Origin of the sequence: Streptomyces geranii (assembly GCF_002954775.1) — a bacterium.
In the GTDB taxonomy this organism is placed as follows: Bacteria; Actinomycetota; Actinomycetes; order Streptomycetales; family Streptomycetaceae; genus Streptomyces; species Streptomyces geranii.
Map to the genome: position 1 here is coordinate 229342 of NZ_KZ672952.1, position 57671 is coordinate 287012.

The 57671-nt window shown below is 67.7% G+C and carries 46 protein-coding genes and 1 pseudogene (2 of these 47 only partly in view); 17 read left to right on the plus strand and 30 right to left on the minus strand.

The annotated features are described in order from the left end of the window. The 3 genes and pseudogenes from CW359_RS00900 to CW359_RS00910 form a co-directional block, all read left to right on the plus strand. Positions 1–605 carry the 3' portion of an LLM class F420-dependent oxidoreductase gene (locus tag CW359_RS00900; protein WP_105967724.1) on the plus strand. 226 nt of this gene lie to the left of the window's left edge, so 605 of the gene's 831 nt are visible here — the last part of the coding sequence; the start codon falls outside the window, past its left edge; its stop codon occupies positions 603–605. 51 nt (positions 606–656) lie between these two features. Then, a complete protein-coding gene (locus CW359_RS00905) occupies positions 657–1889 on the plus strand; it encodes a cytochrome P450 family protein (protein ID WP_105967725.1) in 1233 nt (410 codons plus the stop codon). 385 nt (positions 1890–2274) lie between these two features. Beyond that, positions 2275–3095: pseudogene (locus CW359_RS00910) on the plus strand (IS5 family transposase). A 172-nt stretch (positions 3096–3267) separates the two neighbouring features. Here CW359_RS00910 and CW359_RS00915 read toward each other — a convergent pair. Further along, on the minus strand, positions 3268–4236 hold the full coding sequence (locus CW359_RS00915) for a glycoside hydrolase family 113 (protein WP_105967726.1): 969 nt from the start codon (positions 4234–4236) through the stop codon (positions 3268–3270). Beyond that, positions 4230–5246 (minus strand): hypothetical protein, encoded by a 1017-nt coding sequence (locus tag CW359_RS00920; protein ID WP_157968449.1) that lies wholly within the window; start codon positions 5244–5246, stop codon positions 4230–4232. Before CW359_RS00920 ends, CW359_RS00915 begins: the two co-directional genes overlap by 7 nt. Before the next feature lie 681 nt (positions 5247–5927). On the opposite strand from CW359_RS00920, the gene CW359_RS00925 reads away from it, so the two are divergent. After that, complete coding sequence (locus CW359_RS00925) at positions 5928–6389, plus strand: hypothetical protein (protein ID WP_105967728.1); 462 nt, start codon at positions 5928–5930, stop codon at positions 6387–6389. Positions 6390–7461: 1072 nt separating this feature from the next. Here CW359_RS00925 and CW359_RS00930 read toward each other — a convergent pair. Both CW359_RS00930 and CW359_RS00935 read right to left on the minus strand, forming a co-directional pair. Continuing rightward, on the minus strand, positions 7462–8634 hold the full coding sequence (locus tag CW359_RS00930) for a DUF3500 domain-containing protein (RefSeq protein WP_232838146.1): 1173 nt from the start codon (positions 8632–8634) through the stop codon (positions 7462–7464). Then, on the minus strand, positions 8631–9728 hold the full coding sequence (locus tag CW359_RS00935) for a zinc-dependent alcohol dehydrogenase (RefSeq protein ID WP_198655025.1): 1098 nt from the start codon (positions 9726–9728) through the stop codon (positions 8631–8633). The genes CW359_RS00930 and CW359_RS00935 overlap by 4 nt, the downstream gene beginning before the upstream one ends. 242 nt (positions 9729–9970) lie before the next feature. Here CW359_RS00935 and CW359_RS00940 point away from each other — a divergent pair, with 242 nt between their 5' ends. The 4 genes from CW359_RS00940 to CW359_RS00955 all read left to right on the plus strand — a co-directional run bounded on the left by CW359_RS00940 (position 9971) and on the right by CW359_RS00955 (position 14212). After that, entirely contained in the window at positions 9971–10756 is a 786-nt protein-coding gene (locus tag CW359_RS00940) for an SDR family oxidoreductase (protein ID WP_105967730.1), read from the plus strand. Positions 10757–10787: 31 nt separating this feature from the next. After that, the gene (locus CW359_RS00945; RefSeq protein ID WP_105967731.1) at positions 10788–11723 is read left to right on the plus strand and encodes a dihydrodipicolinate synthase family protein; all 936 of its coding nucleotides are present in this window, start codon (positions 10788–10790) and stop codon (positions 11721–11723) included. Between the two features lie 78 nt (positions 11724–11801). Then, positions 11802–12707: a LysR family transcriptional regulator gene (locus CW359_RS00950; RefSeq protein WP_105967732.1), complete on the plus strand. Its 906-nt coding sequence runs from the start codon at positions 11802–11804 to the stop codon at positions 12705–12707. An 848-nt stretch (positions 12708–13555) separates the two neighbouring features. Next, positions 13556–14212 (plus strand): TetR/AcrR family transcriptional regulator, encoded by a 657-nt coding sequence (locus tag CW359_RS00955; RefSeq protein WP_105967733.1) that lies wholly within the window; start codon positions 13556–13558, stop codon positions 14210–14212. A 107-nt stretch (positions 14213–14319) separates the two neighbouring features. Here CW359_RS00955 and CW359_RS00960 read toward each other — a convergent pair whose 3' ends face one another. Further along, positions 14320–14979, minus strand: coding sequence for a TetR/AcrR family transcriptional regulator (locus CW359_RS00960; protein WP_105967734.1), 660 nt, complete (start codon positions 14977–14979; stop codon positions 14320–14322). Positions 14980–15473: 494 nt separating this feature from the next. Continuing rightward, a complete protein-coding gene (locus CW359_RS00965) occupies positions 15474–16115 on the minus strand; it encodes a TetR/AcrR family transcriptional regulator (RefSeq protein WP_105967735.1) in 642 nt (213 codons plus the stop codon). A 137-nt stretch (positions 16116–16252) separates the two neighbouring features. On the opposite strand from CW359_RS00965, the gene CW359_RS00970 reads away from it, so the two are divergent. From CW359_RS00970 to CW359_RS00985, 4 genes are read left to right on the plus strand one after another with little or no spacing between them, the layout of a single operon-like run. Further along, positions 16253–17398 (plus strand): VOC family protein, encoded by a 1146-nt coding sequence (locus tag CW359_RS00970; RefSeq protein WP_105967736.1) that lies wholly within the window; start codon positions 16253–16255, stop codon positions 17396–17398. Next, complete coding sequence (locus CW359_RS00975; RefSeq protein ID WP_105967737.1) at positions 17395–18333, plus strand: fumarylacetoacetate hydrolase family protein; 939 nt, start codon at positions 17395–17397, stop codon at positions 18331–18333. Before CW359_RS00970 ends, CW359_RS00975 begins: the two co-directional genes overlap by 4 nt. Further along, a complete protein-coding gene (gene mhpA, locus CW359_RS00980; RefSeq protein ID WP_105967738.1) occupies positions 18330–19913 on the plus strand; it encodes a bifunctional 3-(3-hydroxy-phenyl)propionate/3-hydroxycinnamic acid hydroxylase MhpA in 1584 nt (527 codons plus the stop codon). Before CW359_RS00975 ends, mhpA begins: the two co-directional genes overlap by 4 nt. 13 nt (positions 19914–19926) lie before the next feature. Beyond that, a complete protein-coding gene (locus CW359_RS00985) occupies positions 19927–21942 on the plus strand; it encodes an acetoacetate--CoA ligase (protein WP_105967739.1) in 2016 nt (671 codons plus the stop codon). A 259-nt stretch (positions 21943–22201) separates the two neighbouring features. On the opposite strand, the gene CW359_RS00990 is transcribed toward CW359_RS00985, so the two are convergent. The 8 genes from CW359_RS00990 to CW359_RS45085 all read right to left on the minus strand — a co-directional run bounded on the left by CW359_RS00990 (position 22202) and on the right by CW359_RS45085 (position 32139). After that, complete coding sequence (locus CW359_RS00990) at positions 22202–22747, minus strand: TetR/AcrR family transcriptional regulator C-terminal domain-containing protein (RefSeq protein ID WP_105967740.1); 546 nt, start codon at positions 22745–22747, stop codon at positions 22202–22204. Between the two features lie 201 nt (positions 22748–22948). Next, entirely contained in the window at positions 22949–23962 is a 1014-nt protein-coding gene (locus CW359_RS00995; RefSeq protein ID WP_105967741.1) for an aldo/keto reductase, read from the minus strand. Between the two features lie 179 nt (positions 23963–24141). Then, positions 24142–24921: an SDR family NAD(P)-dependent oxidoreductase gene (locus CW359_RS01000; RefSeq protein WP_157968450.1), complete on the minus strand. Its 780-nt coding sequence runs from the start codon at positions 24919–24921 to the stop codon at positions 24142–24144. A gap of 63 nt (positions 24922–24984) precedes the next feature. After that, positions 24985–25752, minus strand: coding sequence for an SDR family NAD(P)-dependent oxidoreductase (locus CW359_RS01005; protein WP_105967743.1), 768 nt, complete (start codon positions 25750–25752; stop codon positions 24985–24987). A 52-nt stretch (positions 25753–25804) separates the two neighbouring features. After that, positions 25805–27568 carry a family 43 glycosylhydrolase gene (locus CW359_RS01010; RefSeq protein WP_105967744.1) on the minus strand — a complete coding sequence of 588 codons (1764 nt, stop codon included), beginning with the start codon at positions 27566–27568 and terminating at the stop codon, positions 25805–25807. 137 nt (positions 27569–27705) lie between these two features. Next, positions 27706–29985 (minus strand): beta-glucosidase, encoded by a 2280-nt coding sequence (locus CW359_RS01015; protein WP_232838147.1) that lies wholly within the window; start codon positions 29983–29985, stop codon positions 27706–27708. 174 nt (positions 29986–30159) lie between these two features. Beyond that, positions 30160–31632 carry an MFS transporter gene (locus CW359_RS01020; protein ID WP_105967746.1) on the minus strand — a complete coding sequence of 491 codons (1473 nt, stop codon included), beginning with the start codon at positions 31630–31632 and terminating at the stop codon, positions 30160–30162. Between the two features lie 357 nt (positions 31633–31989). Further along, on the minus strand, positions 31990–32139 hold the full coding sequence (locus tag CW359_RS45085; RefSeq protein WP_157968451.1) for a hypothetical protein: 150 nt from the start codon (positions 32137–32139) through the stop codon (positions 31990–31992). 374 nt (positions 32140–32513) lie between these two features. Here CW359_RS45085 and CW359_RS01030 point away from each other — a divergent pair, with 374 nt between their 5' ends. Beyond that, complete coding sequence (locus tag CW359_RS01030) at positions 32514–33470, plus strand: LacI family DNA-binding transcriptional regulator (protein WP_105967748.1); 957 nt, start codon at positions 32514–32516, stop codon at positions 33468–33470. A gap of 330 nt (positions 33471–33800) precedes the next feature. Here the strand turns inward: CW359_RS01030 and CW359_RS01035 are convergent, their stop codons facing one another. Together CW359_RS01035 and CW359_RS01040 are read right to left on the minus strand one after the other, a co-directional pair. Then, positions 33801–35003, minus strand: coding sequence for a glycoside hydrolase family 1 protein (locus tag CW359_RS01035; protein WP_105968184.1), 1203 nt, complete (start codon positions 35001–35003; stop codon positions 33801–33803). 145 nt (positions 35004–35148) lie between these two features. Continuing rightward, positions 35149–37623, minus strand: a complete 2475-nt coding sequence (locus CW359_RS01040; protein WP_105967749.1) for a glycoside hydrolase family 2 TIM barrel-domain containing protein — start codon at positions 37621–37623, stop codon at positions 35149–35151. Positions 37624–38632: 1009 nt separating this feature from the next. Between CW359_RS01040 and CW359_RS01045 the strand changes: the two genes are divergently transcribed. The 3 genes from CW359_RS01045 to CW359_RS01055 all read left to right on the plus strand — a co-directional run bounded on the left by CW359_RS01045 (position 38633) and on the right by CW359_RS01055 (position 42062). Beyond that, positions 38633–39316 (plus strand): TMEM175 family protein, encoded by a 684-nt coding sequence (locus CW359_RS01045; protein WP_105967750.1) that lies wholly within the window; start codon positions 38633–38635, stop codon positions 39314–39316. Between the two features lie 746 nt (positions 39317–40062). Beyond that, positions 40063–41238: an alpha/beta hydrolase gene (locus CW359_RS01050; RefSeq protein ID WP_157968452.1), complete on the plus strand. Its 1176-nt coding sequence runs from the start codon at positions 40063–40065 to the stop codon at positions 41236–41238. Between the two features lie 17 nt (positions 41239–41255). Further along, a complete protein-coding gene (locus CW359_RS01055; RefSeq protein WP_105967752.1) occupies positions 41256–42062 on the plus strand; it encodes an amidohydrolase family protein in 807 nt (268 codons plus the stop codon). Between the two features lie 321 nt (positions 42063–42383). Here the strand turns inward: CW359_RS01055 and CW359_RS01060 are convergent, their stop codons facing one another. Next, positions 42384–43196, minus strand: coding sequence for a TetR/AcrR family transcriptional regulator (locus CW359_RS01060; RefSeq protein ID WP_332874957.1), 813 nt, complete (start codon positions 43194–43196; stop codon positions 42384–42386). Between the two features lie 355 nt (positions 43197–43551). Next, the gene (locus tag CW359_RS01065) at positions 43552–44499 is read right to left on the minus strand and encodes a zinc-binding dehydrogenase (protein ID WP_105967754.1); all 948 of its coding nucleotides are present in this window, start codon (positions 44497–44499) and stop codon (positions 43552–43554) included. A gap of 240 nt (positions 44500–44739) precedes the next feature. Between CW359_RS01065 and CW359_RS45090 the strand changes: the two genes are divergently transcribed. Further along, complete coding sequence (locus CW359_RS45090; RefSeq protein WP_157968453.1) at positions 44740–44898, plus strand: hypothetical protein; 159 nt, start codon at positions 44740–44742, stop codon at positions 44896–44898. Between the two features lie 198 nt (positions 44899–45096). On the opposite strand, the gene CW359_RS46200 is transcribed toward CW359_RS45090, so the two are convergent. The 12 genes from CW359_RS46200 to CW359_RS01120 form a co-directional block, all read right to left on the minus strand. After that, positions 45097–46788, minus strand: a complete 1692-nt coding sequence (locus CW359_RS46200; RefSeq protein WP_232838149.1) for a LamG domain-containing protein — start codon at positions 46786–46788, stop codon at positions 45097–45099. A 221-nt stretch (positions 46789–47009) separates the two neighbouring features. Beyond that, on the minus strand, positions 47010–48032 hold the full coding sequence (locus CW359_RS01075; protein ID WP_105967756.1) for a ribosome-inactivating family protein: 1023 nt from the start codon (positions 48030–48032) through the stop codon (positions 47010–47012). Positions 48033–49355: 1323 nt separating this feature from the next. Beyond that, positions 49356–49856: an ATP-binding protein gene (locus CW359_RS01080; protein WP_105967757.1), complete on the minus strand. Its 501-nt coding sequence runs from the start codon at positions 49854–49856 to the stop codon at positions 49356–49358. A gap of 250 nt (positions 49857–50106) precedes the next feature. Then, positions 50107–52458 carry an ATP-binding protein gene (locus tag CW359_RS01085; protein WP_105967758.1) on the minus strand — a complete coding sequence of 784 codons (2352 nt, stop codon included), beginning with the start codon at positions 52456–52458 and terminating at the stop codon, positions 50107–50109. Between the two features lie 3 nt (positions 52459–52461). Further along, positions 52462–52716 (minus strand): hypothetical protein, encoded by a 255-nt coding sequence (locus tag CW359_RS45705; RefSeq protein WP_198655027.1) that lies wholly within the window; start codon positions 52714–52716, stop codon positions 52462–52464. Continuing rightward, on the minus strand, positions 52713–52928 hold the full coding sequence (locus CW359_RS45710) for a hypothetical protein (protein WP_198655028.1): 216 nt from the start codon (positions 52926–52928) through the stop codon (positions 52713–52715). Before CW359_RS45710 ends, CW359_RS45705 begins: the two co-directional genes overlap by 4 nt. Before the next feature lie 57 nt (positions 52929–52985). After that, the gene (locus CW359_RS01095) at positions 52986–54152 is read right to left on the minus strand and encodes an alpha-hydroxy-acid oxidizing protein (RefSeq protein ID WP_105967759.1); all 1167 of its coding nucleotides are present in this window, start codon (positions 54150–54152) and stop codon (positions 52986–52988) included. 125 nt (positions 54153–54277) lie between these two features. Then, on the minus strand, positions 54278–55294 hold the full coding sequence (locus CW359_RS01100) for an alpha/beta hydrolase (protein ID WP_105967760.1): 1017 nt from the start codon (positions 55292–55294) through the stop codon (positions 54278–54280). Positions 55295–55332: 38 nt separating this feature from the next. Next, the gene (locus tag CW359_RS01105; protein ID WP_105967761.1) at positions 55333–55686 is read right to left on the minus strand and encodes a DoxX family protein; all 354 of its coding nucleotides are present in this window, start codon (positions 55684–55686) and stop codon (positions 55333–55335) included. 55 nt (positions 55687–55741) lie between these two features. Next, the gene (locus CW359_RS01110; protein ID WP_105967762.1) at positions 55742–56593 is read right to left on the minus strand and encodes a fumarylacetoacetate hydrolase family protein; all 852 of its coding nucleotides are present in this window, start codon (positions 56591–56593) and stop codon (positions 55742–55744) included. Between the two features lie 61 nt (positions 56594–56654). Further along, entirely contained in the window at positions 56655–57341 is a 687-nt protein-coding gene (locus CW359_RS01115) for a VOC family protein (RefSeq protein WP_105967763.1), read from the minus strand. Between the two features lie 19 nt (positions 57342–57360). Beyond that, positions 57361–57671, minus strand: partial view of an alpha/beta hydrolase gene (locus CW359_RS01120; RefSeq protein ID WP_157968454.1) — the end only. 532 nt of this gene lie beyond the right edge of the window; 311 of the gene's 843 nt are visible here — the last part of the coding sequence; its start codon lies off the right edge, out of view — the gene reads right to left on this strand; the stop codon is at positions 57361–57363.

Consider the following 57671-nt stretch of genomic DNA (forward strand, 5'->3'; position numbering starts at 1 on the left):
TGCAGATCGGCACCGCGATCCTGCTGGTCCCGGAGCGCGACCCGATCGTCACCGCCAAGGCGGTCGCGTCGGTGGACGTGCTCTCCGGCGGCCGGATGAACTTCGGGGTGGGGTCCGGCTGGATCAAGCAGGAGTTGCGCAACCACGGCACGAACCCCGACGACCGCTGGCAGGTCATGCGCGAGCGCGTCGAGGCCATGCGGGAGATCTGGACCCACGACATCGCCTCCTACCACGGCGAGTTCGTCGACTTCGCCGACATCACGTCCTGGCCCAAGCCCGTCCGGGCACCCCACCCGCCGGTCCTCGTCGGCGGCAACGGCCCCGGCGTCACCGAGCGCGTCCTCGCGTACGGCGACGAGTGGATCCCCATGGCCCGGACCGGAGTCCTCGACCAGATCGCCGAGTTCAAGAAGACCGCCCGTAAGCCCGGGAGCGACGAGCCGCTGCCCGTCACCCTCTTCGGCGGGGAACTCCGCGATGTCGACGCCTACGAGGCGGTGGGCGTCGACCGTGTCCTGATCTGGGTACGGCCCCTCGACACCGCCCGGATGACGAGAACCGTCGACCGGATCGCGCTCCGCCTCGGCGACCGCCTCCACTGACCCGACCCCTCCCCCAGGAACCACAACCGTCCAGTGAAAGGCGGTCAGCCCATGTCCTCCCCGACGACCGAACCCGTGGTGCTCGGTGCCGACTTCGTCCGTGATCCCCACTCCGTCTACGACCGGCTCCGCGCGGAGGGCGCCGTCCACCGGGCCATCATGCCCACCGGTCTGAAGGTCTGGCTGATCACCTCCTACGAGGAGGGCCGGGCCCTGCTCGCCGACCCGCGCCTGTCCAAGAACATGGCCGACGCCGGGCACCTCTTCACGCTCCACCAGACCGACATGAGTCGGCAGCGCGACTACTCCCACTCCATCCAGCAGTCCATGATCAACATGGATCCGCCGGACCACACCCGGCTGCGCGGCCTCGTCGGCAAGGCGTTCACCATGCGCCAGGTGAACCGGCTGCGCCCCCGGATCGAGGAGATCGCCGACGAACTGCTCGACTCGCTGGCCGGGCGCACCGAGTTCGACATCGTCGACGACTACGCGGCGCCGCTGGTCAGCACGGTCATCTCCGAACTGCTCGGAGTCCCGGAAGGCGATCGGGCCGAGTTCCGCACCACCTCCGAGATCCTGACCTCCGACGCCGACCGGGACGAGGTGAACAAGGCGTCGAACGCGCTGCTGACCCTGGTGAGCGCGATCGTCGAGGCCAAGCGCGCCGAGCCCGACGACAGGCTCCTCAGTTCGCTGATCCTCGCGGCCGACGGCGAGGACCGGCTCACGCACGAGGAGGTCGTCTCCCTCGCCGTCGTGCTGTTCGTCGGCGGCTTCGACACCACCGTCAACCTCATCGGCAACGGCACACTCGCCCTCCTGCGAAATCCGGACCAGCTCGCCGCACTGCGCGCCGACCCTTCGCTGCTGCCGGGCGCCGTAGAGGAGTTCCTGCGCTTCGACGGCTCCGCCAACATCAGTCACTTCCGGCGCACCACCGCCGCGGTCCCGGTCGGCGACACGACCATTCCGGCCGACGAGTTCGTCTTCGTCGGGCTCCTGGCGGCCAACCGGGACGCGGCCCGCTACCCCGACCCGGACGCACTCGACGTCACCCGCTCCGCGACGGGCCATCTCGCGTTCGGCCATGGCATCCACCACTGTGTGGGCGCTCCGCTAGCCAGGGCCGAGAGCGAGATCGCCTTCGGACGGCTCCTCAATCGGTTCCCCGTGCTGAACCTGGCGATCGACCCGGAAAAGCTGACCCAGCGGCCCAGCATGCTCCATCGTGGGGTGCGTTCCCTACCTGTGCGTACGGATGGGGTCGAGGAGAGCGGTTGACCGCCACTCCGCCGGTCCGTGGGACCAACCGGAATCGCTCTCCGGTGTCCGTGCCTGAGGTACGGCCGAGCTGGGCGACGAGGTACAAAGCAGCAACAGGGTTTGGTCCTGTCCGTTGTCCGCGGCCGACGCTTGTGAGTCCTACAGGAGAGGGGCGTCCCAGACCCCTTCGATGTGGGGTCTGTGGGAAATCAAATCGCCGCAGGTCAGGGCGATGCGACCCGAAGGCTTCCGAACGAGTCGGGCACCATTTCCGAACGTCTCGCCAGGCTTGCGTTGCGCAGGTCAGGCGGGGTGCTCTCCAGGCTTGTCCATGCACTTCACCCAGCCTGCATTAAGAGGATGTCTCACGTGGTGCATAGGCTGTGCGGCATCGTGAACGGTTGTGGCTGCTGATCTGTCGCAGCGGCTGGTTCCTGACGAACTCTGGGAGCTGGTCGCCCCGTTGCTGCCGTCGTTCGCTGCTCGTCCGCAGGGTAGCGGGACCGCTCCGTGTGACGAGCGGGCTGTGTTCACTGCCGTGGTGTACGTGCTGACCAGCGGTTGTGCCTGGCGGCATCTGCCGCCGACGTTCGGCACGTCTCCTGCGACGGCGCATCGCCGGTTCACGGTGTGGACCGAGGCGGGCTTGTGGCGCCGGCTGCACCGCACGGTCCTCGATGAACTTGGGGCGAGGGGCGAGGTCGACTGGACCTCGGCGATCATCGACGCAGCGTCCGTCCGTGCAAAAAAAGGGGGGATCACTGACCGGGCCGAACCCGGTCGATCGCAGCAAGAAGGGCAGCAAACTGCATGTCCTGTCCGACGCTCAGGGCATCCCTCTGGCCGTCGCGGTATCGGGGGGCGAACCTGCACGACAGCCAGGCATTCAAGCCGCTGATCCTCGCGATACCGGACATCCGCTCCCGACGTGGACCGCGCCGACGGCGACCGGTCAAGATCCGGGCCGACAAGGCGTACTTTTCCGCCGACCACCTGGCCTGGCTCCGCGGCCGCAGCCTGATCCCGCGGATCGCGCGTCCGGGAATCGAGTCCGGCGAGCGGCTCGGCCGCCACCGCTGGAAGATCGAGCGGTCGATCGCCTGGCTGTTCGGCTATCGCCGGCTCACCGTCCGATACGAACGCAAGGGCAGTCACTTCCTCGCTTTCCTCGGCCTCGCCGCCGCCTTGACCTGCTACAAGAAGCTGGCAAAACTCAACACGTGAGACATCCTCTTAGCGATCACAGGGCCCGAAAATATCGATGAGAAGGAGCAACGCTGGTGCTCCAGATGCCCTGAAGGTTGGTCGTGGATCCGCATCGCTGGTTTGAGGTGCGGTGTTTGCGTGGCTCATTCGGGGGTTCGGTGTTGGATGCCTGGCCGCTCCGCTCACTCGGTCATTCCTCCATGGCTGTGTCGCCGTAGCGCCGCGCGACCTCGTGGAACGCTTTCTTGGGTCTGAACGCACCGTCGCCGGTCACCGCCACGACCCCGAAGCCGGCCTTGTCGATGTCGAGACGAGGATCGTCGTGACACGGGAAGTCGGGCATGGCGAAGGTGAACACGAAGCAGCCGTGCACGCCCTCCGCGTCGTACTGGTCGATGAGTTCACCGAGGTAGCGGGCCTGGACGGACTCGTCGCGGGGGTGGTCACCGCGGATGCGCGGGGGTACGGCGAACCAGTTGACGATCCAGAAGGAACCGGCGCCCCGCTGGTCGGCTCCGGTGAAGGCACCGCACCCGAACTCGGTGATGACGACGGGCTTGTCGTGGTCGCGAACCAGGGCACGCAGGCGGTCTGCGTAGGTGGTGTGGTTGCGGCCGGAACGGTAGAAGCTGACGCCGACCAGGTCGAACAGCGACCAGTCGACGTGTTCCCACCCGGCCGCGGAGTAGGTGACCGGCCCGCCGAAGCGGCGCCGCGCGGTGGTCACGGCGGTGGTGAGCAGCCGGTGGAGCCGACGGTCGATCCTGCGCCGCAGCAGGCGATGGAAGCGCACGATGAGCTTCAGGCGCAGGAACGAGCGAGGTCCGGGGACAATGCCGGGCACGGTGTGGGAGAACTCGCTGCCGACCAGGAGCGTCACTCGGTCCGGGTGTTCCCGGCGGAGTTCTTCGGCCGCCTCGGCGACGGCGTCCAGGTGCTCCAGCAGCTTCGGCTGAGGCAGCTCGGGAACGTGGGGCCGGATGTAGACGCCGAGACCGGTCTCGAGGGCGGTGCGGGCGGCATCGATCAACCGCTTCCCGTCCCCGATGAGCATCACCGTGGTGCAGTGCAGATCCCGGGAGATGACCTCCAGGTCCCGCCGCACGTCATCGGTGCTCGCCTCGCCGACCAGGTATGAGATGCCGCGGACGGTCAGCATGCGCTCGGCTCCTGTCGACGCAGTCGGTGGGCGGCCATGAGGAGAAGGGCGGCGACGCCACCGAGCATTGCGGCGTTCACCGCGTACTTCATCGTGTCCTCCACGTTGCCGCCGAGCGGTTCGACCAGGAAGGACAGCGCGGCGCGGACGACGAGGGCGCTGCCCGCGGCGGCCAGTACGTGCCGGCGGCCCCAGCCCCGGCGGCGCGACCAGCGCAGCAGCAGCCAGCCGAGTACGACCATGGCGACCACGTTCACCGTCACCCCCACCCAGGTCGCCGGCAGCAGCTGACTGGCGCACCATGCGACCCCTGTGACACCGCCGACCAGCCACCACGACGGCGTCTTCGCAGACGACTGGATCCTCGCAGGCCGGACGGTGAACGCGGCGGCGATCAGGGCAATGGCGACCACTGCGGCGCCGATCAGGTGCGCCGGGCCGGCGGTGGAGTCCGCTGCCGTGTCGTTGTAGATCAGCGCGGCGCTCAGCGCCCACAGCGCCACCATGACGCCGACGCCGACCCGGCCCAGCCACCGCCGGTCAGCGATGCGCGGGGCACAGGATTCGACCACCGCGATCGGAGCGGCGAAGCTCCAGATCACATGCCCCCCGACATAGTTCAGCAAGCTCGCCGCATCGACCCCCAGGCCCGGGATGAGGGTGACCAGCGCCTGGGTCGCCCAGTCGGGGTCATCGGGGTTGATCTCGTGGTGGAACAGGGTCTGGTCGATCAAGCCGGCCTGGATCACCCCGAAGGCCGCGCTCAGCAGCAGGATCGTCGGCCAGCCGCGACCGGTGCGCCGAGTGATCTCGCGGATGAGCACCGCGACGGTTCCGTAGAGCGGCGCGAGGACGAGCAGACCCGCCAGCAGCTCCAGCGGCCGGTTCGTGCTGTCGCTGTAGCCGATGAGGTACTCCGCGCTGACCGGGGACAGCATCAGCAGGCCGGCCACGGCCGCCCAGCGGTGCCGAGACCGCGGTAGTGCGGCGGGAGCGGATATTACGGGCATGAGGATCCTTTGGGGGCCGGGCCGTCATCGGTGCGGTCGACGCTAGAGAGACCGTCGGCGGTCGGGCATCCGTCTTCCGTCCAGGAGTGCACGACTTCCGTCTAGAAGTGCTTGGCCCTCCGTCCATGCGCGGCCTGACGTCGGTTCATGCCTGACCATTTCGATCTCACGCGGGCGCGGGCACCTGCCTCGCGGCGTGTTCGAAGGGCGTGACGAGTTCATCTGCCCCACCACGTAAGACACGGTCTAAGCCATCTCTCGGCGCCCTGAAACTTCCCGGCGTCAGCCTCCTGACCACCTACGCGACAGCCCCAATCTGCTGCAGAGATAGCAATCTGGGAAGCTGCCCGGACATGCCCGCACATCACCCTCGCACGGAGGTGCTGCTCGAGCTGGGCGTCACACCTGCACGCTCCCGCCGGGCCGCGAGAACCGGCTCACCAGCTGCAGAGCCAAAAATCGCCGACGCGCGAGCCTCAATCGCATCTTCAGCGCTTTCGCGACCCATGACACATGCCACAGGTGGCAGGAGCAGTCAGGAATCACCGCCATTCAGGCAGCTCGATGAGGCAGGGCGGACCGTGTCCCTCAGCACGCGTCCGACACGACCTGAACAGGAAATTCTCCCATGGGGCGGCCCTCGAATTGCTACTTGAGTAGCGAGATGGGCAGCCTTGCAGCATGGCAACCTCCTCAGTCGTGCGGCCGGCCGCCGACCGCCGGGTCCTCCTGCTCCTCCTGGACGACCAGCACCGCCTGATGCTGTGCGACGGTTACTGCGGCGGCTGGACGGTTCCGCAAGTGCTACTCACGGCCGAAACCGAATTCCAGGACGGGGCAACCCGGTATCTCGCCGAACGGTTTCACGTCGAGAACCCTCACTTCGGAACCGTCTACGGCGTTCACGAAACAGACGAGCCCCACTGCCGGGAACACGACCACCGGATCATTTCTCACGTTTTCATCGTGCGGATCAGTCCAGACGAGTCGAATTGCTTTCAGCTGATCTCTCCGTCACACACCCGGCGGGGAATCGGTGAGCTCAAATACCGCCACCAGGAGATCTCTCCGGAGGGCGCGACCCTGCTTTTTTACAGCTACCTGGAGGGCTGGCTTCCCAACGGTCCCATCTCGCTCTACTGACCTGGAGATCTCATGCCCTTGTACGCCATTTAAATCATCCTGACGCGGACAGTAAGCGGAGTCGAGTTGAAAACTGCACGACGGGTCAGCGGTATGTCGATGGCGCCGTCGGAAAACGGTAAGAGCATCGCCGTTCTCCTATCGGCACAGGACGAGGAGGGCGCCATCAAAAAAGATGTGGCGGCGGCTCGAAGACTCTCTACCCCTCGACGTCCTGTGCACTCTCTTTCCGGGGCCGGACGGAATGCTGCGGATGAGCATCCCCTTCGCTCCTGGGGTCAAGAAGAGAATCCGCGCATGAGCCAGGGCAGCAGGGAAGAGTACGGAGGATTTTCTGAGCCGGTCGGTAAGAGAGGCTTTGGCTCGCGATCGGTCGACGGAGGGGGCAAGTCAGGAATGTGTCCTGAACTTCCTGCTCCATAAATGCGCGTGGGTTGATTCATCACTGGGCATCACGGACAGGCTTGCAGTGTCGAGGCTTACTCTGCCGCTGGAGAACCTCGTGCGAAGGATCTCCACTTCCGGAACCCGTGTCACTTTCACCGAGGAGACCGGCCCGATCGCGTCACTGATCAGTGAGCGGGAACTGACGGAACTTGAGAACAAGCTGGCTGACGAACAGCATCACGGAGATGACTAGCGCCGTGGAACGGTCTGATCCCCGGGCTCTGATGTCGAGGACCTGCGGCGGCTCTGACCCGACCCGTTCACCGCGGTACAGGATGGTGAGCCGGGATGCTTTGGACGCTCGAAAATACCGTCCGGTGCGTCTCGCTGTGAGGCCAACCGATCGCGACCTCAGTTGTGGATGCCGGTCTCGGAATCCTCATCACCGTCCGGCCCCCAGGCGGCCGGCCGGGGTAGGCGCTTCGCGTCGGCATCCGCATGTCGGCACACTGCTGCGGCGCGGCACTGTCGGCGAGGCGACGTACGTAGCGGCTGTGCGACCGGGCCGGCAGAGTCCCGCACGCCGGACGGCCGTCCGGGCTCGCCGGCCACCGACTCACCGCTTCCTCGTCCGCGAGTTCACCCGAGAGTGCCTCAAGTTAGAGTCCACACACGAAGTTCGCGTTCAGTGCGCGGTGGCTGCTCGGTGTTCGGCCAGGACGTCCAGACCGAAGTCCGATGTCGGGTCGCGCCACACCGAGTGCGCGTGGTTGGCGTGCCGCTGGGTGTTGTCGTACTCGATCAGGACGGTGGGGCCCTGCAGCCGGTAGTAGTGCGGCTCACCGGCCGCCAGGCTGCCCGCCCAGCCGAAGTGGACTTCGTCGAGGGCGTCTTCGGCGGCGAAGCGGGTCTCGTGGGCCGTGGCAAGTGCTTCCGGAGCCCGGCCGGTGTACAGGGCGAGCAGGCGACGTATCCCGGCACGCTGTTCTTCGTCCAGGTCGCGTGCGCTGATACCCCGGGGAGGAACGGTGATCGCCAGACGCGCGTGGTCGTCCTCGGTGTAGCCGCTGCCTTCTTCGGACCGGCGGTCGATGTCGTCGATGAGCCGGGTCAGTGCCGGATCTGCGAACCGGCCCCGCCACAGGTCCTGCATGTGCATCATCGTGTCACCGTCGCGGACCCGTGGACGGTTGCCGGAAACGATGTCGGAGACCGCCGCGGGGTGCAGCAGAGCCTGCCGGAACTGCTGGTTGCTCAGCCCCCGTGCCACCTGCCGCGCGTGGTCCTCGGCCCCGCCCAATGGGGACAGGGATCCGCCCAGCAACGCGGTCCTCGCGGGGTCCGCTCCGATGAAGCACGGTGTCGTCGAGACGAGCCGGTTCTCCACGACCAGGTTGTTCAGGGAGATGTGGTGGCCTCCGAATCTCCAGGCCCACACCGGATCGCCGGGCCGGCCGAAGACCCTCAACCAGTACAGGCCGGGATCGCGTCCGCGCTCCCTGCCCCAGCCGGTCCGCCACCCTTCCACCTGGTCCAGGACGTTCTCCAGACCCATCACCGTGGCCACCGTGGCGAAACCGGCCTCGGACAGCCCGGTCGCCACCAGCCGCATGGCCAGACCCTGTTGGTGTGCACTCTGGTCCCGGACGGCCAGCCCGCCGTGATTCGTGGGGGTGTAGAACCATCGCAGCCTCTCGTCCTCGGCACGGGGCACGAGTGGTGAGTCGTATAGGGCGAAGCGCTTCTGGTCCTGGCTGAGGGCGCCCAGCCAGGTGGTGGCCGCGGCGGCCATGACCGCCGCCGCGCGTTCGGGTGCCGAATCGCCCGGCACCGGCCCGTCGCCGAAATCGACCGTCATGGGTTGCTCTTCACGTCCTCGGACACGTCCAGCATGACCTTGACGGCGTTGCCCCGGCGTTCGGCATACGTGTCGAACGCTTCGGCGACGTCCCGTAGAGGGAAGTGGTGCGTGACCAGTTCCGCGGTACGCAGACGTCCTCGGGCCGCGAGGGATACGGCGCGGGCCATGGAACCGGTGCCCTCGCCGCGGACCGTCTCGATCGAGATGCCGTTCATCACGGCGTGGTTGAGGTCGGCCCGCACCGGTTCCTCGAAGAACCCGACGAGTACGACCTTCCCGGAGCGCTTGGCCATACGGAGGGCGTCGTCCACGGCCCTGGGCGCCCCCGAACATTCCAGGACGATGTCGGCACCCGTACCGCGCGTCGCCTCGCGGACCGCGGTCACGGCGTCTCCCTTCCGGGAGTTGAGCACCACGTCGGCGCCGAACGACTTGCCGATCTCGAGTCGGGCGTCACGCGTGCCGATCAGAGCCACCGTCCGGGCGCCGAGCTCGACCGCCACCTGAGTGGCCAGGAGGCCGATCGGCCCTGGGCCGATCACGGCGACGGTGGCACCGACCAGCAGGGAGCCGAGAACGTCGAAGGCGTGCATGACCGTGCCCAGGGTGGTCAGGACGACCGCGGTGTCGAAATCCACCGAGTCCGGCAGGCGGTGGAGAGTGGAGACGTGGTTGAGGGCGTACTCGGCGAACCCCCCGTTCACTGTCATTCCCTGCACCCGGTGGCCCTTGTGCCGCTGACCGTAGTTCAGACAGTCGGTGTACGCCCCGGCCAGACAGTTGGCGCAGCGCATGCAGCCTCGGTGTGCCTCGGTCACGACCCGATCGCCGACGCGGAACTCGTCGACAGTGCTTCCGACGGCGGCGACGACTCCGGCGTACTCGTGGCCCGGGGTGAACGTGTCGACCGCGGGCCCGCCGTGCGGGAAGAAGTGTCGGCTGCGGATCTTCAGGTCCGTGCCGCACAAGGAGGCTCTGCGGACATGGACCAGGACGTCTTCGGGTCCCACATGAGGGACGGGCCGTGTCGTCGTCCTGACGATGCCCGGCTCACCCAGCACTGCCGCCTGCATGGTTTCCGGCAAGGACATATCGGGTCTCCAGTTTCGCGCTTCGGCGGCACGGGCCAATCCCGATTCTCGGGAGGCCCGTACCTCGGATCCATCTTTGCCGCACTCGGGCCGCCTTTCATACCGCTGCCACATAGGGGCTGCCTATAGGACATGAGGGGAAAACCTATTGGTGTCGGCTTCGGCGTGTGTGCCAAGGTCGTCAAGAAATCATGTTGCGACATGGGGCCCGCAAATCTGGGTACCCACCGAGGAGCGGAACCATGGACCTAGGAATTTCTGGCCGTACCGCGCTCGTGCTGGGTGGTGGCGGAGGTATCGGTGGCGCAATCGGGCAGGTGCTCGCAGAAGAGGGCGCCGGAGTCGCCTTCGCCGATATTGACGGGCAAGCGGCACGCCGAAGTGCGGAGGCAGTGGAGAGCGCGGGCGGCAAGGCGGTAGGGATTCAGTGGGACCTCGGAGATCTCGGCGCTGTCGATGCGAATGTCAGGCTCGTCGAGGACTCGCTCGGTCCGGTCGACATCCTCGTCAACAACACCGGGGGCCCTCCGCCTTCGGCCGTATTGGGTCTGGACCATGAGATCTGGTCGAAGCATTTCCAGTCGATGGTGTTGTCGGTGATAGCGATCACCGACAGAGTGGTCCCGCTCATGAAGAATCGAGGCTGGGGCCGGGTCATTACCAGTACCAGTTCGGGAGTCATTTCCCCCATCCCCAATCTGGGGCTCTCAAACACTCTTCGTGCCGGTCTCCTGGGCTGGTCCAAAACGCTGGCACGGGAAGTCGCCGCTGACGGGATAACCTGCAACGTCGTCCTTCCGGGCAGAATAGGAACTGAGCGAATCAGGTTTCTGGACCGGGCAAAGGCAGAGCGGGAGGGAAAGAGCGTCGAGCAGACCACCGCGGAAAGCATCGCGTCGATCCCCGTGCGCCGCTACGGCGAACCGCACGAATACGCGTCCGTGGTCGCCTTCCTGGCGAGCGTGCAGGCCGCATACGTGACCGGCTCTGTCGTTCGTGTCGACGGCGGCCTCATCACCAGTATCTGAACCGAAGAGCCGACATGAAAAGGGTGGCCTCATGACGCTGCTGACTCGCACGACCCAGGGCGTCTTTGCTATCGCCCCGACACCGTTCGACAACGAAGGTGGCATTGACTTCGCCTCGCTGGGCAGGCTGACCGACTTCTACGCATCGGTCGGCGTCACCGGTCTGACACTGCTCGGCCAGATGGGCGAAGCGCCCAAGCTGTCCCACGACGAGAGCGTGCGCGTTGTCAGGCACGTACTGAAACGGACCGATCTGCCGATCGTCGTAGGTGTGTCGGCACCCGGCTACGCCGCCATGCGGGCACTGTCCACGGAGGTCATGTCGGCCGGCGCCGCCGGCGTCATGATCGCCCCGCCCCACACGCTGCGGACCGATGACCGGATCACGGCCTACTACGAGGGAGCGGCCGAGGCCATCGGTGCGGACGTGCCCTTCGTGATCCAGGACTACCCGCTCTCGTTCTCCGTGGAGATGTCACCCGCGGTCATCGCCCGGATCGCAAGCGCTCTGCCCGGATGCGTGATGCTGAAGCACGAGGACTGGCCGGGCTTGGAGAAGATCAGCAGCCTTCGGCAGCTGGAGGCGGACGCCACCATGCCGCGCCTGTCGATCCTGTGCGGAAACGGTGGCCTGTTCCTCGACTTCGAGACCGAGCGGGGAGCGGACGGAGCCATGACGGGATACTGCGTGCCCGAACTTCTGGTCGACGTCGTCCGCCACACCTCGGCGGGCGAGCGCGAAGCCGCTCACGATGCTTTCGACGCTCATCTGCCCCTGCTGCGCTACGAACAGCAGCCCGGTATCGGTCTGGCCGTGCGCAAGTACGTGATGATGCGGCGTGGTCTGCTGGCTTCCGACACACAGCGCAATCCCGGTGCCGCACTCTCCGTCCGGGCGCGTGGCGAGGTGGACTACCTGCTGTCACGACTGTCCCGCAAGGACGACAGAGTCGCTCTCCCAACCTGAGGCGCCCGTCCTTCCCACCCGCCGTAGGGGCCGGACGGGTACGTCCATCGCCCGATGACACTGGAGTAGTCTCGCCACATGCAGCTGCGACAGCTGGAGTACTTCCTGGCCATCTGTGAGGTCGGCTCATTCAGCGGGGCCGCAGCTCGGCTCTATGTCACACAGCCCTCGCTTTCCCAGCAGATCCGCGCTCTGGAGAACGAACTGGGGGCGGATCTGCTCGAACGAGGCCGCCACGGCGTTTCCCTGACACCTGCCGGACGGATCTTTCTGCCCCGAGCCCAAAGTGCCGTCCAGGCCGTCCAGGACGCCCACGACTCCGTTCGCCAGGTGGTAGAGGGGCGAAAGGGCGACGTTCACGTGCTCACCGTAAGGTCTGTGGCATCGGGCATCCTCCCGTCGTCCGCCGCGCGCTGGCATTCCCTGTTCCCTTCGACTGTCCTCAGGCTGCACGATTTCTCGCACCGAAGGGACCTTGAGGAGGCCGTGCTCGGCGGTCGGGGCGACATCGCCGTGGGGCCACGGCCTGCCTCGTGGGACGGGCCCGTCACGTCACTCGGCTATGAGGAAATGGTGGTGATCGGCCCGGCCGAACATCCCTCGGACACGGCTGTGGAACCGGCGGAGCTGACCAAAGCCGACTGGGTGCTCTACGAGCAGGAGCAGGGCATGAGCGAGGTCGTGGACCGGATGGCGACCCATTGCGGGTTCACTCCACGTGCCGTGGCACGCACGGGCCAGGTTTCGGCAGCTCTGCTGTTCGCCGTCGAGGGCATCGGGCTGGCAGTCGTGCCCGAGAACGCGGTACCGCTGCGGTGGGCCGGCCACGCGCGGAGCATCGGCCCCGGCTTCTACCGAGAACTCGTGACGTTCAGCAGGAAGCATCCCTCCCAACTGGCGGCCCGCTACCAGGACATGCTCACCTCTCTCGAACTGCCGCTGACCGCGGAGCAGGATCTGCCCCCAGGAGCCTTCCGCTACTGATGCTGCCCGACGTGGTGTGCAGGACGGACCGAACCGGACCGCTGAGGACGAGTCGCCGCACACACCTCGCTGCGGTCGCCGTCGCGGCAGTCCTGGGGCGACCTGTTTTTCCTGCTGCTCCCCGACGACGCGTCGAAACAGCCGCCGGAACCCGCACGCATACCAGGTCCGAGTGTCTCGGCCGAGGAGGTCCGGACACCCGGCCCGAGGGTATCGGGCGTTCGTCCAAGGCCGTCGAGGGCGGGAGGACCATCACGGTGCCTGATACCACGCCGATGATCGCCATGGGCAGCCGCAACCGTCCAGGAACGGCGAACCGGCCGGTGTGGTCGGCAGGGTTCGACAGGTGGCCGTCCGATCGTCGGGACGGGCCGCAGCAGCGCCGCTGTCTGCTCGGCCCGTCTGGGGACCGCCTGCGGCGTAGCGGAGGGCGAGGCGCACGCAATTGTCCAGAACCTTCATGTTCACCATGGGGGGGGTACGTCAAGTCCGGATCGAAGGCTCAGCCTTGTCGTTGCCGCTCTCGCCGCGGACAAAGGCAGGCGTGGCACCGCTCGCCTACCGGCTGGGCGCGTCACAGACGCCCAGGGATCGCGCACGATGCCGGTCGAACAGTTACTTGTCGATGCCAGGCCGGCACGGGCGTCGCGTTCGCGAGCGCGCCAGGCCAGTACCTCCACCCGACTCCCGGCCGAAGAGACTCGGACCCGGATGGCAGGGAACCGGCGGCCTCGTCGTATCTGGCTGTCCGGCCGACCAGCGCATCGTCGCCAACTGAACTGACGATCTCCTCATCTCTGACGGACCATGGATAGAGTGAGCCCTGGCACCGTGAGGGGGGAGCAGGCATGACGGAAGATGTCCCGAACCGGTCGGAACGGCGGAAGGCGCGCACCCGCGCCACGCTCATCGACGCGGCCACGGCCTTCATCGCGGCCGGCAGGACGAACGTCCCGATCCTGGAGATCACGCAGGCCGCCGACGTGGGGATGGGATCGTTCTACAACCATTTCGAGACCAAGGAGCAGCTCTACCAGGCCGCGATCGAGCACGGACTCGATGCGTACGGGGACCTGCTGGACGCACTGACGGCCGACCTGCCCGACCCTGCGCATGTGTTCGCGCAGAGCTTCCGTCTGACCGGACGTCTGCACCGCCGCCGACCAGAACTCAGCAAGATCCTGCTGAACAACGGGTTGGCCCTGGCCGCACCGGACAAAGGCATCGCCTCCCGCGCTCTGCGTGACATCGAAGCAGCGGTCCGCGCCGAGCGGTTCAGCGTGCGCGACCCCGAACTCGCTCTGGTCATTGTCGCGGGCGCACAGCTCTGCCTCGGTCAACTCCTGCACGACCACCCCGAGAGAGACGAAGCGGAGGCCACGGACCAGGTCACCGAGGACCTGCTGCGCATGTTCGGCCTGTCCGTCAGCGAGGCCCACCGGATCTGCCGACTGCCCCTGCCCGACCTCACCGCCGCAGACAGCCGACAGGATTCCGCCGGTTGAGGGGCACGCCCGCGCCAAGGGGGCCACTCGACCTGGGCCGCCGCGCCAGGCGCACGGGCCCCGCGGTAGCGGGCGAAGGCGCCCACCAAGGGGGTCCGGGCGTGGAGTCAGTCCCCGCTGGCCCCGTCGGGCGCCTCGGACAGTTTGCGCCTGGCCTGCTCCAGTCCGTCGAGGAGCAGGTCGAGACCGAACCGGAACTCCTCCCGCAGCGGCAAGGAGGCCAGGTCGTCGGCCGCGGCGTTGATCGCCGGATAGGCGACCGGGTCCAAGGAGCGGTAGTACTTCCGCAGGTGCGCCTGGTCTTCGGCCGACGATGCCCCCGGGCCACGTTGCTGGACTGCGAAACCGATGACGTAGTGGCCGACGGCGGTGAAGGCGGGTGCGGCCAGGCCGACGGGGATTTCGTGGCTCAGGAACAGCGCGATGAGCTGTTCTCGGGCGCGGAGACTGTTGGGGCCGACGGGAACCTGAGCCGTCAACAAGGAAATCGCCTGGTAGTGCAGGCACACAGCATCGTGGAAGGCCTCCGCGGCGACGGTCACCGCTTCCCGCCAGGGCAACCCGCTCAGTCGCTCGGGCGTGATCCGGACCTCGCCGACGATCCTGTCGGCCACGAGGGCGAGGAGTTCGTCCTTGCCCTTGAAGTGCCGGTAGAGCGTCGCCGTGCCGGAGTCCAGCGTGTCGGCGAGTATGCGCAGCGTCAGGGCCTGTATTCCGACTTGGTCGATGAGGCTCAGGGCCGTGTCCACGATTTGGCTGACGTCCATCGGGGGACGTCCGCGCCGGTACACGGGAGCAGGCGTTCGGCTCGCCCACCAGGCAGGGCTGCCGGGGGCGGGAGCTCTTTCCTGAGCCACTGAGTGCCCCTCTCTGCCACGCCCAGCCCAGCGTGGCCAATGTCCCCGATATGTTTGATTTCATTACTTTCGGCAACGGCGCATGCGCGCTCGACCCACAGGGCGCGATGAGCCACTCCCGAAACCGTTGCCCACTCTCCCCGTTACGGATACATTGTATCCGCAATAAGGTTTCTCAGGTCGTGGCGGCCATGCACGCACCGCGGCGCGGGACAGGAGGCCGCCGCGGCACGCGTATGGACGGCAGGCAGGCGGTCGCCCCCGGCTCACCGAGGCCAGACAGGCCGAACCGGAAAGGGGCCGCCTCATACAGATCACCCATCCACAGACCGATGACCAGCAGGACAGAGCCCCACCCTCGCCACCCGCGAGGAGAGCACAGGTCGCCGCGGGGCCCGCCCCCTTCAGCCGCCGACGCCGGAGGGCAGGGGTCGGCGGGCGATCTCGCGAGCCTCGGCATCCGACAGTCCCAGCATGCGCAAGGCCATCTCGGCCAGGCTCGCGGCAGCTTCCTCGCCGTCGAGATCGGGTCGGGAGAACCGCAGCTCGACCAGTGACAACAGCGTCCCGCCCAGGGCGGACAGGGCGACGGTCGGGTCGACACGAGCGAAACGGCCCGTGGCGATGCCCCGTTCCAGGTCGCGTCGAGCGCGCGGAGCACTGCCCTTGTCGGAATGGATGTGTGCGAGGCCACGATGGCGCAGGATCCGCATCAGATCCGGATGCGAGTCGGCCATCCGGGCGGTGAGGCGGAAGCCGGCCGCGACGAGTTCGGCCGGGTCGTCGGTCTCCCGCAGTTGCTCGTCGATGGCCTGACCGAACTCTTCCAGGGCGTCCGACACCGCAGCGTCGAACAACTGCGCCTTCGACTCGAAGTGGTTGTAGAAGGAGCCGAATCCCACGTCCGCCCGGTCGGCGATGACCTGGATGCTGACGCCGGTCTCACCGGTCTCCGCGAGGATCTGCCGGGCCGCGTCGACGAGGGCCTTGCGGGTCGCCGCGCGACGTCGCTCGAAGCGATTGGCGGTCGGCACTGATGTGGGCATGAAGCGGAGCCTAGCAACCCTGGTGACCAAGTCAGCGTATCTGAGTTTTTCGTCAGTTAACCAGGAATCAACTATTGACGACGAGATGAGCAGAGTTGATGATTCCCTCATTACGGCAATGTTGCTTGGAGGACGCCATGTCCGAAACCCAAACCGCCCAGGCCGACGTCACGACCGCCCACCAGGACCTGCACAGTGAGCAGGGCGCCCTGCGCGACGAGCACCCCGGGCGGGCTCCCAACCCGGTGATCAAGGTGGCTGACCTGGCCTGGGTGGAATTCGAGAAGCCCGATCTGGACCGCGCCGAGGTCTTCGCGCGTGACTTCGGTTTCTCAGTCGCCGCCCGTACGCCGGACACCCTCTGGCTGCGCGGCACCTTCGCGGGCTCGCCCTGCGTGGTGATCCGCCGGGGACGTACGTCCCGTTTCATCGGTCAGACGTTCCGCGCGGCCGAACGGGCCGATCTGGACCGGCTCGCCCGGGCGACGGGGACCGCCTTGCGCGACGCGGACGTCCCCGGCGGCGGCAAGCTGGTCGACCTGCTGGATCCCTCCGGCCTCCCGGTGCGGGTGGTGCACTGCGCCGAGGAACTGCCGGAACTGCCCGGGCAGCGGCCTCTCCTCCTCAACTTCGGGACGGATCAGCGTCGCAGGAACGCCACCCAGCGACCGCCGCGCGAGCCGTCCCGGATCCAGCGGCTGGGACATCTGGTGCTGGAGACCAGGGCGTTCACCCGAAGCATGAACTGGTATCTCGAAACCCTCGGCATGATCATCAGCGACTTCCACTTCCTCGACGGGCAGCGGGAGCGCGGCCCGGTCATGGCGTTCTTCCGCTGCGACCAGGGAAGCGTCGCCGTGGACCATCACACACTGGCCATGCACCTGGGACCGGGAACGCACTACGTCCACTCCGCCTACCAGGTCACCGACCTCGACGCGCTCGCCGCGGGCGGAGAGTACCTGGCCGAGCGCGGCTACCAGCGCAGTTGGGGCATCGGCCGGCACATCCAGGGCAGCCAGATCTTCGACTACTGGCGTGATCCGGACCGCTTCATGGTGGAGCACTTCGCGGACGGCGACCTGTTCTCCTGCGACGTGGAGCCGGGCTGGGCTCCGCTGTCGGCAAGCGGGCTGGCGCAGTGGGGGCCGCCCGTCACCCGCGAGTTCCTCGGTACGAATCCCTCGCCCGCCAAGATCCGCGAGCTGCTGCGCGCCCTGCGCGACGACAGCGAACTCGACCCCGCCCGGCTGCTGGGCCTGTTGAAGGCGATGAACCCATGAGCACGAACGTCCTGCGTACCCCGGAGGGCTGGTGGGTGGTGCACGACGAGCGCGCCGTCCGTATCGAGACCAAGGCCGCCGCCACCGCCGAGTTGCTTGCGGACCGCGAAGCCGTACGGGAGGCTGCCACCAGCGGGGAGACAGGCACGCCGGTCGCGGATCTGGCCGTGCTGTCCCCGGTCACCACCCCGTGCCGGGTCGTCGCACAGATGGTCAACTACCGCAGCCACGCCCGCGATTCGGGCTTCACGGGGGAGATCCCGCCCACCTTCTTCCGCAAGGCCTCCAGTTCCGTGAGCGGCCCGCAGGACACCGTCGTCAAGCCATCGCACGTGAGGTTCCTCGACTACGAGGTCGAGCTCGGCCTGGTCATGGGCGCGCCCCTGCCGGTGGGCACGGTGGTCACCGAGACCGACCTGCCCTCGTACGTCGCGGGGCTGGTCCTCACCAACGACGTGAGCGCCCGTGACGTACAACTGACCAAGGGCCAGTTCTACGAGAGCAAGTCGTACCCCTCCTTCACGCCGACCGGGCCGTACCTGGCGCTGCTGGAGCCGGAGGACTTCCCTCATCTCCTCGACCTGCGGCTGAGGCTGTCGGTCGACGGCAGCCCGCGCCAGGACCGGACTCTGGCCGACATGATCGTCCGTCCGGCGCAGGCGCTGACGCTGCTGGCCCGCTTCCAGAACCTCGACCCCGGCGATCTGCTGCTCACCGGCACTCCGGGCGGCACGGCCCTGAAGGCACCACCGAAACCGATCGAGAAGATCGGCGCACTGCTGCCGCCGGCCCTGAAGTGGAAGGCGTTCTTCAACAGCCAGGCCCGCAACCCGCACTACCTCCAAGAGGGCAACGTCATCACCGCCACCATCTCCACCCCCGACCGGAGGATCGACCTCGGCGAACAGCGCACTCCCGTCACGGACGCACGGTGAGCGCCGTCCCCCGGGTACCCGTGGTGATCATCGGTGCCGGACCGGTGGGGGTCACGGCCGCTCTCCTGCTCGCCCGCCGCGGCGTACGGAGCGTCGTCCTCGAACGCCACCAGGACATCTACCCGCTGCCGCGCGCCGTCGCCATGGACGACGAGGTCCGGCGGATCCTGCAAGCCGCCGGCGTCCACGAGGAGTTCGCCGCCATCGCCCGCCCGGCCAGAGGTCTACGGCTGCTCGACGCACGGCACCGGGTGATCGGCGAGTTCCGGCGCTCCGCTCACGGACACCATGGCTTCCCGCAGACCAGCATGTTCGACCAGCCGGAACTGGAGAAGCTGCTGCGCAAGGCTCTGGCGCAGCGGCCCGAGTGCGAACTGCGGGGCGGAGTCGAGGTCGTCGGCATCGACCAGAACGGCGAGGGTCCCGTCCGGGTGAGCCTGCATCGCGACGACGGGGAGAGTCCCGAGTACCTGGAGGCGGAGGCCGTCCTCGGCTGCGACGGGGCCGGCAGCCTCACCCGCCAGGTCATCGGGGCCGTATGGGAGGACCTGCGGTTCGAGGAGCGCTGGACCGTCATCGATGTCCGCACGCGCCTGCCAGTCCGCTCCTGGGAGGGTGTCGAGCAGGTCTGCGACCCCACCCGGGCCGCGACGTTCATGCGGATAGGTGCGGACCGCTACCGCTGGGAGTTCCGCCTGCGTGACGGGGAAGAGCTCGATGCCCGACGGGTACGGGAGCTGATCGCTCCGTGGGTGGAAGCGGCGGACGACAGCGACGTCGAAGTGATCCGGCAGGCCGAATACACCTTCCGGGCCCGTGTCGCCGACCGCTGGCGCCAGGGGCGCGTCTTCTTGCTCGGCGACGCCGCCCACCTCACCCCGCCGTTCATCGGCCAGGGCCTGTGCACGGGCATGCGCGACGCGTACAACCTCACGTGGAAGCTCGGCCGCGTCCTCCGAAAGGGCGCCGATGAACGTCTTTTGGACACCTACGAGAGTGAACGCAAGCCGCACGCCCGGCACATGATCCGCCTCGCCGTCGCGATGGGCTGGGCCATGACCGGGGGCCAAGGTGCTGCCGCCACGCTGCGCCGGAGCGTCGTGAGCGCGGCCTGCCGACTACCCGCCCTGCGGAAGGCGGCGGGCCGCGACCCGAGTCCGGCCCTGAGCCGGAGCGCCCTCGTACGACGGCGCGCCCACCTGGGCGGTCGGGACCTGGCGGGCTCGTCCTGTCCGCAGCCCTGGGTGAACGTCGACGCCGGTCGGGTCCGACTCGACGAGCTGCTCGGCGACAGCTTCGCCGTCCTCAGTGCCGTCCCTGCCGCGCCTTGGCTGCGGGCCGTCGCCGAGGCGATCGGCGCACGGATCGTCGCCACCGACGACCTCGGTGACGACGGGGCCCTTGCCGCATGGTTGCGCGACGGCCGGGCGGACGCCGTACTGCTGCGCCCGGACCGCGTCGTGCTGGACGTCGTCCCGCAGGGCTCAGCCGACTTCACGGACACCGTCGCCTGGGCGCCGCTGCTGTGCACCACCCGGTTCCCGTCCCCCACCGACCCACTTGCCACCGCCCCCTGTTGAGGAGCGCATCGCGATGACCAGTGCACAGCTCACCCCGCCCGGGAAGCCCTTCTGGGCCTTCGACCCGGAAGCCACCACCACCAGCCGGATCGCGGAGTTCGGTCGCTGGGTCACCCAGCACCGGGGTGTCCAAGTCGCTTACGACCACACCGACTACGCCGCCCTGCACCGCTGGTCCGTCACCGACCTGGAGGGGTTCTGGAGTTCGGTGTGGGAGTACTTCGACGTCGACACGGCCACCCCGTACGAGCAAGTTCTGGAGGAGGAGAGGATGCCGGGCGCCCGCTGGTTCCCCGGCGCCACCCTCAACTACGCCCACCACGCCCTGCGTCACCTCCGCAACGACCGGCCCGCGATCATCGCGCTGGACGAGTCCGGCGCAGGCTACGAGGTGTCCGGGGAGCAGTTGCGCGCCCAGGTCGCCTCGGTCGCCGCCACTCTGCGCGACCTGGGCGTCGGCCAGGGCGACCGGGTCGTCGGCTATCTCCCCAACACCCCGCACGCCATCGTCGCGTTCCTCGCCGCCGCGAGCCTCGGTGCCGTCTGGTCGGTGTGCGGCCAGGACTACGCCCCCAAGGCCGCCGCCGATCGCTTCGCTCAGTTGGAGCCCACGGTCCTCATCGCGGCCGACGGCTACCTCTTCAACAGTGCCACCCACGACCGCCGCGCAGCCGTACTCGAACTTGCCCGCGCTCTGCCCACCCTCAAGGCCACCGTCCTGGTGGACCATGTGGGGCTGCCCTGGCCTCACGACAACTACCCGGCGATCAACCTCACGTGGGAGGACGCGTCCACCCGCAGCGAGCAACTCGTCTGCACCCCGGTGCCGTTCGACCACCCGCTGTGGATCCTGTTCTCCTCCGGCACCACCGGCCCGCCCAAGGGCATCGCCCACGGTCATGGTGGCATCCTGCTGGAACACCTCAAGACCCTGGGTCTTCAGTCCGACCTCGGCCCCGGCGACCGCTTCCTCTGGTACACCACCACCCACTGGATGATGTGGAACCTGGCGGTCTCCACACTCCTGACCGGAGCGGCCACCTGCACATACGACGGCAGCCCGGCGCCGCTCACCCGGCCGGACGTGCTGTGGGAACTGGCCGCCCGGCACCGCGTCACACTCTTCGGCACAAGCCCCCAATATCTGTTGGCCATGGCCAAGTTCGATATCGACCCGTCCGTCCACGATCTCTCGTCCGTCCGCGCCGTCGGCTGCACCGGTTCCACCCTGCCCGCCTCCGCCTACCCCTGGGTCCGCGCCCACGTGGGCGAACGCGTCCAACTCGCCTCCAGCACCGGCGGCACGGACATCGCCTCCGGCTTCGCCGGCAGCGCCCCCACGACTTCCGTCTGGGCGGGCGAGCTGTCCGCCCCGAACCTGGGGGTCGCCCTGGCCGCGTACGACGCCGAGGGCCACCCGGTGGTCGACCAGGTCGGCGAGCTGGTCGTCACCCGTCCCATGCCGTCCATGCCGCTGTACTTCTGGAACGACCCCGACGGCAGCCGCTACCGGGACGCCTACTTCACCACCTACTCGGGGGTGTGGCGGCACGGCGACTGGATCACCCTCACCTCCCATGGCTCGGTGATCGTCCACGGACGCTCCGACTCCACCCTCAACCGCAACGGCGTCCGCCTGGGCAGCGCCGACATCCACGACGTCGTCGAACACCTCCCGGAGATCACCGAGGCTCTGGTCATCGGCGCGGAGGAACCGGAGGGCGGCTACTGGATGCCCCTGTTCGTGGTCCCGGCAGCCGGAGTGATCCTGGACGACGCCCTGCGGGACAGGATCCGCCACGCCATCCGCACCGGCGCCTCACCCCGTCACGTGCCCGACGAGATCCTCGCCGTCCCGGGCATCCCCCATACGCGCACCGGCAAGAAACTCGAAGTCCCCGTCAAACGCCTTCTCCAAGGCGCCCCCGCCGAGCAGGTCGTCAGCCCCGCGACCGTCGACAGCCCTGAGCTCCTCGCCCATTTCATCCGTCTGGGCGCGGAACGCCGGAGCGCGCGCAGCAGCACCTGATCCCACCGCCCGGACCGCGGCACGGTGTGCGCCGACCCTGCGCTCGGGTACGGTGGCGCGGCCGATGAACGGCGCCCTCGGCATAGACCGGTGGTAACGCTGCCGTCGTCACCCGAGACCTGCCACGACCGGAAATCCGACCACGCGCCATGGCTGGTCACGAACCCGCGGGATTCCCTGACCCGGGACGGCCGTTGAGTACGGCCTCTTCTCTCCCGCCGGCACGGACGCCGGACACCGGAACAGACAGGCTCCTCGCTCATGGCCGAACGGCGAGCCGGCTTTGGAGACCGTCGAGGATCACCTGAAGGCCGAAGGCCAGATCGCCGCCGGTCGATTCGGTGGGTCCGCCCTCGTTCGCGTCGAGGGCGGTGCCGAGCACGAAGGTCAGCACGGTCTTCATCGCCTGCTCCGCTTCCCGCCCGGTGAACCCGGCGGCTCGGCAGACGGCGAGCAGGTGGTCGTCGTGGTGGGCTCGGCCGGGGATGTACAGGGGATGGCAACTCATGGCCGGTACGAGCCACGGATGCCGCAAGGTCATCGCGTGCAGTTCGTTGGCCATGGCCGTGACCGCCGCCCGCCATCCGCTCTCGTGCGGGTCGGGCAGCCGTATCTCTCCCCATACCGCGTCGGCAGCCAGTACGAGGATTTCCTCCTTGTCCTTGACGTGCCAGTAGACAGCCGCCGCGGTGGAACCGAGGCGGTTGCCGAGCTGCCGCATGCTCAGCCCGTCGACTCCTACGGTGTCCAGCAGCCCGACGGCTGCCCGGACGATCTGCTCCCGGCTCAGGTTGTTGCGTGGCATCCGGACGCTCCTCGTTCGCCGACCTCAACCGCCTGCGCCGGCGCGGTGGTCGCGGCCCACCGACGGCCGATGGTAGGCCGCTGTCGCCCCGGTCTGCCACCCGGCACCCAGGGGGCAAGCTCGCTCCCGTCCCCTGACGGTCGGCACTGACCAGCGTCGGCCTCAGTCGGCTTCAACACGTCGAGGAGGCCCCCACCCGCGTCAGGCGGAGTGACCGTGACTGTTCGGCCTGGGGCTGACGCCGGATGTCCAGTTGTCCGCCATGTGCTCCCGCTCGCCGAGCACGGTGACGGCGTCGAGCCGCGCCATGTCGTCAGCGGTGAGTGCGACGTCGGCCGCCCGGGTGTTCTGTTCGAGGTAGGCGATGCGCCGAGTGCCGGGTATCGGGACGACATCGGGCGCCTTGGCGAGCAGCCAGGCCAATGACACCTGCCCGGGGGTGGCCTTGTGGGCCGTTGCGATGTCCCGCACGACGTCGAGGGTGGTGAGGTTCTTGTCAAGCGTTCCTTCGGCGTACTGGGGCATCGTGCGTCGCCAGTCGTTCTCCGCAAGGTCGTTTCGCGAGGTGATGGCGCCGGTCAGCGCGCCACGGCCGAGCGGGCTGTAGGGCACGACGCTGATGCCCAGTTCCTGAGCCAGGGGAAAGATCTCGGCTTCGATGTCACGCGCCCACAGGGACCATTCGGTCTCCACCGCCGTGATGGGGTGTACCGCATGCGCCCGGCGGATCGTGTCGGGGGCGGCCTCGGACAACCCGAGGTGCCGGACCTTGCCCTCGGTGACGAGTTCGGCCATCGCACCGACGGTCTCCTCGATCGGCAGGCCGGGGTCGACACGGTGCAGGTAGTACAGGTCGACGTAATCGGTCTTCAGCAGTGTGAGGGAGCGTTCGATGCGTTCGCGCATGTAGGCGGGAGTGCCGTTCATGACGGGGGGATTCCCGCCCATCGGCGGAGTCACGATGCCGAACTTGGTGGCGAGTACGACGGACTCGCGGCGCCCGGTCAGCGCACGGCCGAGGATCTGCTCGCTGTCACCGTAGATGTCAGCGGTGTCGAGCAGGGTGACACCGAGATCCAGCGCCCGGCTGATCAGGTCTTCGGGGGAGTCTGTGCCGGTGGCCGCCTGGCCGTAGGCCGCCGCGTAGCCCATGGCGCCGAAGCCCACGGCTCCGACTGTGAGGCGCCCGCCGAGAGTGCGGCTGGGGATGCTCATTCTGTGTCCTTCGTTGATTTTGGGCTCGCCGAGGAGGGTGGCCTCGGACGAGGACCGGGTCGGGGCAGGATCCCGGAGCGATCGGTCGGGCGGACGGTGGGCGTCCCGCGCCGCTGTCGGCGTTGGATCCGGTCAAGCGCGCCGCGACGCCTTCACCCCCGACCCGCTGATCATGATTCTTAGGCGTTGATCAGGCCCCCGCCGTCCGCATGAAGGTTCTGCCCTGTGATCCACCGACTGTCGTCCGACGCCAGAAAGACGGTCACCGGTGCGACGTCCTCGTAGGGGTTGCCGACGCGACCGAACGGGTTGTTCACGAAACTCTTCTCGATGTGTTCGCGCGTCTGGGGTTCCATCCAGTCGAGCCCACCGGAGATGTTGTCCGTCATGCCATTGGGACACAGCGTGTTGACGCGAATCCTGTACTGTCCCCATTCCCTCGCCACGACGCGCGACAGCCCTCGAACCGCCTCCTTCGACGCCGCGTACGGTGCGTACAACGCGTCGCCCATCACACCCGCTTCCGAGGCGAAGTTGATGATGGACGAACCAGCTCCGGGCTTGTCGCGCAGGTAGGGAAAACAGAGCTTCATGAGGTGCCAGTAGGCGTACACGGAGCTGCGCATCTCGACATCGAGATCGTCGATGGTCTTCTCGAGGAACGGGGCCGGGACGGTGATGGTGTGCGCGTTGTTGACGAGTACGTCGATGGTGCCGAACTTCTCGACGGTCGCGGCCACGAACGTGGACAGCGCATCGTGGTCCATGATGTCGGTCGGCATCGCCAAGACCTCGGCTCCCCGGTCCTCGCAGAGCTTCCGGGTCGCGGAGAGCTTGCTCTCGGTCCTCGCGCATATCGCGAGGCTGGCGCCCTCTTCGGCCATCCGGATCGCCTGCTGCTTGCCCAGGCCCGAGGAGGCTCCGGTGAGCAACACGATCTTCCCGTCCAGCTTTCCCATGTTTCTTCCTTCTTGCATCGAGAGGTTGATGGCAATCGGCTGTATTTCGGTGCCCAGCAGCGGTCAGGTGCGCATCGTGGTTCCGCCGTCGACGCAGAGGATCTGTCCGGTTGTCCATGCGGCGAGGTCGGACAGGAGAAAGGCCACCGTGGCACCGATGTCCTCGGGCCGGCCGTGGCGCGGCGCCGGAGTGCTCGCGAGGATCATGTCGCGGAACTCTTCGGGCAGGTTGCGTTCGGTCTGCTGGGTCATGACCAGGCCGGGGGCGACCCCGTTGCAACGAACGCTGTCCTTTCCGTAGCGGCGGGCGACATGGCGGGTGAGTGCACCGATGCCGGCCTTGGTCGCCGAGTAGGCGACCTTGTCGGGCATCCCGGCGTAGACCGCGCCGGACAGAGCGTTGACCACGGATCCGCCACCGCCGGCGATCAGGTGGGGCAACGCGTGCTTGAGCGTCAGCAGGTACCCGGTGAGGTTGACGTCGATCGTGCGCTGCCACGCAGCCAGATCGATGCCCGTCACGTCGGTGTCCTTGGCGACCTCGTCGGGGTGAATGTTGGCGGCGACGTTGAACAGGCCGTCGATGCGGCCGTATGTGTTGATCGCCAGGTCGATCTGTTGCTTGACCTGGTCCTCGTCCGCGATGTCGACGACGGTGGCGATGCCCTCGCCGCCGGCGTCCCGGGCAGCCTGGACGGTGGTCTCGGCCGACGCCTCGACGACGTCGCCAACCACGATCCGGGCGCCCCCGGCGCCGAGGAACTGCGCGGTGGCGGTGGCGATTCCGCCGGCGCCTGCGAAGACGATGACCTTGTTGTGCAGGCCCTGCATGAGTGATCTCCTCCGTGCTTGGTGACGGGTTGGTCGCGTGGCGGGGCGGGCCTCAGGTGATCTTGACGACCGGGCCCGGGGTGATGCCGTTCTCGTTGAAGGAGTCGACGGCGACCCAGTAGTCGTGTCCCGCGTTCAGACTGCGGAGGTCGAGATCGTTCTGCTCGTAGAGCAGCCAGCTGTGGTAGAGCTTGTCGGGCGCGATGCCATAGCGGACGTTGTGCCCTTGGGCTGTCTCGCTGGGATCCCACTCGATCCTTGCGGTGAGGTCGTCGACGCGCATCGCTCGGGCAGTGGCGGTTGGTGGTGCTGCTCCGTCGCCGGTGCCGAAGACACGGAGTCCGCTGATCGAGAAGGGGCCGTCGAAGGGCATCCGGCCGGCCGTCACTCTGATAAGTCGGGCTCTCCGGGCGGGCTCAAGCACCACGAACGCGTGCGGAGCGTCTTCGCCCGAGCCTCGATTGTCCGAGACGGTGTGCCACTCCTGGCCGTCCGACGAGACCTCGATGAGGACCTCGGTCGGATACAGGTCAGGGTAGATGGCTCTCCACGCTCCGGTGAGGTCCTCGCCGTCGGTCCCGTCCGGCGCGTGACTCGCCATGTCCTCGTCGGCGAGGTTGAGTTGAATCGCCGTGATGGTGCGTTCCTCGCCGAGATCGGTCTGGAGCCACTCTCCGGGCCGCGAGGTTCCGGCGGTCCACCAGGTGCGGATGTCTTCGTTGACGGCGAGTTCGGGTTCGTGTCCCTCGGCGGACGAGGAGGCGGCCGTCACCGTCCGGAACGACTGCAGCATCCAGCCTGCGAAGGTTTCCGTCCACGGATCGACGCGGCGGTCGGGTACGAGCGCCGGATAGTCCCCGAAGTTCTGGTTGCAGAAGAGGACACCGTCGGAATCGAAGCCGGCCGGGAACAGCCCGATGCGCCGTTCGAATTCGTGATGTACCGAGACACGCATGGTGGAGGCGTGCCACCAGTTGCCGTGTTCGTCCTGGAAGGTGCTGCCGTGGCCGGCTCCGGTGACGAAGCCGCCCGGCTTCGACGAGAACGGGCTGTTCGGCGAGTACTCGAACGGCCCGAGCGGCGAGGATCCGGTGTAATACCCGTTGGCGTACGTGTTCCATTCCGTGCCTGGTGCGGCGTACTGCAGGTAGTACGTGTCGTTGTGCCTTGTCATCCAGGCGCCCTCGACGAACGGTGCGTCGCCGAGGTACTGAGCGATGATTTTCGCCCTCTCCGTCAGGGGCTCGGCCTTGACGTGGTTCTCTCCGATCCGCTCCCAGCCATGAAGGTCGGGAGCGCCGCCGAAGAGGGCGACCGGATCGCCCTCCTTGTCCAGGGTCACCGCGTCGAGGCGGACGCCGGTGATGGGCTCCTTGTTCGAGCAGCCCCAGTAGAAGTAGACGGCGCCGTCGTCGTCCTGGAAGAAGTGCGGGTCCCAGAAGGGGAATCCTGGGTTCAACACGGTGAAGTCGTCCGCGAGGGGATCCTCGCTGCGAAAGATCGGGCTGTCGGTCAGCCTGGACGCCGTGACGTAGAGGGCGCCGTTGATCTCCCGCGCGTGGGGAGCGTAGTCGAGGGCCGGCAGCTTCCTGGTCGCCTGGTACTCCCATGTGAGCAGGTCCGTCGAGTGCCAGAATCCCGCCGACATCGACGCGAAGAGATAGAACCGGCCGCGGTACCGGACGATGGTGGGGTCGGCCGCCTCGCGGTGCACGGTCCGCTCCGCGCCCATGGGGCGCACGTCCTGGTAGCGGTACGGGATGTTCAGAGGGTTGCAGGTGACGGCTGTCGTGGGGCGGGGGGAGTCAGAGGTCATGGGTGCGTGCTTTCTTCCTTGTTCGCGGGAGAGTGCGGCCGTGCTCCCTGGCCGGCCGAAAGGGCGGGGCTGTCGGAGGCGGCAAGGGGCTTGCCGGTCCGGGCGCGCAGGGTGGAGACCGCTCGTTGACGAGGCGCTCAGGCTCGCGTGTCGGAGTTGTCCAGAAGCGACACGAGCCAGTCACTGTCGATCGCGCCGCCTGTCAGGTTGAGGATCTGACTCATTGGCATCGAACCCACCATGCGCATCATGTCGCTGTCCTCGAAGGGCTCGGGTTCCGGTCCGCCCTGCGCGATGAGCGGGGCGAGGCGGGCCCTGAGCGGGGCCCCCGCAACCGGATGAGCGAGCCAGTCGGCGACATCCGACTGCAGCGAGAGCGGAGGCCGGACGCCGTCGCCCGCAAGGTGGACGAGCTGCTCGTGGAGGAGCGCGGAGGCGTTCTCCCCGACCTGGACGACGTAGGCCCCGTCCGGAACCACCCACCGGGCAAGGGGCAGATCCCAGTATGCGAACGCTCGGCGATCCAGGGAGAGTTGGACTGTCCGGGTCTCAGCGGGTTCGAGGTGCACCTTGGTGAAGGCCGCGAGCGTGCGTTCCGGGCGCCTGACAGGACCGGTGTGTGTGGAGACGTACACCTGCACGACGTACTTGCCGGCACGGGTTCCCACGTTGGTGACCGTGACGGTCGCCAATGCCTCGGCCGGTCCGTCGACCTGCACCCGCAGATCGGACACGTCGAAATCCGTGTAGCTCAGACCGTGTCCGAACGGGTAGCGGACCGGGGCGCCGACCGTCTCGTAGTACCGGTACCCGATCATGACGCCCTCGTTGTAACGAACGTGCTCCTGCTCCCCGGGGAACGAAAGATAGGTGGGGGTGTCCTTCAGCCGGTGGGGGATGGTTTCCGCGAGCCGACCGGAGGGATTGGCCGCACCGAAGAGGAGATCGGCGATCGCCGCGCCTCCGCCCTGGCCGAGGAGGAAACCTTCCAGAATCGCGTCTACGTCGTCGTGCCACTCCTCGAGCGAGACGATCCCTCCGTTCGCGAGCACGACGACGGTCCGCGGGGCCACCGCAGCGAGTTCCTTGATGAGCTGTACCTGCGCAGGCGGCAGTTCGAGACGATCGCGATCGAGACCCTCGGTCTCCTCGGCCTCCGGGTTGCCCGCGAAGACGACGACCACCTCGGCCTCCGTCGCTGCGCGCACCGCCGCCGCGCGCAGCGCGTCTCCGTCCTCCTCCCGGGTGTCGAAGCCTCGCGCGTACATGAGAGTGGTTCCCCGCGCCGCGGCATGGTTCTCGATGCACTCCAGCGGGACGTCGACACGCGTCGCGTTGACGTGTGAGCTGCCGCCGCCCTGGTATCGCGGTGTGGTCGCGAACTCCCCGACCACGAGGACGGACGACGTTCGGTCGAGTGGGAGTGTGCCGTGCGCGTTCTTCAGGAGAACCGCGCATTCGGTCGCGAGCTCGCGGGCCAGCTCGTGGTGCGCGTCCAGATCCGGAGCGGCCGGCCGGCGCCCGGAGCCATCGATGAGGGCAAGTACTCGCTCCGCCGCCCGGTCCACCGCGGATTCCTCGACACGACCGTCCCGCACGGCCTTGACGAGGGCCTGGGTCGAGTGGTGACCGGGTCCGGGCATGGACAGGTCCAGACCGGCATTCAGCGCCGCGGGACGTGTGCGCACGGCTCCCCAGTCGGAGATCACCGCGCCGGTGTACCCCCACTCGGTGCGTAGAACCTGTGTGAGCAGCCAGTGGTTCTCCGACGCGTGAACGCCGTTGATCTTGTTGTAGGAGCACATGACCGTGGCCGGCTCGGCCTCGGTGACGACGCGTTCGAAGGCCGACAGATGGATCTCGCGCAGCGTGCGTTCGTCGACGTCGGCACTGATGACCATGCGCTCGGTCTCCTGGTCATTGGCCGCGAAGTGCTTGAGTGAGGCCCCGACGCCGCCCGCCTGGAGGGCCTTCACGTAGGCGGTGGCCAGTACTCCGGACAGCAGCGGGTCCTCCGAGTAGTACTCGAAGTTGCGTCCACCGAGAGGCGATCGCTTGATGTTCACTCCGGGTCCGAGCAGGACGTCCACCCCCAGCGCCCGTGCTTCCTCCGCGAGGGCGGCGCCGACCTTCGACGCCACCTCCTCGCTCCAGCTGGAGCCCACCGCGACTGCGGGCGGAAAGCACGTCGCCGGTTCGCTGTGGTGCAGCCCCAGATGATCGGTGCCGTGCTTCTGACGTCGGACACCGTGCGGACCGTCGGCGAGCACGATCGTGGCAACGCCCGCCTCGGGGATGGCCGCCGTGGACCAGAAGCCGCCGCCGGTCAGCAACGACGCCTTCTGTTCGAGCGACAGGGCCTGCAGGCCGACTTGCGCCATGGGATTTCCTTCTGCACTAGACCGGGCGAGGGCCACGGTGAGGAGTGGTGGGCGGGCTGTCGCGACGGCCACGTCGCGCCGTACGCCCGTGCGAGCCGGCGAACGAATGCCGCTCGCAGGGTTCCGAGGTCGCCGATGGGGCCGGCATGAAACGGCGTGTGACCTCCGAGGACCGGGCCGGCCCCCAAGGACCGGGCCCGGCAAGCGCGGTCAGGAGGTCGCCGCCTGGCCTACTTCGGCTTCGTCGAGCCGCTTGACCCTCGGTATCAGCAGAATGAGGAGACCGCCCAGCGCGACACAACCTGCCTGCAGCCAGAACCCGTTGGAGAAGCCGGAGTCGCTGTAGAACTGGGTGCCCTGAAGCACCGTGCCGCCCTTGGCCATGACCACGAAGGTGAGCTGGATGACGATCGCCTGGACGACGCCCTGCACCAGACTCTGGGCCCCGTTTGCCAGCGCCTGCTCCTCGGGCGGAACCGCCGCAATGATCATGATGGGCACGATGGAAGCGGTCATGCCGGTGCCTACTCCGGCCACGAGACCCATCATGATGATCTCGGACGCCGAGTGGTGCAGATGCGAGCCGAGAGCAAACCCACCGGCCGCGAAGAGCGCGGCGGTGCCCAGCAGGATGCGGGCGTCGACCCTGCGGGCCAGTATCCCGGTCACAACCGCCACCACGATGATCAGGACGCTCATGGGGCTGGTCACCAGCGCGTTCTTCGTCGCCGACCAGCCCAGGCCCGCTGACATACCGGGGATGTTCGGCATGAGGGCGAGCAACTGCATGACCGTGCCCACCGAGTAGACCCCGGCCGCGACCACGGCCGTGGCGAGCAGGACCGTCCAGACTCTGCGCCGCTTGAGCATCGCGAGCGGGAACAGCGGGTTGGCGACACGGCTCTCGACCACCACGAACGCGATCACCGCGAGCACGCCCGCACCGATGTAGGTGCAGAGCTTGCCGCTGGTCCAACCCCACGTGGCACCCTGCCCGATGGCGTAGACGATGGCGGTGAGGCCACCCCCGAGCAGCACTCCGCCCAGCCAGTCCATTCGGGCACGTTCCTCACGGACAGGGCTCTCGGGTACGACGGTGATCAGCAGGATCAGGCTGAACACCGTGGCGATCGCCATGAACCACAGGGCGCCGCGGAATCCGAAGTCGTCGATGACCCACCCGGACAGGAAGGGGCCGCCGAGGCCGACCAGGCCGAGACCGCCTCCCATGAGGCCGCTGGCAGGCCCCACCAGGTGGCGGGGGAACACGTCCCGCGCGATCGAATAGGAGAGCGCCGCGATCGGTACGTAGAGCCCCGCGATTCCCCGCCCGACGAGCATCGTCGCGTAGTTCGGCGCGAGGGCCGCGACGACGTCGCCGATGAGCCCGAGCACGGAGATGACGATCATCACGCGCCTCTTGCCGTACATTCCCGCGGCCGTCACCACGAAGGGCATGACGAACGTTCCGATCAGGACGCCCATCAGGCCGAACCAGGCGATCTGCGTGGTGTGGAAGTGGATCGCCACCGCGGACTGCGCGTTGCCGGCCAGCAGGCTGACGATCGGGAGGATCTGCGCGGTCCACACAAGGGCGAGCAGGGTGAGCGAGTGCCGGACGCCGAATCGGATTTTGGCATTCGGTTCCGAGGCGCCCTCGGCGACGGCGAGTTTCTCTGACATGTGCGGCCCTTCAATCAGGTGGTGCGGGAACTTGCGGGGTCCTCCGGAATCGGCGCGCCTGTGCTGGGTGTGCATGCCGTGGCCGACTCATGAGGTCGGGGCAATGCCGCGCTCAAGCAGTTCGATGGAGCGGCCGTTGTCCAGGCGGTCTCCACGTACGGAGACAGCGCGGTTGGGCCGGAGCGCCCCAACCAGGTCGGGGTGTTTCAGAGGAGCGGCCCCGAAGGACGGCCGCGGCCGGCTCCAGCTCCTCGCTCGACAGCGGGTCGGCGGTCACGTCCGCCGACTGTCGCCCGAACGTTGAATCCAAGACGAGGGGCCGGTCGAGTGCCGGCGCCCCGAAGGCGACGGTCACAGTCAGACGTGGATCTTGCGGCGTGCTCCGACACCGATCTCGAAGTCGCGGCACTCCAGGACCCGGCGGTTGTCGGCCGAGCCGAAGAGCGACAGGTCCGGGGCGTGCGGTTCCCGCTCCAACGGGCGTGGACCACACGCTGCGAGTGCCATCCGGCGAACGCCTAGACCTCGCGGACAAAGTGGTCAGGGCGGTCGGCGCGTAATCCGACGCCGCCGACGTACACCCGCACCGTGACCGTGGTCCGCCGGAGCAGGTCGGAGCACCTTTCCGCAGCCGGATGCCGCGAACGGACGTCCGCGACAGGGCGATGGGCCCGTGCGTCACTGAAAGCGGTGATCGCCATGTATGGCTCCCGACACATCGTTGTAGTTCAGGTACCGGCGCGCAGCGACAAGCCAGTGTCCGTTAACGCGCGTCAAAACCTAAGCAGAGGTCATTGACGCGCGTCAATAGCCGCGCAAACTGTAGGTGTCACGCGTTAATGGCGATACAGTGACTGAACTACAAGGAAACGGAGGCAGCGGTGATCGCTACCAGTCAGGACGTCGCCGACAGGGCCGGCGTCTCGCGATCGACCGTCAGCCAGATCCTGAACGGCCGCGGAGAGCACTTCGCGCCCGAGACCCAGGCACGAGTGCGTCGAGCCGTCGCCGAACTCGGTTACGAGCCCTCCGCCGCAGGGCGCGCGCTGGCCAAAGGGTCGAGCGACATCGTCATCGCGCTCATCCCCGACACGACCTTCGGCGGAAACCTGCAGGACATCTACGGCGGCCTGACCGACGAACTGTCCAGACGTGGGCTCACCTTGGTCCTACGGCTCTCGACGCACACCGCGGCATCACTGGATCGCCTCGTCATCGGAATGAAGCCACGGGCGATTCTGTCCCTCACACCGTTCTCCGACGACGACAGACAGCTCTTGGAACGTCGAGGCGTCGAGGCGATCGACCCGCAGAGCGCGTCGCACCCGGACGTCAACGCCGAGATCGGCAGGCTGCAGGCGCGCCATCTGATCGACCGGGGCTATCGGCGCCTTGCCTACGCCCACCTGCACGATGCGCGCAGCGACACCTTCGGCGGCCCTCGCGAACGTGAGTTCGCGGACGAGTGCCGCGCGCGTGGCGTCGACGCTCCGCAGATCGTCGCTCTCGGGATCAACGCCGAGGACGCCGCGGTCGCACTCGACCAGCTCGGCGGGCCGGGCTTCGCCATCGGCTGCTACAACGACGACGTGGCGACCGCCCTGCTGCACGCCGCATCGCTCCGCGGATGGCGAGTGCCGCAAGAACTGGCACTGATCGGCATGGACCACACCCCTCTGTCCCGACTCACCACTCCCCCGCTGACGACGGTCGAGTACGACACAACCCTGGTGACAGAGGCGACGGTCCAATCGGTCCTCTCCCGGCTGGACAAAGAGGGATTCAGCGCCGCGCACACGGAGGTGCGTCTCCGGGTGATCGAAGGCGGGACCAGCTGATCTCGCGCGGGACACCGTTGCGCTTGGGGGGAAGTCGCTGATGCCCGCGAAGGTCGGGCAGCTCGCTGAAACTCAGGCCTCGACGAAGCCGCAAGGGGCCATCCACGCGCAGGCGGCGCTGCCAGGAGCAGGACGCGTGCCGACCGGTGCACAGAGGCATGGGGACGGTCGGTCAGATGCCGCCCCGGCGCGGGTGAGCACGGTCGGCTTCCGGTGGCCGCGCGGGACACCCGCGAAGGGGACTAGCCGACCAGCCACGCCCGTCCTCCCCGCTCCGGGCCGAGGCTTGGCCCCAGAAGTACCTGCCGCAGGCCGTGGCGCCCCCAGCCCTCATGGCCCGGTCTCCAGGGCGCCGCCCCTGCGTGCGATGCCGCCGAGCCAGGCCAGGCTCGGCTTGGGCGTGCGTTCGAAGGTCGCACGGTCGACGGCGATGAGCCCGAACGTCGGTGTCCACCGGCCCCATTCGAAGTTGTCCAGCGCGGACCAGTGCAGGTACCCGCGGACGTCGATGCCTTCGGCGACCGCGTCGAACAGATGGCCCAGCGCCTCGGTCGTGTAGGCGATCCGGCGCGTGTCGTCGGCGGTGGCGATGCCGTTCTCGGTGACGAGCAGCGGGACCCCTTCCGTGGCCTCCCAGGCATGCCGCAGGGCGATGCCGAGGGCGTCGGGCCGGTACGCCCAGCCGGTCAGCGTGTTGTCGGGACTTTCGGGCGTGGGAACAAGGCCGTCCCTGCTCACCGACTGGCTCGTGTACGACTGCACCCCCAGGAAGTCGTCCCCGCGAGCCCCGTGATGGTAGAGATCCTCCCAGGCCCACCGCAGTTCGGTGTACACGTTCTCGCTGCCGGCCGCGGGAACGAGGGCCTGCTGTGCCACGGTCCAGCCGACCTTCGCCGACGTGTGCCTGCGCAGGACGGCCACAGCCGCCTGGTGCGCTCGCACGAGGATCTCGCCGACAGCCGGGTCGGGCGTGGGCATGCGGATGTCCGCGCCGAGGTTCATGTCGGCGCCCTCGGCCACCGCCGCGGCCATGCCGCTCATCATGGCCAGAATGTTCGGCTCGTTGATGGTGCAGACCCAGGTGACATCGTGAAGGATCGTGCAGACGCGCTCGACGTACCGGGTGAACCGGTCGACGGCGGTCGGGCTCGTCCATCCGCCCTCGTCGGTGAACCAGCGAGGGTTGGTGAAGTGGTGCAGGGTCACGACCGGTTCGAGGCCGCGAGCGCGTGCGGTGTCGATCATGCGGCGGTAGTGGGCGAGCTCGGCCCGTGAGAACTCACCGGGCTCCGGCTCGACGCGCGCCCACTCGATGCCGAACCGGTAGGCGTTCAGGCCCGCGTCGGCCAACAGCCGCATGTCCTCGCCGTAGCGGTGATAGCTGTCGCACGCGTCGCCACTTGGCTCCAGATGGCCCTTGTTCTGGTGCTCCGTGCGCCACCAGTCGCTGTTGAGGTTGTTCCCCTCTATCTGGTGCGGCGAGGTGGACGCACCCCACAGGAAGTCGGAGCAAAGGTCGGGGTTGCGGCTCATCGGGTTGCCTCCAGGATCGGTCAGTTCGTCGGCGGACACAGGAACGGCGGGACGGTCCTTCTCTTCGAGGGACACGCGAAGGACATGTGAGGGACAGGCATCTCGGGGAGTGTTCGCCGCGGTTCCACGTGAATGGCGGCCGGGGTCAGTGCACAAGCGCCACGGGGCTGACGGCTTCGAGGGCGCCCGCGTGCAGCGTGAGCCGGGCCGGTTCGCACCCTTCGGCGTGGACGGTGACAGTGATGTCCCCGCTCCCGACGGGGCGGATCACCGCCAGCGCGCGGCCGTCGAAGGTCCGTCTGTGCGGCCCGGAAAAGTCCTCCTCTGCCGCAGGATCCGCGCTGCCGAGTGCCTGTAGGGCTCCGGCGCCCTCCACGGTGACGGTCACAGGCCTGTCCCGTCCCGGGTGCATGTTCCCCGCGCCGTCGGTGAGAGCGATGTCCACGAAGGCGAGGTCGCCGCTGTCGGCACGAAGATGGGCGCGGTCCGCCCGTACGTCGAGCACGAGAGCGTCCTTCGCGGTGACCAGCGTGGTGCGTCCCTGTTCCCGGCCGTTCGAGTAGGCGATCGCGACCAGTTCCCCGGGCGTGTAGACGAGTTCGAAGTCGGCGCGGAAGTCGTGATCGCGTCCGGCCGGTATCCGGCCCACGTTCGTTCCGTTCAGCAGCAGTTCGATCTCATCGGCGTCGCTGTAGACCTCGACGTGGATCGGCTTGTTCTGAAAGTTCTCCCATGTCCAGCTGGCGATCGCGTCGCTCCAGGACCATGGGGTGGCCAGGACGCTCTTCCCATGGTGCTGGGGACGTCGTACGGCGATGTACGGGATCGACCGGAGGCCGAACACGGTCTCCCGGTAGTACGACGCGGGACGCCGCTGACCGGTGATGTCGAAGTCGCCGCACCAGGCCGCCAGCCACGGATAGGGCTGGGCGACCGACGCTGCCCGCGAGTCCGAGTCGCCGTACCCCACGGAACCGAGACCGGCCTCGCCGAGGTAGTCCCAGCCCGTCCAGGTGAAGTCACCGATGACGTGAGGGTTCGCCATGACGAGCGACCAGTTGTGCGCGATGCGGGACGGGAAGGTCTCCGTTCCGACGATCACCCGGTTGGGGAACCGGTCGCGGTCGGGCTCGTAGCGGCCGTCACCGTAGTTCAGACCCGCCACGTCGAGAACGGAGAAGGACTCCTCAGTCCGCCCGGTCACTTCCTCGGAAGACGCGATCTGATTCATCATCTCGCCGACCTGCGCCATCATCCCGTTGACCCCGCCGCTCGGTGGCTTGGCCGACTCCATCTGCCGTGCCGCGGCGACGACCGTGTCGAGCACCGACACGAAACCGTTGATGCCGTTGGTGATGAGACGGGTGTCGTCGAGGGAGCGGATCTTCTCGGCGAGCCGACGGCTCCACACACCGCCGAACCGGGTACCGGTCTCCGGGATCTCGTTTCCGATCGAGTAGAAGATCACGCTCGGGTGGTTGAAGTCCTTCGCGACAAGGGCCGCCACGTCGCGTTCCCACCACTCGGGGAAATCGCCGGCGTAGTCGAAGTCGGTCTTGCCGACGGTCCAGACGTCGAAGGCTTCGTCCATGACCAGCATGCCGAGCCGGTCGCACGCTTCGAGCAGCGCGGAACTGGCGGGGTTGTGGGAGCTCCTGATCGCGTTGAAGCCCGCCGCCTTCAGCAATTCGACCCGGCGTTCCTCGGCCCGCCCGATGGCCGCCGCGCCGAGTGGACCATTGTCGTGGTGCAGGCAGGCGCCACGGAGCTTGACCGTACGGCCGTTGATCCGCAGGCCGTTGGAGGGATCGAACTGCAGACGCCGGATACCGAACGCGCTCGCGTGGTCGTCCAGCACCTGGTCGCCTTCCCGGAGCTGAAGCCGGGCCGTATACAGAGACGGGCTGTCCACGCTCCACAGCGCCGGGTCCGTGACGTACAGCCTGTGCCGGACGATCGCCCGTTCCCCGGGCAGCAGGGTGAGCGGGCTCCGTTCACGCGCCACCTCCCCCGAGCCTTCTCCCTCCACGGCGGAAGCCAGGAGGACGGTCGTGGTCACAGCTCCGGTGTTCAGCACCTCGGTCGCGATTTCCACGACCGCCTGGCCCTGCTCGATGTCGGGGGTGGTGATCCGCACGCCGTCGACGGCGATGTGGACCGGCTCCTTCACGATCAGGCGTACGTCGCGGTAGATGCCGGCACCCGTGTACCAACGGCTGTCCTGGTGCGCACGGCAGTCGACCCGGATCTCATTGACCTCCCCGAAGCGGAGGTAAGGGTCGATCCGCACCGTGAAGCGGGAGTACCCGAAGGCGTGCCCGCCCGCCAGGGCCCCGTTGACATAGATCATCGCGCCCCGGTAGACCCCGTCGAACTCAAGGAAGAAGCACCGGCCGCGATCTGTCTCCTCGACGAACAGGTCCCTCCGGTACTCGAACACACCGCTGGGAAAGTAACCGGCCGCGGCGCCGGCGGGCGCGTCCGCCCGCCTGGGCATACCGATCAGTGCGTCGTGCGGGAGCGTCACAGCCGTCCAGTCACCGCTGGCGCCGCCGAGTTCCGCGAAGGCGCTCACCTTCGTGCGAAAGGCCCACTCGTCGTTGAAGGCGGAGATCGCCATGGAGGACTCCTGGTTACGTCTTGTTGTTGCGGAGTTAACGCGCGTCAATAGCTAAACATTGCTCATTGACGCGCGTCAATGCCTGCGCCATGCGAGGTGTCGCGCGTCAACTGGCACTACAGTGACGCAGGAGTCAGAGGTGCGCGGCAGCGCTGGAAGCGCGGGGCGCGAGAGCCGGACGTCACCGAGCGGGCCAGCGCCTGGGGGTCACCGGCCGGAGCCTCAGCAGCCGGGAGGATTCGCGGTACGGCCACCACTTTCGGGCGACCAGCCGCAAGCCGGCCTTGAGGAGCTCACCGTCCCGCTGGGCTGCCACCGTCCAGGCAAGGACGAGGGAACCGCAACCTCCGCACGCGGTGGCCCACCTGGACCCGCGCGGCCCTGATCGCCACAAAGGCCCTCGACCGACCCCAACCGTGGGGGCAACCAGGCGGGAAGTCGCCGGTTCGACCCCAAACGGCCCGCGCACGCCCGGTTCCGCTCACAGCATCCCGGGCATCCGCCAGGCGACTCCTGCCGAACACGGCCTCGAACGCGCCCCGCCCCGCCGGCACATCACCCAGGCCGCGAGGTCACATCACATGCCCGCCCGCCCCGATGCGCGCGGCGTCGACCCTGACCGTCCCTTTCGTGGCGGACCAGGCCGATGTCACCAGCACCGGTCCACGCGAACAGGAGTCCGACCCTCGATATGTCGTGCGACATGGGCCGAGTGCACCAACCGCCCGCCTCCCGGGGCAGCCAAGACAGGCGGTCCAGACAGCCGTCACCCGGCCTGACCCCACCACACCTGCCCCACCTCGCACAAACGGTTACGCAGCCGACTAATATTGGCTACGATGTAGCCAATATTAGCTCTGCCGCCGTCAGGTACACGTGATGCCGCAGTACCCACGCTCCCCTTTAATACCTATTCGGCCTCAACAGGACATCACGGCCTGCCGACTCGGAAAAGCACAACCACGACCCTCCGCTCCTCCGGAGCGAATGGCACACCAAGGAGACCGGCATGACCGAGACGAGCGAGACCGACGGCAAGCACACCAAGGCCGACACCGAACGACTGGTCTTCTTCAGCGACGCGGTCGTCGCCATCGCACTGACCCTGCTGGCGCTCGAGCTGCCTGTTCCACACGGGGAGAGCGACAGCGAAGTGTGGCGAGCATTCCGGGAGTACCTCCCGGACTATGCGATGTTCCTGCTGAGCTTCGCGGTTGTCACCACGCTCTGGGTGGCACACAAGTGGCTGTTCGCCCGTATCGACGGGTTCAGCCCCCGGCTGCTGTGGTTGAACTTCGTCTGGCTGCTGGGGATCACCCTCGTCCCCTTCGCGACAAGGGTCTTCGTGGAGGACAGCGACTACCAGATCAGCGCCGTTCTCTACGCCACCGTCATCGGGGGCACCGGGCTGACTCTGATCAACACGGTGCGCCACTGCCGGGCCCGTGGACTGCTGCGACCGGATACGGCACCAGAGATCATGCGGCGGTTCCAGTTGTTCCTCACCTTCCCGACAGTCGCCTTCCTGCTCTCCATTCCGCTCGCGTTCATCACCCTGGAGGGCGCCAAGTACAGCTGGGCGGCGGTCTTCGGGCTCACCGCGTTGGCCGCCCGATGGGCGACCCATCCGGGGGCGAGACCGACCCGCGGACAGTCGGAGGGCACAGCACGTCGCCCGAGCGGCAAACGGTGACCTGCCTGCCTCCTGTCAACTCCACGGCGCGATGAGTCAGGGACCGCCGTGGACGACATCTCCGGTCAAACGTTGAGCCGTTGGGCGACCAGTCGGCACCCGTTGCACCGACCCAACATTACGGATACGTTGTAGTCGAAATGCTGCTCCAGACGCGGCCCCGGGTACCGGTGGACCCACATCGCCCCTTCCCGAAGTCACGGCATCAAGACCAAGAGGATGTGCTCATGACGGCTGCCTGCTCGGCCGGAGCGACGCCGAGTACGACCACAAGCGCCTCCGTGACCTGTCCTGACTCCGGTTCCGGGGGCCGCCATACCGCCTTGGGTGCGGAATGCGGTGGGCCTCCTCGGAGAATGACATCGGCGAAATCGACGTAACCGCGACCTGTTCACCCGGGACCCGGTGCTCCCCCACAGAGGTGCGCCCTGGCATGAGCACCGGCCTCCCGATGTGCACGACCAGGGCCGGGCCGACGCGGGTACTGGCCGGTGCACTGTCCGCGCTCTTCGACAGTTGCCAGGACCTGCGGCAGCCAGTCGTTATCCGGTCTGACACACCCGTGCCAAGAGCCCCCGAGCGTTTCTCGGCTCCCGTCAGACCGGAAGGCCATGTCGCCCAGGCCGCTCACATCGGCTGGGCCGCCGCCCCATACCGGCGCCCGATACATACCGCGTAGCTCTCCGAACAGCCGCCGGGCGCGCGCCGTCGCGCCACCAACAGCCAGCACACACGAGGAGTATCAGATGTCAGCACAGCAGGGGGTCGTCGAGGACCAGGCCCTGGTCGTGACCCGCGACTTCGTCGGCAGCCGCTCGGAGACGAACGACATCATGTCCAGGCTCTCGGTCGAATCGCAGGCCGCACTGCGCCAGTTCTCGTTGGAGCGCACGACCGGCTACGGGGTCGACTACTCGGATGCCGTGGAGCTGCGTGCCCGAGTGATCGAGGGTCAGGACTGGCGCTCGGCCGCCACGGACCTCGCGGACGTGTGCCTGCGCCGCGTCGAAGGTGCTCCGGAGGGCGCCGGCAGGCCCACGCGGATCGCGTACCTGCGCCGTGCGTCCGCCCTGCTGCGCATGAGTCAGATGATGATGCTGTCCGACACCGCCGAGCGCCAGGCGATCTTCACGCGGGCCGGCGAGCTCTACGCCAAGGCCGCCGAACTCAGCGCCGACCGCGAACGCGTCGTGATCGAAGCCGGCCGTGATCCCTTGGTGGGGTGGCTCGTCACCGCGCCCGACACCGCGGTCGGCTCAGCCGTCGTCATCGGCGGCGTCGAAGGCTGGGCCATGGATTTCGACAGCCTGGGCGAGTCGCTCGCGGAACGCGGTATCGACGCACTGCTGCTCGACGGCCCGGGGCAGGGTGAGACGAGGCTGACGCACAAGCACTACCTCACCGCGCAGTGGCGTGACGCGTACGCACGAGCCGTCGACTTCCTCGACGAGCGCGCGCCCGGCCGCCCGATCGGCTTCATCGGCAACAGCATGGGAGGCAGCTTCGCCATGGCCGTCGCGGGACAGGACACACGCATCCGGGCGTGCGTCGACAACGGCGGCATCCACGCGCCGTGGCTCGTTCCGCCGACCATGGGAACCTTCTTCTCGAAGATGGTTGCCGCGTGCGGAACCGAGGACGCGAACCGGGCGGTGGACGTCTGGAAGACCGTCACACCCCTCGCCGACGGACCCAACGCCGGATATCCGCTACTGGTCGTACAGGGCGGCGACGACCCCATGATCTCAATGGACCTCGCCCAGATCCTTCTCCAGGGCGCGCCCACGGACGACAAACGGATGGTCATCTTCTCCGACGGCAACCACTGCGTCTACAACCACAAGCACGACCGTGACGCACTCGTCGCCGACTGGACCAGGGCGCGTCTGTGCGGCCTGCCGAGCCCCGAGATCGCTAACTGACACAAAGGACCGCACCGATGCAGATCACCGACGCACAGATCCACCTGTGGACGAGCGAGAGCGCACCCCCGCACCACTGGCGCGCTCCCTACACCGTGGAGGCCGCCCTGCATGACATGGACGAGGCAGGCGTGGACCGCGCGGTCAACTGTCCGGCGATCTGGGACGCCGCCGCGAACGACTACGCCGTGGAGGCTGCGAAGCAGCATCCCGAGCGGTTCGCGACCCTGGGCTGGTTCCCTCTCGACGAAGCAGCGGACGAGTCCCTCGTCGATGCGTGGCTGGCCAAACCCGGCATGCTGGGCCTTCGATTCGTCCTCGCGGCTCCGGAGCCAGCCAACCGTCTCGCCTCGGGCGGTCTCGACTGGCTGTGGGCGGCAGCCGACCGGCGCGGGATCCCCGTCGGTCTCATGGTGCTGCCCCCGTCCCTGCCCGCCGTCGGCGACATCGCCGGCCGATACCCTCAGATGCGCCTGATGATCGACCACCTCGCGGTCAACCCCTTCGAGAAGCTGCCCGACGCCGCCGCACATCTCGATGCCCTGCTCGCCCTCGCGCGCCACCCCAACATCGCCGTGAAGGCGACGGCCGTACCAGGTATGGCAACGGATCCGTACCCGTTCGCAGGCACACACAGCATGCTGCGCCAGGTCTTCGACGCGTACGGCGCCGAGCGGATGTTCTGGGGCAGTGACATCACGCGTCTCCCCTGCTCGTGGCACGAGGCGGTGACGATGTTCATTGAGGAACTGCCGTGGCTGCGAGGTCGCGACCTGGAACTGGTCATGGGCCGCGCCGTGGCGAACTGGATCGGCTGGCCCTGAGCGGCAGAACAGTCCGCGGAGGACAGACGTAGCGCCGATACCGCGCAGCAGCGCACGCCGGTCACGAAACCGCGAACCGCGGCCCTCCGCTCTGGGGCACATTGATCCGAAAGCTCGCGGCCGACTGGCCCGCCCCCTCATGGCCTCGCCGACCGGAGCCGCCGATCGCAGAGGATCTCGACGTCGGCTCCCACGACGAGCGACCGCGTCTGGCGGCCATGGCTGTCGCAATCCAGGCGGCTGTGAGCCCTTCGTACTGATATCGGTCGCCCCCGCACGCAGCGCCCGGAAGAAGGGGCGGGTAGCAGACCTGCCGCCCGCTCAATGCCCCATGGCTGCTTCAGACTCCTGCAGCGCGTTGGATCTGGCCCGTTCCAGCCCATCGAGGAGCAGGCCCAGGCCGAACCAGAACTCGTCGTGCAGCGGCACGGAGGTCAACTCGTCGGCGGCAGCGATCGTGGCCGGATAGGTCGCCGGGTCGAGCGAGTGGTAGTAGTCCCGCAGCTGCGCGTGGTCCTCGGGCCGTGGGGCCCCGGGACCGTGCTGCTGGATGGCGAAGCCGATCACGTAGTGCCCGATGGCCGTGAAGGCACGGGCGGACAGTTCGACCGGGAATCCGTGGCTCAGGAAGAGAGTGATGAGCCGTTCCCTGGCTCGGAGAGCGTTGGGACCGACAGGGACCTGGGCCGCCAGCAGCGACAGCGCGTTGGGGTGTCGGCACAGAGTGCCGTAGAAAGCCTCCGCTACGGCGTTGACAGCTTCCCGCCAGGACAGGCCGTCCAACTCCTCGGGCGGAGTGCGGACTTCGCCCAGGATTCTGTCGGCGACCAGGGCGAGGAGTTCGTCCTTGCCGTTGAAGTGCCGGTAGAGCGTAGCCGTGCCCGAGTCCAGGGCATCGGCGAGCATACGCAGGGTCAGAGCCTGGATTCCGACTTCGTCGATGAGCTCCAGAGCCGTGGCCACAATGCGGCCGACGTCCATCGGAGGACGCCCGCGCCGGTACACGGGAGCAGGAGTCCGGCTCGCCCACCAGCCAGCACTTCCCGCAATGGGCTGGACCTCCGAAGTCATGAAGCAATCACCCTTGCGACCAGATCGATTGAGGACACGTGTCAAATACAGGAGTTTCGGCATTATCGTATCCGTTTTCGACACCGACACGACAGGAAGCCTCCACACCAGGGCACCAGGCGAGTCGAGCCGCGCAGCGACTGCCAAACGAGGTGCTCCCGGCCCACGGCACGCCCAGTCCCCAATCGTGAGCACCACGTCCGCAATGGGCACGTCCGCTTTCACTGCTGTTCGCTGAGCCGCCTCCCAGGTCGCGGGCCGCAAGGCCTCCGGTGGCGATGAAGCTGAGCCCGAATTGCACGCACAGCAGCCTGACCGGCCGTGTACCAAAGCGGCTGACGCTTCCGGCAAGGCCTGCCGCAGCGTCAGCCGGTCGAAGAGCGAGTCTCCCGAGCTATGTCATGGTCGTTCGGTTTGGTCAGTCGGTGGTGAGGACGGGACGGGGGCCTGCGGGGGCTGTCCATGCCTGGCTGATGTGGGCGAGAGGGTAGGCCTGGGCGTCGACCTTGACCTTGCCGTCGGTGATGAGTTGTACGTAGGCGGCGACCTGGGTGAAGTAGCGGCGCATGTCGAAGGAGCCGATGCCGCTGCCCGTGAGGCGGAAGGGGCGGCTGCGCAGCAGGGAGGCGGGTACGGTTGCCTGTTCGCCGGCCGCACCGCCGATCTCCACGTAGCTGGTGGCACCTCCGGGGATGGCGGCCAGTGCATGGAAGGCGGCCTCGGCTGCGCTGCCCCACAGGAAGTCCAGGACGAGGTCGGGAGCCTTGCCGTCGAGGGCCGCGCCGATGGCCGCCGCGTCCGCGTCCGCCGAGCCGGTGATCTCGATGGTCTCGGCGCCGAGACCGGCCACGCGCTTGAGGTCGTCCGCGCCGCGGCCCACGCCGATGATGCGCCGCACACCGAGCGCCTGGGCGTTCTGCACGGCGAGGCCGCCGGCCGCACCCGTCACCCCGATGATCATCACGGTGTCCGGTGTGCCGTGTTCGCCGACGTGGGCGGTGAGCGGCATCCAGGACGACATGCCCGGGTTCACGCCCGCCGCCACGGCGACCGGGTCGGCCCCGGCCGGAAGCGGCAGGGCCATGGTGATGGCCATCCGCTCGGCGAACGTGCCCCAGGGCTCCTCGACGTCGCCGGTGTACACCAGCGTGCCGTCGGCGGTACGAGCCACCGCGTCCACGCCCGGAACCAGCGGGAACTGTCCCGTGCTGCTGTAGTGCCCACCGGACGCCTTGGCCCGCACCACGGGATGGATCGCGGTCGCCACCAGCTCCACGATCTGCCCGCCCGGACCCACCTCGGGCTCGGGAAAGTCCTGGTACTCAGGCACCGCGCCACCCGCCACCGCCACCACTGCTGCCTTCATCACTGGCCTCCTTCGATTTGATGACACTAAGCACTCGCACCGATCCCAACTGTGACCCGGACGCTCGCGACCGGGACGGGAGGGTCGAGCGGATCGCTTTACGGATACATAGTAGCCATAAAAAGCGGGGATACGCACATCCGTCACGGATCCGCTGCGAGCCAAACGAGTCGACCCCGGTGCCTGATCACCGGCCGGGCGGAGCCGCGCGACATCAACGACTCGGAGATCCTGCGTTGGATGGCCGAGGATCCTCTCCACGCGGAGCACGCCCGCACGTTCGGGGCGCACTCACTGATCGCGGTGCCCATCCTCGCTCAGGACACGGTCGGGGTCAGGACCGGTGCTGGCACAGCAGTCGGCAAGAAGGCCGTCAACGGCCGCGAGTGCTCCCCGTAGTGCCAGCAGATGGCGGTCGCTCCGACTCTCCCGCTGCCGGGCAGCGCGGACGTAGTACGCGCACTCGTGCAAGTGGGGGCCGGTCACCCGGCCCCCACTTTGATCTTCAGTTGTGCCTCGTCCGAGTGGTCGGCGGTATAGCTGTGTACCCATGGTGACACGGCGTACTTGTGTGTCGGTGGGCTGTCCGACGACTTCTCAGGAGTCGGGGAACTCAGGTGCGGGCGGGGTGGCTGTCACGACCTTGTTCGGGTAGGCGGCCACCAGCGGGTCGGTTACCGACGAGGGGGCGTCGGTCTCCACCACCACTCGGTCGGACGCCCCGTCGTAGCGGACTGCCACGGAGTAGTCGGTGGTGGCACCGGCAGGCTGGATCTGCTGCACGGCCGCGGTCCCGATGTTCTGGATCTGGGCGAGAGTGAACTGAGGGCTCTTCGAGGTGGTGGGGGTGGGCCAGGAAGCCGGTATCTGCCCGCGGTCGGACGTCCAACCCGGCGGCTTCTGCAGGTTGGTGATGTCACCGGTGAAGTCCGAAGGGAAGACGATCTTCGGACCCACGTTGGGGTCGTCAAACGCGGCGAGTGCACAGTTGTAGTCGGCCAGGGCCTGCACCTGCTGCCACTGCAGTTCCGTCGTGACCTCCTGTACGCCGCTCGCCGGCGTCGCGGTCGTGGCCAGGGAGTTGGATGCGGCGCTTTGGTCCGGCCTGCACTTGCCCGGCGACACGGCGTCGGTCTCGATCACGAGCTTGCCGGCGTACTGGGCGGCCAGGGAATCGGTGACCGATGCGGGAGCGTTGGTTCGCGCCACCACCTGGTCGATGCTCCCGTCGTAGAAGACGTCCAGCCGGTAGGTGGTGTCATTGTTGGGCTGTACCTGTGCAGTGACCGCGTCCTTGAGGTCGGAAACCTGCTGAAGGGTGAACAGCGGGCTCTTCACGGTCGCGGGGGTGGGCCAGGAGGTGGGGGTCTGCCCGTACTGATCCGTCCAGGCAGCCGGGACCTGTAGGTTGTTGATGTCGCCGGTGTAGTCCGACGGAAAGACGATGACGGGTCCCACGTCGGGGTCCTGGAACCTGTCGAGCGCTCCGTTTTCGGAGGCCAGGGCCTCCACCTGCGACCACTGCTCCTCGGCCCCCGTGGCGATCGTCAACGTCTCGGAGGAGGAAAGAGCACGGTTGTAGACGCGGAAGTCGCGCATCCGGCCGTGGAAGTACAGGTCCGAGGAGTACAGCGAGCGGCCGATGTAGTCCGCGGTCGTCGTCCCGCCGCCGATGCTGCCCGGAGTGATCGTCACGTTGGTGTTGCGGGCCTTCTCCACGCCGTTCTCATACAGGATCCCGGTGTTTCCCGTCTGGGTGTACGTCACGTGCTTCCACATGCCGCGCGCCAGCTGGTACGAGTAGCCGGGCCGGGTCTGCTGCTCGGAGTGGAAGTCGCTCGTCGTGATCCCGGTGCGGAACTGGTTTCCGGTGGAGAACAGATAGCCGTTGCCGCTGCTGCCGCTGGAGTTGCCGAACCCATACAGGACGTAGGGCTTGCCCATGGTGCGGTCGATCCACACGTTGAAGTCGATGCTGATCGAGTTCAGGCCGGCCATGATGTTGTTCGGCACCTTGACGTAGGTGTCGGAGCCATTGAAACCCAGCCCTTCCTTTCCGCCCCAGTCTGCGGTGCCGTTGACTGCGCCGTCACGGCCGTTGCCCGAGGAGTCGTGGACGACGGTGCCGGACGTCTCGTCGAGCTTGTAGCGCAGCAGCAAGCCGTTGGTGATCTCGGCCTGCGCCGGCACGGCGCTTGTCAGCGCCGTAGCGGCCAACACCAGAGAGAGGGCGGCGACGAGACCGGCGGACGTCCACCGTCGCGTCGGCGTCTGGGTGGCTGTACGCACTACCCAGGGCATAAGTCTGACATGCATTGGTTACCTTTCGGAGGAGCTGCACAGTTACCTGATGGGACGACTGCGGGTACTCAGCCGGCGCCACGCGACCGGCAGGTGTGGATGTGAACTTGGGAGCCTGCCCATGCAAATCCCGGGCAGGCCGACAGCCCAGTTCTGCTGCCTTCGGCACCTACTGGAGCGCATTGTCCAGCGACCGGAGCGACCGTATGTCAGCGGCCCTTCGCTGTGTTCAGGACATAATTCGCGTACATGATCGCTGTATAGATAGCGCGTTGTACGGCCTGACCGTTTTCGCCTCGCACCCAAGCCCAGAGCGGAATCGGGTCCCGATATCCCACTTCATTTTCATGCGAGCGCATCAGGCTGTTGTATCGGGCACTGAGAGCGCCCCAATTCTGCTCGTTGTTCACAAACCCGGCGGGGAAGGGATAGGTCTGATGCCCGTTGGCGCCGATGTAGAGGGCGAGGCTGTCCCGGATGGGACGGAACCGAACAGCCTCCGAGATGAACTGGGTCGCCGACAAGGCTCCGCGCGCTCTGGTGCGGGTGTCCGACCCGCGCAGGAGTTGTCGGACCATGTCGTCGACTTGCTCAAAGTTCCAGCCCATGCCCGCACGAGTCCTGCCAGACTCTCTCTCCAGGTCAACGTAACTCTCACCGGCGACTCGGCTGACGCTCGCGGCGTCGTACCAACCGGCGGCGTTGTTGTGTCGTGCGTCACTGCGCTGCCGTTCGGCCTGGGGTATCGAGCGGGTGCCGAGATAGCGGTAGACGTTATCGGCGTCCCACCAGCCGAGGAGGTACATGTTCGAGCGATCGAACTGCAGGCGGACCCACTCGGAGTTGTGGCTGTTGTGGATGTCCACCTGGAGGTAGCGCGCCGGGTTGTTCGGCATGGTGTGGTTCACCTGAACGCCGGTGCCCCGCGTCGAAGTGCTCCCGCCGTCGGAGATCAGATTGCGGATGCTGTTGATGAAGGCCACGTAGTCGGCGCCGTGGATGCTGCTGGCGTAGTACGTGGGATTGCCGTCTTCCGCGTGCGCCTTCTGCCCTCCGAAAGGGCCGACCAGGGTGCCGATCAGCGCGAGCACAAGGGCGGCCATGAGGGCAGCGGTGCGCGGCTTGGCGATGGCGCCATGGACGAGGCTCCCGGCGCGATGGCGCGGTGGCGCGACAGCGCGTTGGTTGCGTGAGGTTCCCTGAGGTTCCTCAGCGATGACTGGCTCTGTCATGTTTGCGTTCTCCAGGGTGTGCGATGCGCTGGCTTGTCCGCCCGCTTCGCGTGGGCGGGGGTGTGGGGTAATCACGTCGGGGCGAGCTCACCGGCACTGGACCAGGGCCCCGCAGTTGGCGCCCGGCAGGGGGCGCAGCGCCGCCGAAGGGGCGAGTTCCGCCCGCTGACCTGGCGCGGCACAAGCTTGGTCGTAGGACGCACCCCGGGCCATAGGCACTTCTACCGACGGGTATGGGTCAATCCGCCGCCTTCGGTACTTTTACGGAGACCTACCGAGTGGGGCCTGCCCACCGAGTGGTGACCTGGCCCAGGAGTCGACACAAGTGGAGCGGCCGTCATCCGCTTGGCGCCGCCACGGACCTCACGCATGCGTCGGCGCCTCGCCCGCCCGCCACCGCGCGTCGCGGGCGTCCCGTGCGGCCACCCACGTAGTCCGTGGAGCGGGCGGTCTTCGTCACCTGGCGCAGCAGCGTCACCGGTGTTGGACGACTCTCTGTATGAGTACGAGAACGGGGGTTGGCGACACTCTCGTTGGACATGAGTGCCGACCTTGTTGAGGAGTCTGGTCTTGCTTCGTCCGCGACGACACGGTGTGCACGAGGTGGAGGTATGGAGTGTTCATCGTCGACACCGATGTCGTACGCATGGAACGCCAGTTGCGGGCGGGTGAGTTGGCCTGTCCGTCGTGCGGGGCGGTCCTCGCGCCCTTGACTGACGTTTTCAGGAATCCTCATCACCGTGGGGGCACGGCAGGCCGCGGGAAGTACGCGGTGATCTCGGGGCCGATGGTGTACCTCGTCGTGGTGTACAAGATCAACTGGCTGGCTTGTTCCGGGTGTTGGGTGGTGCGGGGGCGCTTTCGGGGCCGGGCTGGAGATAGCGGCCCTGGGAATAGGACACCGCCGGGTGGCCGTGCACCTGGGCTGGCCGAAAGGGGGTGCGGTACCTGCCACCGGCCCACAGAAGTGTGCACGCTGATGATCTTGTAGCTGTTACCGACGACAGTGATGCTCCACCGCCCCTGGCGTGCCAGTGCTCTGCGGCGGTGCCGTTGGCGGTTCCGAAGGCGAAGTTGTCGAGGAGCAGGCCATTGCGGGCTTTGGGTGCAGTTCGCGCCTGATACAAGATTTTCGTAGCCGGTCATCGACGGTGGGGCGTCACCGGCGCGCCGTCAGAGACTGCGACGGGAGTGGGTGACGAGGATGACGCGCCTTGCGGGGCAACCGGATGTCGGACCTGCCCGTTGCTCAGCTTCAGGAGCAGATCGCTGCCTCTCTTGGCGAAATTCTCTCCTGCGGCACCATCGCCACCTGTCGGGGCCTCATGCCGTGGTGGACTCCCCGCACGCCAGGGTGGCTGTGGCCAATTTACCCACCAGTGTGGCTTGCACCGTCCAGCCTGGTGCGAGGGTGTCGAGGATCCGCAGCCCCAGCCCGAACCCGTGCCGGTCGTCGTCAGGTACCCGACCTCGGCGTTCGGACGGTGCGCATGGTGCCGGATCGTGTACCCGAACCCGGATCTGGTCCGACGTACTGACAATCTGCACGATCACCGGCGTCCACGGCCCGCCCACCCGCACCGCATTGCCCACCAGTTCATTCGCAACCAGCCGGGCCACGTCTGCGACCTGCTCGTCGGCCCCGGTCGAGGTGACGGCCTCGAAGACATACGCGCGCATCTGCCGCATGTGCTCATGGCTCGCGCTCATGTGCAAGACCAGCGCGCCCGACCGTATGGTCACGTAGAAGCCGCATCCGGCCACCCGCGGCGGGCACAAGGGCGTTGATTCGGACGAGGCGGCAAGGCTGTGTGCATCGTGCATAGCGTGTGCTCCCAGGTGCGATGAGGGAGGAAGCAGTCCCGGAGGGTTACCGGATCTGCCCAGGATCGCCTGTGCCGTGATCAGCCGTGCGCCGGCCTGCCGACGTCGGTGACTATGGCTTCGGCCGTACTCGCATGGGTTTCCATCTGACGACCTGTGGCGCTCACGACAAGCCGTGGCCCCGGTTCGACCCATGCCACGAGGATCGGCGCACAGCCAGGCCGGGGACCATCGGCATTTTTGCTGAGCGCTACTGAGCGGGGGCCCTGTTTTCGGTCCACCATGTGGCGATCTGGGCACGGGAGCCGAAGGCGAGCTTGGCCAGGATGTTCTGGACGTGACTGTCGATCGTGCGCGGGGAGCGCCCGAGCCGGGTGGCGATCTGCTTGTTGCTCATGCCTTGCGCCACCAGTGCGGCGACGTCTTGCTCCCGGTCGGTGAGCGCATGGGAGGCCGGGTCCGCGACGGCTTGATCGACCGCGTGGTCCGTGTCCAGAGCCAGTGCGATGGCCCGGTGTGGGTTGTCGCAGGAGCTGCCTTCGGTGATGGCCTTCTCGTAAACGGCCGGGCCTAGGGCAGCGATGATCGCCTGTTCGCAACGCGCGTGAGGTTCGGCGAACGCTCCGGCGGAGGTGGGGTTGAGCTCACGGGTCAAGGGGCGCACGGCCCCCAGGAGCCGTGCCGCCTGCGCATGATCGCCGAGGGCGGCGGTGCTCCATGCCAGTACCTCCAGCGTCGCGGCCACCCCAGCGAAGTCGCGAAAGCCCCGCTGGATCTCCAGGCTGGACCGCATCAACGCGTTGCTCTCCTGGCCATTGCCGCGAAGCCAGGCTTGATAGCCCAGCACCCACAACGCATAGGAACGGCTCAACCGCTCTTCATGAGCCTCCGCCGTGATTACCGCGCTCCTACCCGTCGCCGCTGCGCGCGGGTCGTCGAGATAGATCTGAGCGAGTGCCAGCTGGAAGAGCCATTGCAGTGCCTGCGCCCCATCGTTCAGCAGGGCGTGAGCGGCCACAGCATCCTCAAGCAGCGCTGCGGCCTGCACCGGCTGTCCTCTGTACAGTGCCGACGAACCGCGGACGCCTTGGACGTATGCGAGGACCTGTGGATCTTTCAACTGCTCGGCCAGCCCGGCAGCCTCATCCAGCCACCGGTCGGCCGTATCGAGATCGCCCTGCATCACCGCCACCCAGGCAGCAGCCCACAGCGCCGTTGCCCGAGCAGGGACCGGCGTGGCCACGGCGGTGAGCGCCCGCTCGAACTGACGACGTCCCTCGCTGAGGAATCCGTTGCAGCACCAGTGGAAACGCAGTGCCGCGGCCAGCCCAAGCCACGCTTGGCCATCGCCGGGCTCCGAGGCCTCATACACCTGACTCGGTTCCGCGGTGCCCGCGCCCACTGCCGCGACGGACTGCGACGTGGTTGTCTGTGCCTGCGCCGCGTAGTCCAGGGCCGCCAGCAAATTGTCATGCTCTGCCCGGAGCCGGGCCATGGCCTGTTCCTGACCGGGGCCGAACCAATCGGTGGCTGTGCCTTCGGCCAGGGCAAGGTAGAAGTCGCGATGCCGCCGAAACAGCCGCGCCTCCTCACCGCTCTCGGCGAGCCGCTCCCACCCGTATTGGCGGATGGTTTCCAGCAGGCGATAACGCGGTGGTCCCTCCCGTTCCGTGGTCAGAACGATGGACTGGGAGACCAGCTGGTCGAGGAGATCCAGCACCTCGTGCCGGGAAATTCCGTCGCCCGCGCAAACCCCCTCGGCTGCGTCCAGGGTGAAGTCACCGACGAAAGCCGACAACCGGTTCCACAGCAGCCGCTCGGCAGGCGCACACAGCTCATAGCTCCAGTCGATCGCCGCCCGCAATGTACGTTGCCGCGGCAACGCGGCCCTACTGCCACTGGAAAGCAGTGTGAATCGGTCCTTCAAACGGTCCACCACTTGCTCCACACTGAGTATCCGCAGTCGGGAGGCAGCCAGCTCGATTGCCAGCGGTAGCCCGTCGAGATCAGTGCAGAGCCGCAAGATCTGGGCCCGGTTCGCCTCGGTGATCCGGAAGGCCGCGTTGACGGCGGTGGTGCGGTCCCTCAGCAGTTCAACCGCGTCCTCCGGTGCCAGGGGCGGCACAGTGAAGACCCATTCACCCGTCAGCTGCAGCGTCTGGCGGCTCGTAGCCAGAATGCGCAGCTCCGGAGCGGCCGACAACAGTGCCATCGCCAGATCGGCGCAGGCACCGACCAGATGTTCACAGTTGTCGAGGACGATGAGTGCCCGACGCCCTGCCAGATACCCGGTGAGCCGCTCCATGTCCGACCGGGCGCCAAGGTCGGGCAGCTCCAGCGCGGTCGCGGCTGCGCTTGCCACCGCCCCCGGATCCCGCACAGAGGCCATGTCCACCAGCCAAACCCCCTGCGGGAAGGTCCTTCCACCAGCGCCCGCAGCCTCCAGCGCCAGCCGAGTCTTGCCCACCCCGCCCGCCCCGGTCAGCGTCAGCAGGCGGGTCGCCCCGAGCAGGCGGCGGACCTCGGTGACCTCACGCCGCCTCCCCACGAAGCTGGTGATAGCCGCGGGCAGCTCCCGCACCTGTGCGGTGTCGCTTGTCACCGTTCACCTCGACGATCTCGGAGGTACAGCCGGATGCTCGTCACGCCACGGCCGCGCTACAGAAGCCCGCTCCTCGACGACAGCGGCGGCGTCGAGGACCCGGTCGTCCGCGAACCGCCCGCCGATGAGCTGAACGCTCAGCGGAAGGCCGTAGCTGACGACCACGGGCACCGTCACCGCTGGAACACCGAGCACTGGTACCGCTGTCATCGGCCGCATGGCTCCGAGGAGTCGCAGCGCGCGGTCGTGGTCGGTCACAGGTCCGCGTCCTGCTCGAAGGGGAGTTCGATGCTGACGGGTGTGAGCAGGAGCCGGTCGGAGCCCAGTAGCTCTTGGACGCGGGTGACAAGTGTGGCGCGCCGTGCCCAGCCCTTGATGTAGTCCTCAAAGGAGGGCGTGCGGCCCCAGATGGCCACCTTGTCGAAGTCTACCGCGGCAGTGCGCACGAGGTTGTGGGCGAGATTGGTCACCGACACTTCTTTCCGGTTGTTGATCGGTGTCCGACGGGCTCCCTGCGGGCTGGGTGCTCAGCGCAACCGCAGCAGTGATTGCGGGGTGAGGTCGGCGAGAGTCGGGTAGCCGTCGACGGCCATGATCAGGTCGGCTTCGGCGAGAAGGGAGCGGAGTACGTGGACGATGCCGTCCGTGCCTCCCAAGGCCAGGCCGTATGCGTACGGTCGGCCTACACCCACGGCGGTGGCGCCGAAAGCGAGGGCCTTGACGATGTCCGCGCCGGAGCGGATGCCCGAGTCGAAGAGCACGGGCAGGCCGTCCGCTGCGTCCAACACGCCGGGCAACGCGTCGAGGGCGGGCAGGCCGCCGTTGGCCTGTCGGCCACCGTGGGTAGAGCAGTAGATGCCGTCGGCGCCGGCGTCCTTGGCCCGGCGTACGTCCTCGGGATGGCAGATTCCCTTGAGGATCAACGGCAACTTCGTAAGGGAACGCAGCCAGGGCATGTCGTCCCAGGTCAGCGGATTCCCGAAGATCTTCGCGAAGTGAGCGACCGCGCCAGGCATGTCCTGCTCCGGGGATCGGGGAAGGGCGGCGCGGAAGACCGGGTCGGAGATGTAGTTCGCCAGGCAGAGTCCACGCAGCTGAGGAAAGTTGCTGGTGGCCAGGTCGCGGGGGCGCCAGCCGGTGATCCAGGTGTCCAGCGTGACTACGATGGCCTTGAACCCGGCGGACTCGGCGCGCTGGACCATGCTTTCCGCCAGGGCCCGGTCGGTCGGCGTGTACAGCTGGAAGAAACCGGTGCTGTCCCCGAGCTCCTTGGCCACGGATTCCATCGGGTCGACGGAGAAGGTGGAAGCCATCATCGGCACTCCGGTGCGGGCGGCGGCGCGGGCCGTAGCAAGGTCTCCATGGCCGTCCTGGGCGCACAGCCCGATGACACCGACGGGCGCCATGAACAATGGCGTCGAAAGCCGCATACCGAAGAGGTCGATGGACAGATCACGCCGTTCGGCGCCAACCATCATCCGCGGCATGAGACCCCATTGCCCGAAGGCGTTCACATTGGCGCGCTGGGTGTGCTCATCCCCGGAGCCGCCCGCGACGTAGGACCAGATGGCCGGGGGCAGCACTGCCTTGGCCCGCTCTTCGAGGTCGGAGAACGTCATCGGCAGCACGGGCAGCACTCCGCGCAGGCCGTCGGCGTAGATCTGTAGCTGGTAGTCGCCGTATTGCTGAGTCATCCAGGTCGTCCTCTCATGGGGCCGTCGGCCGGGGGTGGTGGGGGCAGGAGGTGACACACCGTTCAGCCAGGCAGGGAGCGCGCAGTCGCACCCGCCGTGCTGACCTCCTGGGCCCTCTGCTGCGGCTACGGCGTGGTCAGCGCGATGTGGAGGGCGGCGAGGGCACGACTGCGGAAGGCTGTCATCGAAGCAGCCCTGCCATCGAGCAGTTCGTCGGCGCCGTGGTACATGCCCGGCTCGACGAGCAGCTCGCACTCGACGCCCGACTCACGCAGGCGGCGGGCGTATGCGACGTCCTCGTGGTGGAACAGGTCGATGTCGCCCACGCCGATCCACGCGGGCGGTAGCCCGGTGAGGTCGCCACGCCGTGCGGCAGCGATGTAGGGGCGCTCGTCCTGATCCCGGGGCGGGTGGCCCAGGTACGCGGTCCAGGCGAAGTGGTTGGACGCCGCCGTCCAGGTGTAGGCCCGTCGGCCGGGGGCTTCGGCGGGCAGGACGGTGCGGTCGTCGAGCATCGGGTACAACAGCAGCTGGAAGCGGACCGGGACTTTGGTGTCGTGGGCGCGTTGGACCACTGTGGCGGCAAGCCCGCCGCCGGCGCTCTGGCCGCCGACGGCGATGCGGGCGGGATCGATGCCGAGGTCGGTGGCGTTGTCGTGCAGCCATCGCAGAGCGCGGTAGCAGTCGTCGAGCGCGGCGGGGTAGGAGTTTTCCGGTGCGAGCCGGTACTCGACGTTGACGACGAGCAGACCGAGTTCTTCGGCGATGCGGCTGCACAGCACGTGGCAGTCCCGAGCGGCGCCCATGATGGTTCCGCCACCGTGGATCCACAGCAGCGCTCCGCTCGGCGTGGGCCGGGTGGCGGCCTGGTAGGTGAGCACGGTGACGGCGGGTGCGGTCGCTGTGACGGGGACGGTGTGCTGTTCGACTTCGACGCCCGCTCTGATGGCGGAGCCCGGAAAGGGCAGGCGACGGCCCAGGGCCAGGGTGGCGGCGTTGGTGAAGCTCAGCGGCAGATACAGCACGGGGTGCCGCAGCTCGGGCGGGATGGCGGCAAGTGCCCGGCGGCGCACGACAATTCCTGCAGCCGCGGCGAGAGCCGCCCCGCAGCCCAGCGCACCGACGACGTCGAGAAGGGGCATGGGGGTGGTCTTTCTGTGAGCGTGGGTGAACTGTTCGGTCAACTGGTGGTGAGACGGAGTACGAGGACGGCGACGGACGCGGCGCCGAAGAGGAGAGCGGGTACGACTGCCTTGACCGGGTCCTTGGCGCGCAGGTGTGTGGCAACGGCGCCGAGGATGAGGAGGCCGAGTCCTGCGGCGGCGGCCACGCCCAGGGGTGCCCAGTACAGGCCGATGACCAGTCCTGCGGCGCCCGCGACTTCGAGCAGGCCGACCATGCGGAAGGCGGGGACCGAGTAGCCGTGCTGGCGGGCATTGTCGACCGCTGTCGGCTGGGCGAGGACCTTGGGGAGTCCTGCCGCGACGAAGCCGGCGGCGAGGAGGATGGCGAGAACTGCTGTGGCGATGAACATGGTGGTAGCTGCCTTACGGGGGGGTTGTCCTGATCAGGGGGTGGCGGAATGGCGGTCAGCTGCAGGGGTTGGTGAGGGAGCCCAGGCCTTCGATGGTGGAGCGCAGCACGCTGCCGGTGGTCAGGTAGCGGGCCGGGGTGCGGGAGAAGCCGACGCCCGCGGGGGTGCCGGTGAAGATCAGGTCGCCGGGGGTGAGTTCGCAGATCCCGGAGAGGTGGCTGATCAGGGTCGGGACGTCGAAGATCAGGTCGCGGGTGCGGCCGGACTGTACCGTCTGGCCGTCGAGGGTGCAGGTCAGGCCGAGGTCGGCCGGGTCGGCTTCGTCGAGGGTGGTGATCCAGGGGCCGATCGGGCTGAAGGCCCGGTGGCTCTTGGCCAGGCTGAACTGCGGGGCTGTTCCTGCCATCTGGCCGGTGCGCTCGGAGATGTCCTGGCCGACGCAGCATCCGGCGACGTGGTCGAGCGCCTTCTGGGCGGGGATGTCGCGGCCGCCTTCGGCGATGACGACGACGAGTTCGATCTCCCAGTCGCAGGTCGGGGTCGGCAGCGGGATGTCCGCGGCTGGTCCGGCCAGCGAGCTGGGAAATTTGGTGAAGACGAGCGGTACGTCGGGGACCGCAAGACCGGTTTCGGCGCTGTGATCGCGGTAGTTCAGACCGACGGCGAAAACTTGCGCCGGGCTGGTGACCGGCGGTCCCAGACGGGTGGCGTCCGTCTCCAGCATGGCTTGCGTCGTCGTCGGGTCCGGGGCCGGTCGAGTGGCGGCGAGCCAGTCACGGATCTCGAAGATACGTGCGACAGCGGAGTCGGGGCGGGCCGGGAAGCGGCCGCCGGAGGCGGTTTCGAGGTCGATCACGCCCTCCGGGGTGACGACGGTGGCTCGGCCGTCCAGGTTGGCGAGTTTCATGAGGGTGTCCCTTCGGGGCGGGACCCGCAGCACAGGCGGCGTGCCCCGGCGGCGGCAGTCGTCAGTCCTGTGGTGTGACGGGCGGCTCGGTGTCGCTGAGCATCGCCCGCAGATCCTCGTCGGAGGCGCTGGCGATCACTTGGTAGATCTCGTCCGAGTAGTTGAGGTGGGGCTTGGCCCGGTTCAGCGCCGGCAGCGGTACCGGCTCGGCGGGCCGCTGGTAGTTGGCCGGCCGCCGGTAGCGGGCGAGGTCGTCCTCGTCGATGCCTGCCAGGGCGACGACTTCGGGGTCGATCCAGGCCCGGTCGTCGATCGCTCCGCCGCAGGTGAGCTCCAGTGCCAGCCCCTCGGGCCCGGCGAAGTAGACCGACTGGCAGAACCCGTGGTCGATCGGGCCGAGCGCCATGATGCCGCGGCTGCGGATCCGGTCACGCAGGGTGAGCAGCTCCTCGACGCTGTCCACATGAAAGGCGGCGTGCTGCATTGCACCGGCGGTCACGGGACCGGAGGCGTTGCCGGCATGGGTCAGACCCCACTCGATCTTTTCCGGGTTGTCTGGCTGCTGGACGAACGCGACGTACGAGGAAGGGTTGAGCTCCAGGAAACCGTGCCAGGCACCCTCGGTGCCGTGCATCCAGTACAGCGCCTTGAGCTCGCAGCCCAGGACATCGGTGAAGAACTCGATCTGCGCCTTGATGTCACAGGTGGCGATGGCCAGGTGGTTGACCCCGCGCGGGTGGACGGTCATGTCGATCACTCCTTCGTGATCAGGAGGTGGGAAGGGTGGCGGTGCGCAGGCTCTTCTGGCACCAGTCGCGCACCACGCGGGCGTAGTCAATGGTGTGGAAGAGCATCAACTGGTGGGCGCCGTCGGGATGGACGTACAGCTCCACGGGCCCACCGGTGGCGGCGACGACGGAGCGGGCGACCTCGGGGGTGAAGACGGGATCCTTCTCGCCGACGGTGAACAGGATCGGCTTGGTGTTGTCCGCGAGCGGTACGGCCGGGTCGTAGCGCATCATCGACCCCAAGGACGCGAACTCGTAGGTCCAGGTGTTGAGCGGGTCCTCACGCTTCT

Excerpts from the sequence above, each read along its gene's own strand:
- CW359_RS00905 (WP_105967725.1), top strand. The coding sequence starts at position 657 with ATGTCCTCCCCGACGACCGAACCCGTGGTGCTCGGTGCCGACTTCGTC.
- CW359_RS00915 (WP_105967726.1), bottom strand. The coding sequence starts at position 4,236 with ATGCTGACCGTCCGCGGCATCTCATACCTGGTCGGCGAGGCGAGCACC.
- CW359_RS00920 (WP_157968449.1), bottom strand. The coding sequence starts at position 5,246 with ATGCCCGTAATATCCGCTCCCGCCGCACTACCGCGGTCTCGGCACCGC.
- CW359_RS00925 (WP_105967728.1), top strand. The coding sequence starts at position 5,928 with ATGGCAACCTCCTCAGTCGTGCGGCCGGCCGCCGACCGCCGGGTCCTC.
- CW359_RS00930 (WP_232838146.1), bottom strand. The coding sequence starts at position 8,634 with ATGACGGTCGATTTCGGCGACGGGCCGGTGCCGGGCGATTCGGCACCC.
- CW359_RS00935 (WP_198655025.1), bottom strand. The coding sequence starts at position 9,728 with ATGTCCTTGCCGGAAACCATGCAGGCGGCAGTGCTGGGTGAGCCGGGC.
- CW359_RS00940 (WP_105967730.1), top strand. The coding sequence starts at position 9,971 with ATGGACCTAGGAATTTCTGGCCGTACCGCGCTCGTGCTGGGTGGTGGC.
- CW359_RS00945 (WP_105967731.1), top strand. The coding sequence starts at position 10,788 with ATGACGCTGCTGACTCGCACGACCCAGGGCGTCTTTGCTATCGCCCCG.
- CW359_RS00950 (WP_105967732.1), top strand. The coding sequence starts at position 11,802 with ATGCAGCTGCGACAGCTGGAGTACTTCCTGGCCATCTGTGAGGTCGGC.
- CW359_RS00955 (WP_105967733.1), top strand. The coding sequence starts at position 13,556 with ATGACGGAAGATGTCCCGAACCGGTCGGAACGGCGGAAGGCGCGCACC.
- CW359_RS00960 (WP_105967734.1), bottom strand. The coding sequence starts at position 14,979 with ATGGACGTCAGCCAAATCGTGGACACGGCCCTGAGCCTCATCGACCAA.
- CW359_RS00965 (WP_105967735.1), bottom strand. The coding sequence starts at position 16,115 with ATGCCCACATCAGTGCCGACCGCCAATCGCTTCGAGCGACGTCGCGCG.
- CW359_RS00970 (WP_105967736.1), top strand. The coding sequence starts at position 16,253 with ATGTCCGAAACCCAAACCGCCCAGGCCGACGTCACGACCGCCCACCAG.
- CW359_RS00975 (WP_105967737.1), top strand. The coding sequence starts at position 17,395 with ATGAGCACGAACGTCCTGCGTACCCCGGAGGGCTGGTGGGTGGTGCAC.
- CW359_RS00985 (WP_105967739.1), top strand. The coding sequence starts at position 19,927 with ATGACCAGTGCACAGCTCACCCCGCCCGGGAAGCCCTTCTGGGCCTTC.
- CW359_RS00990 (WP_105967740.1), bottom strand. The coding sequence starts at position 22,747 with ATGCCACGCAACAACCTGAGCCGGGAGCAGATCGTCCGGGCAGCCGTC.
- CW359_RS00995 (WP_105967741.1), bottom strand. The coding sequence starts at position 23,962 with ATGAGCATCCCCAGCCGCACTCTCGGCGGGCGCCTCACAGTCGGAGCC.
- CW359_RS01000 (WP_157968450.1), bottom strand. The coding sequence starts at position 24,921 with ATGGGAAAGCTGGACGGGAAGATCGTGTTGCTCACCGGAGCCTCCTCG.
- CW359_RS01005 (WP_105967743.1), bottom strand. The coding sequence starts at position 25,752 with ATGCAGGGCCTGCACAACAAGGTCATCGTCTTCGCAGGCGCCGGCGGA.
- CW359_RS01010 (WP_105967744.1), bottom strand. The coding sequence starts at position 27,568 with ATGACCTCTGACTCCCCCCGCCCCACGACAGCCGTCACCTGCAACCCT.
- CW359_RS01020 (WP_105967746.1), bottom strand. The coding sequence starts at position 31,632 with ATGTCAGAGAAACTCGCCGTCGCCGAGGGCGCCTCGGAACCGAATGCC.
- CW359_RS45085 (WP_157968451.1), bottom strand. The coding sequence starts at position 32,139 with ATGGCACTCGCAGCGTGTGGTCCACGCCCGTTGGAGCGGGAACCGCAC.
- CW359_RS01035 (WP_105968184.1), bottom strand. The coding sequence starts at position 35,003 with ATGAGCCGCAACCCCGACCTTTGCTCCGACTTCCTGTGGGGTGCGTCC.
- CW359_RS01040 (WP_105967749.1), bottom strand. The coding sequence starts at position 37,623 with ATGGCGATCTCCGCCTTCAACGACGAGTGGGCCTTTCGCACGAAGGTG.
- CW359_RS01045 (WP_105967750.1), top strand. The coding sequence starts at position 38,633 with ATGACCGAGACGAGCGAGACCGACGGCAAGCACACCAAGGCCGACACC.
- CW359_RS01050 (WP_157968452.1), top strand. The coding sequence starts at position 40,063 with ATGTCAGCACAGCAGGGGGTCGTCGAGGACCAGGCCCTGGTCGTGACC.
- CW359_RS01055 (WP_105967752.1), top strand. The coding sequence starts at position 41,256 with ATGCAGATCACCGACGCACAGATCCACCTGTGGACGAGCGAGAGCGCA.
- CW359_RS01060 (WP_332874957.1), bottom strand. The coding sequence starts at position 43,196 with ATGCCGAAACTCCTGTATTTGACACGTGTCCTCAATCGATCTGGTCGC.
- CW359_RS01065 (WP_105967754.1), bottom strand. The coding sequence starts at position 44,499 with ATGAAGGCAGCAGTGGTGGCGGTGGCGGGTGGCGCGGTGCCTGAGTAC.
- CW359_RS45090 (WP_157968453.1), top strand. The coding sequence starts at position 44,740 with ATGGCCGAGGATCCTCTCCACGCGGAGCACGCCCGCACGTTCGGGGCG.
- CW359_RS01075 (WP_105967756.1), bottom strand. The coding sequence starts at position 48,032 with ATGACAGAGCCAGTCATCGCTGAGGAACCTCAGGGAACCTCACGCAAC.
- CW359_RS01080 (WP_105967757.1), bottom strand. The coding sequence starts at position 49,856 with ATGCACGATGCACACAGCCTTGCCGCCTCGTCCGAATCAACGCCCTTG.
- CW359_RS01095 (WP_105967759.1), bottom strand. The coding sequence starts at position 54,152 with ATGACTCAGCAATACGGCGACTACCAGCTACAGATCTACGCCGACGGC.
- CW359_RS01100 (WP_105967760.1), bottom strand. The coding sequence starts at position 55,294 with ATGCCCCTTCTCGACGTCGTCGGTGCGCTGGGCTGCGGGGCGGCTCTC.
- CW359_RS01105 (WP_105967761.1), bottom strand. The coding sequence starts at position 55,686 with ATGTTCATCGCCACAGCAGTTCTCGCCATCCTCCTCGCCGCCGGCTTC.
- CW359_RS01110 (WP_105967762.1), bottom strand. The coding sequence starts at position 56,593 with ATGAAACTCGCCAACCTGGACGGCCGAGCCACCGTCGTCACCCCGGAG.
- CW359_RS01115 (WP_105967763.1), bottom strand. The coding sequence starts at position 57,341 with ATGACCGTCCACCCGCGCGGGGTCAACCACCTGGCCATCGCCACCTGT.